Annotated in this window: 43 protein-coding genes and 7 pseudogenes (1 of these 50 running past the window's edge); 32 read left to right on the top strand and 18 right to left on the bottom strand. The window is 67.6% G+C overall.

The annotated features are described in order from the left end of the window. Together pflB and pflA are read left to right on the top strand one after the other, a co-directional pair. Positions 1–147: the 3' end of a formate C-acetyltransferase gene (gene pflB, locus OG504_RS01155; RefSeq protein ID WP_405987941.1), read on the top strand. The gene continues 2112 nt to the left of window position 1, outside the view; only the last 147 of its 2259 coding nucleotides appear in the window; the start codon falls outside the window, past its left edge; its stop codon occupies positions 145–147. Then, positions 144–890: a pyruvate formate-lyase-activating protein gene (pflA, locus tag OG504_RS01150; protein ID WP_405987940.1), complete on the top strand. Its 747-nt coding sequence runs from the start codon at positions 144–146 to the stop codon at positions 888–890. The genes pflB and pflA overlap by 4 nt, the downstream gene beginning before the upstream one ends. Positions 891–988: 98 nt before the next feature. On the opposite strand, the gene OG504_RS01145 is transcribed toward pflA, so the two are convergent. Then, positions 989–1597, bottom strand: a complete 609-nt coding sequence (locus OG504_RS01145; RefSeq protein ID WP_405987939.1) for a carboxymuconolactone decarboxylase family protein — start codon at positions 1595–1597, stop codon at positions 989–991. Positions 1598–1709: 112 nt separating this feature from the next. On the opposite strand from OG504_RS01145, the gene OG504_RS01140 reads away from it, so the two are divergent. Both OG504_RS01140 and OG504_RS01135 read left to right on the top strand, forming a co-directional pair. After that, a complete protein-coding gene (locus OG504_RS01140) occupies positions 1710–2096 on the top strand; it encodes a tetratricopeptide repeat protein (protein WP_405996232.1) in 387 nt (128 codons plus the stop codon). Positions 2097–2176: 80 nt separating this feature from the next. Next, positions 2177–2997 (top strand): IS5 family transposase gene (locus tag OG504_RS01135; RefSeq protein WP_405987938.1). Its coding sequence is split into 2 segments (ribosomal slippage): positions 2177–2518 and positions 2521–2997, totalling 819 coding nucleotides; the frame shifts between segments, so codons are not numbered across the junction. On the opposite strand, the gene OG504_RS01130 is transcribed toward OG504_RS01135, so the two are convergent. After that, the gene (locus OG504_RS01130; protein WP_405987937.1) at positions 2994–4550 is read right to left on the bottom strand and encodes an oxidoreductase; all 1557 of its coding nucleotides are present in this window, start codon (positions 4548–4550) and stop codon (positions 2994–2996) included. The two genes, OG504_RS01135 and OG504_RS01130, sit on opposite strands and share 4 nt — an antisense overlap. 126 nt (positions 4551–4676) lie before the next feature. Here OG504_RS01130 and OG504_RS01125 point away from each other — a divergent pair, with 126 nt between their 5' ends. Further along, the gene (locus tag OG504_RS01125; protein WP_405987936.1) at positions 4677–5078 is read left to right on the top strand and encodes an IS5 family transposase; all 402 of its coding nucleotides are present in this window, start codon (positions 4677–4679) and stop codon (positions 5076–5078) included. A 69-nt stretch (positions 5079–5147) separates the two neighbouring features. After that, positions 5148–5444 (top strand): annotated as a pseudogene (locus tag OG504_RS01120) (transposase); the annotation flags it as partial. Between the two features lie 99 nt (positions 5445–5543). On the opposite strand, the gene OG504_RS01115 reads toward OG504_RS01120, so the two are convergent. Continuing rightward, a complete protein-coding gene (locus OG504_RS01115) occupies positions 5544–6995 on the bottom strand; it encodes a membrane-associated oxidoreductase (protein WP_405987935.1) in 1452 nt (483 codons plus the stop codon). Positions 6996–7110: 115 nt separating this feature from the next. Here OG504_RS01115 and OG504_RS01110 point away from each other — a divergent pair, with 115 nt between their 5' ends. The 3 genes and pseudogenes from OG504_RS01110 (at position 7111) to OG504_RS01100 (ending at position 10054) form a co-directional block, all read left to right on the top strand. Next, a complete protein-coding gene (locus tag OG504_RS01110) occupies positions 7111–8244 on the top strand; it encodes an IS630 family transposase (RefSeq protein WP_405987934.1) in 1134 nt (377 codons plus the stop codon). A gap of 7 nt (positions 8245–8251) precedes the next feature. After that, positions 8252–8380: pseudogene (locus OG504_RS01105) on the top strand (IS5/IS1182 family transposase); the annotation flags it as partial. Positions 8381–8809: 429 nt separating this feature from the next. Continuing rightward, positions 8810–10054 carry an IS256 family transposase gene (locus OG504_RS01100; protein ID WP_405987933.1) on the top strand — a complete coding sequence of 415 codons (1245 nt, stop codon included), beginning with the start codon at positions 8810–8812 and terminating at the stop codon, positions 10052–10054. On the opposite strand, the gene OG504_RS01095 is transcribed toward OG504_RS01100, so the two are convergent. Further along, complete coding sequence (locus OG504_RS01095; protein ID WP_405987932.1) at positions 9955–10608, bottom strand: hypothetical protein; 654 nt, start codon at positions 10606–10608, stop codon at positions 9955–9957. The genes OG504_RS01100 and OG504_RS01095 overlap by 100 nt on opposite strands. A 927-nt stretch (positions 10609–11535) precedes the next feature. Between OG504_RS01095 and OG504_RS01090 the strand changes: the two genes are divergently transcribed. From OG504_RS01090 to OG504_RS01080, 3 genes and pseudogenes are all read left to right on the top strand, one after another. Beyond that, complete coding sequence (locus tag OG504_RS01090) at positions 11536–12564, top strand: hypothetical protein (RefSeq protein WP_405987931.1); 1029 nt, start codon at positions 11536–11538, stop codon at positions 12562–12564. A gap of 75 nt (positions 12565–12639) precedes the next feature. Continuing rightward, positions 12640–13308: a DUF6461 domain-containing protein gene (locus OG504_RS01085; protein ID WP_405987930.1), complete on the top strand. Its 669-nt coding sequence runs from the start codon at positions 12640–12642 to the stop codon at positions 13306–13308. Between the two features lie 333 nt (positions 13309–13641). Beyond that, positions 13642–14096: pseudogene (locus OG504_RS01080) on the top strand (transposase); the annotation flags it as partial. Between the two features lie 53 nt (positions 14097–14149). On the opposite strand, the pseudogene OG504_RS01075 reads toward OG504_RS01080, so the two are convergent. From OG504_RS01075 to OG504_RS01055, 5 genes and pseudogenes are all read right to left on the bottom strand, one after another. Further along, positions 14150–14596 (bottom strand): annotated as a pseudogene (locus OG504_RS01075) (IS30 family transposase); the annotation flags it as partial. Between the two features lie 527 nt (positions 14597–15123). Further along, positions 15124–19632, bottom strand: coding sequence for an RHS repeat-associated core domain-containing protein (locus tag OG504_RS01070; protein WP_405987929.1), 4509 nt, complete (start codon positions 19630–19632; stop codon positions 15124–15126). Positions 19633–20071: 439 nt separating this feature from the next. Continuing rightward, complete coding sequence (locus OG504_RS01065; RefSeq protein ID WP_405987928.1) at positions 20072–20212, bottom strand: hypothetical protein; 141 nt, start codon at positions 20210–20212, stop codon at positions 20072–20074. A 550-nt stretch (positions 20213–20762) separates the two neighbouring features. Then, entirely contained in the window at positions 20763–21800 is a 1038-nt protein-coding gene (locus OG504_RS01060; RefSeq protein ID WP_405987927.1) for a LysR family transcriptional regulator, read from the bottom strand. 105 nt (positions 21801–21905) lie between these two features. After that, positions 21906–23300, bottom strand: coding sequence for a CapA family protein (locus OG504_RS01055; protein ID WP_405987926.1), 1395 nt, complete (start codon positions 23298–23300; stop codon positions 21906–21908). A 381-nt stretch (positions 23301–23681) separates the two neighbouring features. On the opposite strand from OG504_RS01055, the gene OG504_RS01050 reads away from it, so the two are divergent. From OG504_RS01050 to OG504_RS01005, 10 genes are all read left to right on the top strand, one after another. Beyond that, positions 23682–24812 (top strand): ABC transporter substrate-binding protein, encoded by a 1131-nt coding sequence (locus OG504_RS01050; RefSeq protein ID WP_405987925.1) that lies wholly within the window; start codon positions 23682–23684, stop codon positions 24810–24812. Further along, a complete protein-coding gene (locus OG504_RS01045; RefSeq protein ID WP_405987924.1) occupies positions 24809–26551 on the top strand; it encodes an ABC transporter permease in 1743 nt (580 codons plus the stop codon). Before OG504_RS01050 ends, OG504_RS01045 begins: the two co-directional genes overlap by 4 nt. Beyond that, positions 26548–27687, top strand: a complete 1140-nt coding sequence (locus OG504_RS01040; RefSeq protein WP_405987923.1) for an ABC transporter ATP-binding protein — start codon at positions 26548–26550, stop codon at positions 27685–27687. The genes OG504_RS01045 and OG504_RS01040 overlap by 4 nt, the downstream gene beginning before the upstream one ends. A 37-nt stretch (positions 27688–27724) precedes the next feature. Then, complete coding sequence (locus tag OG504_RS01035; protein WP_405987922.1) at positions 27725–28474, top strand: SDR family NAD(P)-dependent oxidoreductase; 750 nt, start codon at positions 27725–27727, stop codon at positions 28472–28474. A gap of 49 nt (positions 28475–28523) precedes the next feature. Further along, positions 28524–30215 carry a thiamine pyrophosphate-binding protein gene (locus tag OG504_RS01030; protein ID WP_405987921.1) on the top strand — a complete coding sequence of 564 codons (1692 nt, stop codon included), beginning with the start codon at positions 28524–28526 and terminating at the stop codon, positions 30213–30215. Continuing rightward, positions 30205–30687, top strand: coding sequence for a ribonuclease E activity regulator RraA (gene rraA / locus OG504_RS01025; RefSeq protein WP_405987920.1), 483 nt, complete (start codon positions 30205–30207; stop codon positions 30685–30687). Before OG504_RS01030 ends, rraA begins: the two co-directional genes overlap by 11 nt. 117 nt (positions 30688–30804) lie before the next feature. Then, on the top strand, positions 30805–32505 hold the full coding sequence (locus OG504_RS01020; RefSeq protein ID WP_405987919.1) for a carboxylesterase/lipase family protein: 1701 nt from the start codon (positions 30805–30807) through the stop codon (positions 32503–32505). A gap of 81 nt (positions 32506–32586) precedes the next feature. Further along, positions 32587–33669: a 4-oxalomesaconate tautomerase gene (locus OG504_RS01015; RefSeq protein ID WP_405987918.1), complete on the top strand. Its 1083-nt coding sequence runs from the start codon at positions 32587–32589 to the stop codon at positions 33667–33669. A 350-nt stretch (positions 33670–34019) separates the two neighbouring features. Beyond that, on the top strand, positions 34020–35060 hold the full coding sequence (locus tag OG504_RS01010) for an SMP-30/gluconolactonase/LRE family protein (protein ID WP_405987917.1): 1041 nt from the start codon (positions 34020–34022) through the stop codon (positions 35058–35060). A 234-nt stretch (positions 35061–35294) separates the two neighbouring features. Then, positions 35295–36896 carry an alpha/beta hydrolase-fold protein gene (locus OG504_RS01005; RefSeq protein WP_405987916.1) on the top strand — a complete coding sequence of 534 codons (1602 nt, stop codon included), beginning with the start codon at positions 35295–35297 and terminating at the stop codon, positions 36894–36896. Positions 36897–37040: 144 nt separating this feature from the next. Here the strand turns inward: OG504_RS01005 and OG504_RS01000 are convergent, their stop codons facing one another. Continuing rightward, positions 37041–37805, bottom strand: coding sequence for a HupE/UreJ family protein (locus tag OG504_RS01000; protein WP_405987915.1), 765 nt, complete (start codon positions 37803–37805; stop codon positions 37041–37043). Between the two features lie 362 nt (positions 37806–38167). Here OG504_RS01000 and OG504_RS00995 point away from each other — a divergent pair. Beyond that, a pseudogene (locus OG504_RS00995) lies at positions 38168–39421 on the top strand (ISAzo13 family transposase); the annotation flags it as partial. Positions 39422–39435: 14 nt separating this feature from the next. Here OG504_RS00995 and OG504_RS00990 read toward each other — a convergent pair. Next, complete coding sequence (locus OG504_RS00990; protein ID WP_405987914.1) at positions 39436–41265, bottom strand: site-specific integrase; 1830 nt, start codon at positions 41263–41265, stop codon at positions 39436–39438. Then, entirely contained in the window at positions 41262–42398 is a 1137-nt protein-coding gene (locus tag OG504_RS00985; RefSeq protein WP_405987913.1) for a tyrosine-type recombinase/integrase, read from the bottom strand. Before OG504_RS00985 ends, OG504_RS00990 begins: the two co-directional genes overlap by 4 nt. 20 nt (positions 42399–42418) lie before the next feature. Here OG504_RS00985 and OG504_RS00980 point away from each other — a divergent pair. From OG504_RS00980 to OG504_RS00955, 6 genes and pseudogenes are all read left to right on the top strand, one after another. Next, positions 42419–42712: pseudogene (locus tag OG504_RS00980) on the top strand (DUF6192 family protein). Between the two features lie 56 nt (positions 42713–42768). Continuing rightward, the gene (locus OG504_RS00975) at positions 42769–43128 is read left to right on the top strand and encodes a RacP protein (RefSeq protein WP_405987912.1); all 360 of its coding nucleotides are present in this window, start codon (positions 42769–42771) and stop codon (positions 43126–43128) included. 99 nt (positions 43129–43227) lie between these two features. Next, positions 43228–44088 (top strand): IS5 family transposase, encoded by an 861-nt coding sequence (locus OG504_RS00970; RefSeq protein ID WP_405987911.1) that lies wholly within the window; start codon positions 43228–43230, stop codon positions 44086–44088. Between the two features lie 121 nt (positions 44089–44209). Beyond that, positions 44210–44614: a GntR family transcriptional regulator gene (locus tag OG504_RS00965; RefSeq protein WP_405987910.1), complete on the top strand. Its 405-nt coding sequence runs from the start codon at positions 44210–44212 to the stop codon at positions 44612–44614. Further along, positions 44611–45507, top strand: a complete 897-nt coding sequence (locus OG504_RS00960) for an ABC transporter ATP-binding protein (protein ID WP_405987909.1) — start codon at positions 44611–44613, stop codon at positions 45505–45507. The genes OG504_RS00965 and OG504_RS00960 overlap by 4 nt, the downstream gene beginning before the upstream one ends. Continuing rightward, on the top strand, positions 45504–46478 hold the full coding sequence (locus OG504_RS00955) for an ABC transporter permease subunit (protein WP_405987908.1): 975 nt from the start codon (positions 45504–45506) through the stop codon (positions 46476–46478). The genes OG504_RS00960 and OG504_RS00955 overlap by 4 nt, the downstream gene beginning before the upstream one ends. A 213-nt stretch (positions 46479–46691) precedes the next feature. Here the strand turns inward: OG504_RS00955 and OG504_RS00950 are convergent, their stop codons facing one another. The 3 genes from OG504_RS00950 to OG504_RS00940 all read right to left on the bottom strand — a co-directional run bounded on the left by OG504_RS00950 (position 46692) and on the right by OG504_RS00940 (position 49635). Next, entirely contained in the window at positions 46692–47180 is a 489-nt protein-coding gene (locus OG504_RS00950; RefSeq protein ID WP_405987907.1) for a DUF6882 domain-containing protein, read from the bottom strand. 99 nt (positions 47181–47279) lie between these two features. After that, positions 47280–48746 (bottom strand): NF041680 family putative transposase, encoded by a 1467-nt coding sequence (locus OG504_RS00945; RefSeq protein ID WP_405987906.1) that lies wholly within the window; start codon positions 48744–48746, stop codon positions 47280–47282. A gap of 178 nt (positions 48747–48924) precedes the next feature. Beyond that, complete coding sequence (locus OG504_RS00940) at positions 48925–49635, bottom strand: SDR family oxidoreductase (protein WP_405987905.1); 711 nt, start codon at positions 49633–49635, stop codon at positions 48925–48927. A 117-nt stretch (positions 49636–49752) separates the two neighbouring features. On the opposite strand from OG504_RS00940, the gene OG504_RS00935 reads away from it, so the two are divergent. After that, positions 49753–50121 carry a MerR family transcriptional regulator gene (locus OG504_RS00935; RefSeq protein ID WP_405996231.1) on the top strand — a complete coding sequence of 123 codons (369 nt, stop codon included), beginning with the start codon at positions 49753–49755 and terminating at the stop codon, positions 50119–50121. 70 nt (positions 50122–50191) lie between these two features. Here OG504_RS00935 and OG504_RS00930 read toward each other — a convergent pair. Then, positions 50192–51038 (bottom strand): annotated as a pseudogene (locus OG504_RS00930) (IS5 family transposase). An 882-nt stretch (positions 51039–51920) separates the two neighbouring features. On the opposite strand from OG504_RS00930, the gene OG504_RS00925 reads away from it, so the two are divergent. Further along, entirely contained in the window at positions 51921–52241 is a 321-nt protein-coding gene (locus OG504_RS00925) for a three-helix bundle dimerization domain-containing protein (protein ID WP_405987904.1), read from the top strand. Positions 52242–52507: 266 nt separating this feature from the next. On the opposite strand, the gene OG504_RS00920 is transcribed toward OG504_RS00925, so the two are convergent. Both OG504_RS00920 and OG504_RS00915 read right to left on the bottom strand, forming a co-directional pair. Then, positions 52508–55330, bottom strand: coding sequence for a cation-translocating P-type ATPase (locus OG504_RS00920; RefSeq protein ID WP_405987903.1), 2823 nt, complete (start codon positions 55328–55330; stop codon positions 52508–52510). A 120-nt stretch (positions 55331–55450) separates the two neighbouring features. Next, entirely contained in the window at positions 55451–55921 is a 471-nt protein-coding gene (locus OG504_RS00915; protein ID WP_405987902.1) for a universal stress protein, read from the bottom strand. Positions 55922–56370: 449 nt separating this feature from the next. Between OG504_RS00915 and OG504_RS00910 the strand changes: the two genes are divergently transcribed. Next, a complete protein-coding gene (locus OG504_RS00910) occupies positions 56371–57225 on the top strand; it encodes a slipin family protein (RefSeq protein WP_405987901.1) in 855 nt (284 codons plus the stop codon). Positions 57226–57671 lie beyond the last annotated feature (446 nt).

Below are 57671 nucleotides of genomic sequence, written 5' to 3'. Positions count from 1 at the left end.
CGGGCCACGCTGGAGGACGCGATGGAACACCCGGAGAACTACCCGGACTTGACCATCCGCGTCTCCGGCTACGCAGTCAACTTCGTCCGGCTGACCCGCGAGCAGCAGCTCGACGTGATCAGCCGCACCTTCCACGGATCGCTGTGAGCACCGTGCGTACCGCGACGACCGGCCGGATCCACTCCTGGGACCTGTCCACCGGCGTGGACGGTCCCGGCACCCGGTTCGTCCTCTTCGTCTCCGGCTGCCCGCTGCGCTGCCTGTACTGCGCCAACCCGGAGACCTGGCACATGCGCGACGGCCAGGAGATGAGCGTCGACGCGGTGATGGCGGAGATCGGGAAGTTCCAGGGCTTCGTCACCACGGCCGGCGGCGGGGTCACCCTCACCGGCGGCGAACCACTGCTCCAGTCCGCGTTCACCGCGGAAGTCCTGCGCCGCTGCAAGGAGGCCGGACTGCACACCGCCCTCGACACCTCCGGCTTCCTCGGCGCCCGCGCCACCGACGAACTCCTCACCGACACCGACCTGGTACTCCTGGACATCAAGTCCTTCGACGTCAACATCTACCGGAAACTGACCGGCGGCGAACTCGCCCCCACCCTCAACTTCGCCACCCGCCTCGACCGCCTCGGCATCCCGATGTGGATCCGGTACGTCCTGGTCCCCGGCTGGACCGACGACCTGGAGTCCGTGGACGCCCTGGCCGGTTTCGTGGCGGGACTCGACGCGGTCCAGCGGGTCGATGTACTGCCCTTCCACAAGCTCGGCGCCACGAAATACGAAGCCCTCGGCATCCCCTTCCCGCTGCTCGACAATCCGGTTCCCGCCCCAGCTCTGGTCGAGAGCGTCCGTGAATGCTTCAGGAGATATGGAGTTCAGGCTTACTGAGTACCGAGCCGTATCCGATACGAGGTCACCCAGCAGTCACAGTCGTCCGTCCTCCCGGCCCGGTGCCCCCGGCCCGCCGCCAGGACCCGCGCTCCCGCCTATGACGGGTTCTGCTGCGGCTTGGCCTCGATGGCCCGCCCCACCGTGAGTGCCTCGCGCAGTCCCGGCTCCAGGTCCTGGAACGCGGCGTCGGGTTCCGTACCCGTGGCGTCGAGCACCTTGGAGAAGAAGCACCGTGCCCCGGCGGCGAGCGTCACGTCGAAGATCTCCTCATCGCTCAGACCGTGCGCCCGCAGCTCGTCGACGTCCCCCTGCGTCACCTGGTCGGCCGCCAACGCCACTTTTTCGGCGAAGGTCACCACGGCACGCTCGGCGTCATCCAGCGGCGCGCTGTCACGGTCCGTCAGGAGCTGGATCACGGCCTCGGAACCCATTACCTGCTCCGCGAGCATCCGCCCGTGCGCCAGCGTGCAGTAGCTCGACCGCAGAGCGCCGGCCGCCGCGACAGTCGCCAGCTCGTACCGGCGCAGGTCCATGGACGACTTGATCGTCGCGTTGAGCTGCTGCCAGGCGCGGTAGACGTCAGGGCGATGCGCGAACGTCTTCGTGAAGTTGGGAACGAACCCCCAGGACTTCTGGTCCCCCTCATACATCTCGGCAACCGCCGCGTTCGCGGCTTCCACGGGCACCGTGCGGATAAAGGCCATCGGATCCTTCCCCCTGCGCAGATACACCGGGCCGCCCGTTCACGAGGTCGGCCTCTCCCTTTGATACGCTCCCCGATCGCCTCCGTCCACGGAGGTCCCGGTACCTACGCCAATAGCGCCAATTCGAGAACGGCCGGAAAGGTGCGAGGGAACCGAGGGCGAGGAGCAACCCGAAATCCTGACCGCCCGTGACGACCTCGCCGCCGCCCACCAGGCCGCGGGGGATCCGGGTCTGGCCATCCCCCTGCTGGAGCGGACCCTCGCCGACCGGGTGCGGGTGCTGGGTGAGGACCACCCCGGCGTCATGGCCTCCCGCATCAACCTCGCCGGCGCCTACCAGGCGGTGGGGGAGCCGGGTCGGGCCATCACCCCGTACGCGGAGGCGCTCATCCAGCTGATGCGGGAGTTCGGCACCGATCACCCACTGACGGTGAGGGTCGTGAGAACTCTCCACGCCCTACTCGCCGAACGCGATGGCGGCGCGCACCCGGGGCCTTGACGTGGCGGTCTGAGAACTCCTAACGAAATGATCTTCGAGGTGGTTGGATCACTCCGGGACCGATGATCCGGGGGTGCTAAGTGGCTCGGCCGAAGCCGTGGGAAGTCGATGACGAGTTGTGGGCGGTGGTCCAGCCGCTGTTGCCCACAGTTGAGCGTCGGCCCCGGCATCCGGGACGCAAGCGGCATCCGGACCGGTTGGTGTTCCAGGGACTCTTGTTCGTGCTGCATACCGGGATCGCCTGGGAACACATGCCGCAGGAACTCGGCTTCGGGTCAGGCATGACCTGCTGGCGCCGCCTGGCCGAGTGGACCGAGGCCGGGGTGTGGCCCCGGCTGCACGAGGTTCTCCTCGCCGGGCTCCGCAAAGCGAACGCCCTGGACTTCTCCCGGGCAGCGGTCGACGGCTCCCACATTCGGGCCTTAAAAGGGGAGCCACGACGGGACGAAGTCCTGTCGACCGTGGCAGGACGGGCAGCAGGCACCACCTGATCACCGACGCGACCGGCATACCTCTTGCTGCCACTTTGACCGGCGGCAACCGCAACGACGTCACCCAGCTGATCCCGCTCCTCCAAGCCGTGCCGCCGGTGCGGGGCAAACGCGGCCGACCCCGACGCCGTCCTGATGTCGTGCCGGCCGACCGTGGCTACGACCACGACAAGTACCGCCGGCTGGTCTGGGACCTTGGTGTGAAGCCGCTGATCGCCCGCCGGGGAACCGAACACGGCTCCGGGTTCGGTGCCCAACGCTGGGTCGTGGAGCGCGCGTTCGCCCATCTGCACCGGTTCCGCCGCCTGCGGATCCGCTGGGAGGTACGCGACGACATCCACGAAGCGTTCCTCACCCTCGGATGCGCACTCATCTGCTGGCGACGCCTGAACGACGCCGTCGTCCGCTAATTCTTCTGCAGGGTGCGGGTAACACCCGCAATGACGGTGGTCGTCAGCACCCAGCCGAAGGCGATCAGCAGGTAGGCCAGCCATTGGAGACTGCTTTCCGTCCAGTACCAGGCCGTGCGCTGACCCAGACCTCCGATGGGAATCAGTAGGTCGAGTGTGTAGACGAGGGGCTGGAACGGGGCCCCTTCGCCTCGTTGGACCGGGTTAGGGGAGTGAGTGCCGAAAGACACTGTGCCCAGCAGAGTCAGGACCAAGAGCCAGACGCCGGCCAGCCAGGAGCGGTAGCCGTACCCGACGGTCACATCGAGCAGATGCCCCCAGATACGTGCAGACAGGGAAAGGGATCGGCGCCGGTGGCGCTGCTTGGCGAGGAGAACCCGGCGGGCGTCGTCGTCGTGGCCGATCGTCCGGTACCAGTTCGCCAACTGTTCGTACGGCTGCGGGCTGTAGCCCGGGCTGCGCCGTATCCATGCCACGCGGGAGGCCGCGGACTCCCGCCCTTCCGTCGCCTCGCGCCGCTCGCCGGACTGCACCTTCTTGATGGAGCCGTAGACGAAGCCGTCCAGCTCCACCACGTCCGGCCAGCTGTGCTCGTTGTCGTGGAGGTAGGACACCTGCGCAGCCCGCAGGTCCACCGTGCCGGACGGCGGTCGGGCGAGGGTGAAGTCGAAGTCGACGGCCTGCATCAGCATGCCGAGCAGGGACGGCCCGTCACCGTCGGAAGGTCCGTTCAGGACGGCTCCTTCGAAGGTTGCCTTGTCCGAGACTTGGGCGCCCCGCAGCCTCACGGTCCCATCGGCGATGAACCCGTCGGAGAGGTTGAGTGTCGAGGCCACGGCATGGTCCAGGGAGAGGGCCACTCCCCGCGGGCCGGGACATTCCAACCGCGCGCCCCGCATGTGCAGCCCGCGCGGCAACTGCGCCTCCATCAGCCGGATTTGCCCTCGCGCGACGAAACCGCCCTGGCAGAAGACACCCCCTTCCATGACCAGGCCACCGGCGGCTATGGCCCATCCTCCGGGCGCGTTGATGCGGGCCCCGTTCAGGAGCATGCCGCCGGTCACCCGGGCGTCACTGAGCGACAGGGCGGTACTCACGTGGTTGAAGGGCGAGGAAGTGAGGCTTTCCACGACGGAGCGCCGCAGGTCGAGGTTTCCCTCGACACGGGCCGAATCGGCTTCGATGCCCGGCACCCAGCTGCCTGTGATGACGAGCGTTTGAGTCGATGCTCCAAGAAGGTCGACCGACTCCTCGAACCAGCAGTCTTCGAGCCAAAGAGCGTAAGTGATCTGTGCACCGGCCAGGTTGAGGCGTCCGGATATCCGTGCCCCGGCAAGCCTCAGACCCGCCACAGTGCCCGGTTGCACGGCGTTCGCGCCCAGGAGGAGTGCCACGATCACAGCGGCCCGCACCGTCCGCGCGGAATCCCACTGCCCACCCTCGGTAACGCAGTCGTCCTCCGGCACACCCGTGCGCAGGTCCACGCGGCGTCCCTGGGGGAACGCGTCCCACAGCTCACGCTCCGGTGAAGTCAACTCGTCGTATGAGAGCACCCATGCAGAGTAGTGATCTTCCTGCGCGCTCGCCTTGCCCCACGCACACTGATCGGAGGGCCGTCCATTCTGTTAGGGGTTCTAGGGTCGGTCTTCAAAGATCGCCGGATGGTGGATCATGGTGGGGTGATACGCCGTCATGAACTCACCGATCAGGAGTGGGAGTTACTCGCTCCACTCATACCGCGGGCCGCGACGGGCCGTCCGCGTGTGGAGGATCGGCGGGTCGTCAACGGGATGGTCTACAAGATCCGGACCGGGATCTCCTGGCGGGACCTGCCGGATCGCTACGGCTCATGGCAGACGGTCTGCACCCGCTTCCGCCGCTATGCGCTGGACGGCGTGTTCACCCGGGCCCTCCAGCAGATCCAGGCCCACGCGGACGCGGCCGGCGACATCGACTGGCTCGTCCAGATCGACTCCACCATCGTCCGCGCCCACCGGCACGCCGCCGCCGGCCGAAAAGGGGGACCCACCGGCCGGACGAACCAGACCATCACGCCCTCGGCCGATCCCGAGGAGGCCTGAGCACCAAAATCCATCTCGCCTGCGACGGCAGGGGCCGCCCGCTCGCGCTCCTGCTGACACCCAGGCCGACGCCACGACAGCATCTGCGCGCGTCCCCTCCTGAAACGGATCCGGGTCCCGCGGACCGGACCTGGACGTCCCCGCTCCACACCCGCCCAGGTCATCGCCGACAAGGCCTACAGCTCCCGAGGATTCCGCGCCTACCTGCGTAAACGCGGTATCGCCTGCACCATCCCGGAGAAAGCCGACCAGCAGCGACACCGGCACAACCGCGGCAGTCGCGGCGGCCGGCCACCGGCATTCGACCGTCAAACCTATCGCCGCCGCAACCTAGTGCCGCATCAGGCAACGTTCGCCCTGTCGTGACGTGTCGCTCGGTTGCTGCGCCAGGCGGCAACCAGTTGTGACCGGACTACCGGGACACGCCGAGCACCTTCTGATGGAGAGCATGAATGCAAGCGGGCGCTATTGACGGCTGAGGGTCCGTGTGATTCCGGTGGCGACGGTCGTGGCGAGAACCCAACCGGCGGCGATCAGTAGGTAGGACAACCACTGGTAAACGCCGGTTGGTGTGAAGGCACTCTGTTGACCGAAGTCGATGATCGGCAACAGGAGGTCCAGGGTGTAGATGAGGGCATTGAACTCGGGGCCTTTGCCCTGCTCGGCCGGGGGTGGATGGTGCATTCCATACGCGACTGAGCCCAGAAGGAGCAGAGCCAGGAGCCAGCCACCGGCACGGGTAGGACGGAAGCCGTAGCCCAGGGTCGCGTCCTGGAGATAACCCCAAAGCTTGGCGTACCAGGGCAGAGCGACCCGGCGTCGACGCTGCTCGGCCAGTTGGACTGTGCGGGCGTCGGCGTCATCACCGACGCGTCGGTAGGAGGCCGCGAGCTGCTCGTAGCTGTGAGGGACGAAGCCGTCCGCATCGCGCTGCAGCAAGGCGAGTCGGTCCGCGGCGGGAAGGCGCGGGGTAAGCGCCTCGTACGTCAGTCCCTCCAGGCGTACCGTGGCCGGCCAGACCTGTGGTGCAGCCTCAATGACCTTGAAGCTGGCGTAGTGCATTTTGACGTCGCCGGAGACTGGCTGTGCATCTCGCAGCGTCAGCTGGGTGGCTTCGCAGCTGCTGATGCCCAGTGCGACGCCGCCTGGGTTGCTGAGCTTGGCTTCGATGAAGGAGATCCAGCCCGCGATCTTGGCACCGGTGAGCCTGACCCGACCCTCGGCAGTGAGGCCACCAGCGTTGAGGACGGTTCCGACGGTGAGCCGCGCGGCGTCGAGGGCATCGCCATTCGCGTTCTTGACCTGGGCATCTTCTAGATCGACAGCCCCTTCGACATGCGCCGTGCTAAGGCTAATTCCACCCAGTGTCACGAGGCCGGGTGCCCATACGTCTGCGCCGACAGAGGCGTGATCGAGTTGGAGTGCCCATCCGCCACCAGTCCCGAGGTGCGCGTGGTCGAGGAAGATCCCGCTGGATATCTCCGCGTTGCTCAGCTGGACGCTTCCCGCTATCCGGCAGTTCGTGAGCCGGAGTGCACCGTCGATGCGAAGGGACGGGGCCGCCAGAGCGGGAAGGCAGGAGCCGCTGAGGTCGAGTTGGCGGGCCTGCGTCCCGTCGAGGTGCAAGGGGTGCTGGAAATGACATGTGGTAAGACGAATTGGATGGTGTATCTGTGCGTGCTGGAGCTCGAGGACGCCGGTGATCCACGCTCCGGCGATGCGCAGAGCGGGCGCTTCGCCGGGTTCGGATGAACTTCCCAGGAGGAGGGCCCGGATGACCCCAGCTCGAACCGTCCGTTCCGCGCTCTCAATCGTCGCGGGGTCCTCACCCTCGTCTCCGCGGACGTCGATCGCTACACCACGAGGGAACGCCTGCCAGATGCGACGTTCCAGAGGCGTCAGGTCTGTGATCTCCATCCGTGGGACCTTATCCATTGAGGCACTGCGATACGGGAGGAGATGGCTACCTGGTCTCACAAGCGGCGCCCAGGCTCAGTTCCCCTGTCCGGAGAAGGACGGCAAGAATGCTCAGGTGGCTGAACGTGTGCAGGTCCGGGGCGTTGACGGCGACGAGGGCAGGCGGTTGCTGCGGATCACCCGCAGAGGCACCGGTTCTGTGGTGACCTGGCGGCGGGCCCAGATGGTGCTGTTATCTGCACAGGGCATGCCCGTGGCGAAGATCGCCGAGGTCGCCTTCACCAGCGCGGACCGTGTCCGCGACGTGATCCACAACTTCAACGCCGACGGCTTCGACTCGCTTTACCCGAAGTACAAGGGCGGCCGGCCCAAGACCTTCACCCTCCCGGAGCGCCGCGAGATCAAGAAGATCGCCAAGTCCAAGCCGGCCGAGCACGGCCTGCCGTTCTCGACCTGGAGCCTGGCCAAGCTGGCCGACTTCCTGGTCGCCGAGGGAGTGGTCGACGACATCAGCCATGAGGGCCTTCGGGTCCTGCTCCGCAAGACGGGCGTGTCGTTTCAACGGATAAAGACCTGGAAGACCTCCCGCGACCCCGACTACGCCGCCAAGAAGGCCCGCGTCGAGCACCTCTACGCGATCGCCGACGGCGAGGTCATACCCGAGGAAGACGAACCCGAAGTCATCTTCTGCCTGGACGAGTTCGGCCCGCTCAATCTCCAGCCCCACCCCGGGCGGCAGTGGGCCGAGCGCGGCGGGCGGAATAAGGACCCCGACCCGGAACCCCGGCCCCGGCGGCGGGCGACCTACACCCGTCCACACGGAGTCCGGCACCTGTTCGCCGCCTTGGACCTGGGCAAGGACAAGCTCTACGGCCACATCAAGCCGAAGAAGAACCGGATGAGGTTTCTTCAGTTCTGCCGCTACCTGCGCAGCCTCTACCCACCCAAGATCCGTATCGCGATCGTGCTCGACAACTTCTCCCCGCACTTGACCACGATGAAGGACACCCGGGTCGGCGACTGGGCCGCGGCAAGCAACGTGGAATTCGCCTACACGCCGACCAACAGTTCCTGGCTGAACCGCATTGAGGCCCAGTTCACCGCACTGCGCTACTTCGCCCTGGACGGCACCGACCACTCCAGCCACAAGGAACAGGGCAGCATGATCCGCCGCTACATCATCTGGCGGAACAAACACGCCGCTGACGAACGCCTCCGCGAGGTCGTGAACAGGGCGAACGTTGCCTGATACGGCACTGGTTGAGCGCTGCTTCAACCGCCTCAAGGGCTTCCGCGGCATCGCCACCAGATACGACAAGACCGCCACCTCCTACGAGGCAGCGGTCAGTCTCGCGTCATTCCTACTCTGGGCAAGATCAGTTTGAAGACGGACCCTAGCCGCACGAGCTCCACCCTTACGCGCTCGGCTTCGCCGCGGCCGACCAACTCCGCGGCGCGACGCTGCGTCACGGGCCAGAACGCGGTACCCACGGCCCGGACCACTGCACGTCCGCCTTCTGTCGCCAGTGCCGTCAGCTCTTCAAACAGCATGCTCGCCCCCATTCGCGGTCGCACGCCGCAGGACAACCTCTCACGACTCACCCGTGTACACGTTCGGAATTATCGAGAAGTTTCCGCGGCGACCACGGCGAGGGGGATCGCGTCCCGTGAAGTGGTGTAGCCGGAGGCGTTCCCGGAACGCGCGGGTGTCTGCTCGGGGCGTGCATCCGTTGGCCGTGCATGCTCCCTGAACAGGAGCAGGCCATCCCGCAAGTCTCCCTGGTGAACGGGCAGTTCAACCGGAGGAGCGCGCGATGGCCTTGTCCCAGTCTGAGCTGATGCGGCTGCTGGAGTCACTACGTCGGGCCGATGGAGTTGAAGCAATCAGGGTGGTGTGCGAGCGCATCCTGCAGGAGCTGATCGAGGCCGAGGCCACCGAAGCCATCGGTGCCGCGCCGCGCGAGCACTCCGAGACGCGCACGACCTGGCGCAACGGCCACCGCGAACGCTTGCTGACCACGCAGGCCGGCGACCTCGACCTGAAGATCCCGAAGGTGCGGAGCGGGTCATTCTTCCCCTCGCTGCTGGAGCGCCGCCGGCGCATCGACCGCGCGCTGTTCGCCGTGGTGATGGAGGCATACGTGCACGGCGTCTCGACCCGCTCGGTCGACGACCTGGTAAAAGCCCTGGGCGCGAACAGCGGGATCTCCAAGTCCGAGGTCTCCCGCATCTGCGGCGAACTGGACGAGGAACTGACCGCGTTCAAGGAACGGCCGCTGGACCACACCGTCTTCCCCTACGTCTTCCTGGACGCCACCTACTGCAAGGCCCGGGTCAACCACCGGATCGCCTCCCAGGCCGCGGTCATCGCCACCGGGATCTCCGCCACCGGCCACCGCGAGATCCTCGGGCTGATGGTCGGTGACAGCGAGTCGAAGCCGTTCTGGACGAAGTTCCTGCGCTCGCTTCGGGCCCGAGGCCTGGAGAACGTCCAGCTGGTGATCTCCGACAGCCACAGCGGTCTGGTGGCCGCGATCCGCACCGTCTTCCTCGGCTCGGCCTGGCAAAGGTGCCGCGTTCACTTCGTGCGCGACGTCTTCAGCGTGATCGAGATGGGCTCAGGAGAAATGGTGGCGGCCAGCATCCGCACCGTCTTCGCGCAGACCACCGCCCAGGCCGTCCGCACCCAACTGGACGTGGTGGCCGACATGCTCGGACGACAGTTCCCCCAGGTCAAGAAGATGCTGCTGGACTCCGCCACGGACATCACCGCGTTCGCGGACTTCCCGCCGGCTCACTGGAAGAAGATCTGGTCGACCTACCCGCTGGAACGGCTGAACCGGGAGATCAAACGGCGGGCCGACGTCGTTCAGGTCTTCCCCAACCCCGCCGCCCTGGAACGGCTCGCCGCCGCGGTCCTGGCCGAACTCCACGACGTATGGCAGGTCTTCGACCGTCGCTACCTCTCCGAAGCCTCCATGACCGAGCTCTTCACCACCAAGCCAACCCCGCCCGAACCGCAGATCACCCCACAACCGGAACCGAAACAGCTGCCGTGAATACACCACCCCACGGGACATGACCCCGGTTGCCCCGGCGCACTGGCCATCGGCGTGCCACGTGCGGCGAACAGTCCCGGCTCCAGCTCCGCGATCCAGTCGCGTTCCACCAGCCGTTTCAGCTTCGAACGGAACCCCTCCACCTTGCTCTTGTCGATCGGCAGCCCGAGCGCGGCGCACAGATGGTGCGCGCGCATCGGATGCACCGCATCCGCCAAGACCTCCACGATGTCGCGGTACGAGGACGGCAGCACGCCCGGGTCCAGCTCCGCCGACCAGGTCGGCACCAGCCGCACGCCCACCGGCGATCCCGCACCCGCCACCGGCACATCCGCAGGCTCCGCCACAGGGCCGTCGCCCGTCTCGGGACCGGTCACAGCGTCGTCACCGGAAAGGATCTCGCTCATCGTCTCCCGCGTGATCTCCAGCCGGGACACTGCCTCTTCCTGCTCGACCAGAAGAGCCGTCAACTTCTCGATCTGCCCCCGCAGTTCAGTGATCCGATCCCGTGCGGCAGCCTCCCGCCGATCCAGTTCCTCCAGCCACGACACCATCGCCGCCTCCCAGCCCCGAACCCTGGACACGACGATCCGGCAAACGTTCCGCGGCAGCAACAACCCACCAAGGCGATCTCACTGGAGGAGAGCTACACCCATACACGATCGACGGAAGCGTCCACAGTGTCGGTGAGCACGATCATCGGCTTCCTCGTCATGGTGCCGGTTTGCCAGGACCGCATGTCCAGGCCAGGTGCCTACAACGAGGATGACCACACGTCAGCGGAACAACTGCCCCCCACCCCAAAAAGCTCATCTCGGTAAGCGCTTCACCCGCCGACAGGTTTCGGGCCTGCTCGGTGCAGCACGTTTCTTGGATGGTGCCGCATCGGGCGGATGCCTGCCCAACCGGAACTCGGATGATCTTGGACAAAAATCCGTCTCCAGGAGCTTCGCCGTGGCGCAGGACCGTCCAACTTGCGGCGGTCGGCACCGCCAGCCCGGAAAGGGGTCAGTGACCGCTGCATCATGCACTCATCTCGGCCAACTCTCTTTGAACAGCTGATCACCTGAGTGACATCAAGCCAACGAGTCTGCTGCGCCTGGCGAGTTGATCGAGGCCGCTTATACGATCACGCCACATCCCGGGACGCTGACAGCGACACAGCCATGCCATCTGAAGGGGTCTTCATCCAGGTCCGCAGAACTCGCACACTCTCCGCCCTCTTATCGCTCGCTGCCGCAGCCACCATGACTCTCGTGACCGCGCCAGGAGCCCACGCAGACGCCACGCCTGCCCACGGAAGACTGCTCGGTTCCTTCGATCCGCGGGATCTCGCGCCGCAGCCAGCCGCAGACCTGACAAGCCCCTTGACATCATCAGCCAGGCATTGCACACAACTGCCCGCAGGTTCAGCGGCACGGAAGGCTGGAGCAGCCACTACGTGCATCCAGCTGGCGGCCGCGTCCGACAGCGGCAACCTGGTGCGCAGCAGTCAGCAGGTGAGTGCGCAACCGGCTGCCGTGACGTGCAGCACCACACCGGCTTCATATTCCTACGATCGGCACAGCTACTGCCTTAATAGCTTCAAAGCCACTCTCACCAGTTGGAGCGAGGAAGGCGCAGTCGTCGGCACAGGAGTCGTGTTGGTCAGCGCCAACGCCGACCTGTCGGCTTCCAGTGGCCAGTGGCAGGAAGCGATGACAGCCACCCTCTCCGAGGCCACGGGCACGGTCAAGGAGCTGGGACTGACCCTCACGGCCAGTTGCACCGCCGCGTGCACCGCCACCGTGCCCAACCCGTGGGCCGGCAGTCGGCTGGTAACACTTGGCCAGTCGGCAACCGGCAACGTCACCTTCCTCTCCACGCCAGGTGCAGGTCTGGTAAGTAACATCACGACCAAATACGACCTGCAGGTGGATCAGCCCGGAACCACCCCCATCAACATTCACGCCACCTGGAGCAATCCCCGCCAAGTGCGCTGCGACACCACGTTCGCCGACAACACCAGCACCGGCTGCGTCATCTCCGACGTCAGGGCTAAGGTCGTTCTGGATCAGGCCACGTACGGCGCCGCTGCCGCCACCTACGGCTGGGCCGAGAATTACCTGATCGACCACTGGGGATCCACGGCCAACCCGCTTCAGCGGCTCGCCGACCTGACCGCACAGGAAAGTAACCGCACGAACACATGCAAAACGGGAGCAACGAGGCCCTTCGTGACGCTTCCGGACATCGTCCCCGACGACAGCTGCGACGAGTACCCCTTCGCCGCGACCCACCAGGGAGGCACCAACGGCGGTCTGTGCGCGGACGTCATTCCCCAGCTGCAAAACGGTGTCTGGAACATCTACCAGGACACCAACGCTCCTGATGTCACCTTCAACGAACCGTGCGTTCGCGGCCACGTGCCAGGCACTCAGAACTCGGCGGCCGGCGGCAAGCTGGGCACTACCACCCAGACCGAGCGCATCATCCCTGATGAGAAGTACGTAGTCGTCATCACAAGCTGAGTCCCTTACCCGGCTGCCCCTCAGGGCAGAGCCCGAGGGGCAGCCGGGTAAGGAGCGAACGAAGAAGGAGAACGGATGACCGAGTCGTCCCCGAGCTGGGACTGGATACTGCGTGGCGGCTACGTGGGCATGTGCCTCACCTTCACCCGCGGCGTGACCCCCGAGGATCTTCTCCGGCGATACGGCGCCGACCCCTCGGCCGCCAACAGCATCACCTTCGCCCAGGCGTACGAACTCATCCAGCCGGGCCCTGACAGCTCCATCCTCAGAGTCGGATCCCTCGGTGAATGGGCCTTCTGCTGCGAGACTCTGGGTGTTCAGGGCATCATGCCCGCAGTCCTCGCAGCACTCTCCCAGAGCACCCAGACCGTCGCCTTCAATCACGGAGCCGACGCGCGGCACACCCTGGACCACTGGGCAGACGGGCAACCACGCGAGCACTTCGAACCAGGAGCCAAGCCCTCTCTTCAAGCCGCCGGCGTCCACCCGTTCTGGGACGCGGCCGAACGCCACCGCGCCGACAACCCAGACAGACCGGACGAGCTCAACACTCTCGAAGCCGTCAGTGACCGCATCGGCGGACACCTTACGACCGACATCGTGCACGGCCGCCTGCTCACCACCTTCCTCCCCTGGACCCTGCCCCCACTGCCGTCACCAGCGGCGCCCCTTCCCTTCGTCCATGCGCCTAACCCAAGGCCCCTGGGCCCGCTCCTTGGCACCTCCCGCCCACCCACACGGTAGAGGGCGCCGGTGACGGACCGGCCATGTCCCACAGCCGGTCAGAACAGAGCCGCCGAGTCAGCTGAAGCACCACCAAATCACCGGCGCCGTGAAGGCCGTCCTCGTCCTTCTTCACGAGTCATCGGAAGGTTGGAAAAAGCTCCCTACGTTGTTCTGCGGGACGCGGTGAGCCCTTCGTATGGTTGACCGGGAGTGTAAATCTAACGGCGGATCCGACGATCATGGGAGAGACGTCAAGTGACTGACACCGCCGTGGAGTTGGAGACCGTGGAGCCTGTCGAGAGTGCCCAGCCTGGGCAGCCTGTGCCTGTGTCCGACGAGCAGCTGGTCGCGATGCTGGTGGAGCGGGCCCGGTCGGAGGGGCTGCAGTTGACCGGGCAGGGCGGGCTGCTGCAGCAGCTGACCAAGCGGGTCCTGGAGTCTGCCCTAAAGGTGAGATCACCGATCGCCTCGGCTACGAGAAGCACGAAGCTGCTGGCCGGGGCAGCGGCAACTCCCGCAACGGAGGCCGGGCCAAGACGGTGCTGACCGACGTCGGGCCGGTCGAGGTCAAGGTGCCGCGTGGCACCTCGGGCACGTTCGAGCCGCAGATCGTCAAGAAGCGGCAGCGACGCCTGACCGGCGTCGACGAGATGGTGTTGTCGTTGTCGGCGAAGGGGCTCACGCACGGCGAGATCTCGGCTCATCTGGCCGAGGTCTACGGCGCCGAGGTGTCCAAGCAGACCATCTCCACCATCACCGACACGGTCATGGAGGGCATGGCCGAATGGCAGAACCGGCCCCTCGACCGCGGGCGGTTTCCACTGATCGTTGCGAATCAGCAGTAGGCGAGTTCTCTCGATCAGCGTCTCATGGCCTCGGCCGGGGTGCGGTCTGCGAGGACTCGGCGGGGGCGCTCGTTCAGTTGTCGTTCGACTTGCACAAGATCGCGAAGGGTGTAGTGGGCGAGGCTGGTGCCCTTGGGGAAGTACTCACGCAGCAACCCGTTCGTGTTCTCGTTGGTGCCGCGCTGCCAGGGTGAGTACGGGTCGCAGAAGTAGATCCGGAACCCGGTCAAGTCCTCTATTTCCTCGTGGTAGTAGAGCTCGCGGCCCTGGTCCCAGGTGAGCGTGCGCCGCAGGCTCGCGGGCCAGCCGCCGGTCTGCTCCACGAGCGCGTCGCGGACCTGCGGGGCCTTCCAGCCGCCGGGCAAGTGGATCAGCCGGACGTAGCGGGCGGCGCGGTCGACAAGGGTCCCGATCGCGGACGACTGTGCTTTGCCGACGATCAGATCGCCCTCCCAGTGTCCCCGAGATGGAGCACGGCCATAAAAGTACCTACACGCGATATGGCGCTCATCATCATTCCTCGTCGTTAGCATGCAGGTCGGGCACCCCCCTGCGCGGTTCGTCCTGTAGTCGCTCTGGTGGGAGGCGCCGCCGCCACATCTACGCGCCAGTATCCCTATTTTTTTCGGGCGAAATAGTAGATGCAGATCACGGCCAGTGCCACGATGAACGCTCCGGCTATGATGCCGACCGGCGCATCGGTCGATGGGACAATGCTTCCCGCTCTCATGGTCATTCAGGATTCACCTCGACGTCTCTTGTCTTTTCGTCCTACCCAGACGGAAGCGGCGATCAATGCAAGGCCGAACGTCACCGGTATCGCTCCAACTGCTGGTTTCCCTTGAGAAATCGCTGCGACGCCGAGAATGAGGAGCAACACCGCGACTACTGCAGTGATCGCAAGTAGGGTCCTGACCAATTTACTGCCACCTTTTTTCAGTCTGTGCAGAGCCGTTGGGCGGGGGCTCAGTGAGCCCCCGCCACGAACTCAAAGTGCGGCTTCGGTTGCTGCGCTGGCCGCCCCGCCGAGCCCGACGGACAGCACGGTGCAGCCTGTGATACCAGCTCCGACGGACAGGCCCAATGACGGAACAGCACCTGCGGCGGCTGCGGCGCCACAGACAGTCTCGGTTCCGATACCTACGAGAATTCCGACCTCTGCAGCAAAGGCTCCTGCGCTGTCGCCACTCATGATCTTTTCTGTGAGGGACGCCCAGTCAAGAGCTCCTGACACGTCAGGGAAGCTGAAGAGTCCGGTGGGGTCGATCCTGTTGATGGGGTCGCCGGCGGTGTAGAGGTAGGGGTTTGTTTCCCTGCCGCTGGGGTCGGGCTGGGTGAAGCGGTTGGTGGTGCGGTCGTAGGAGCGGGCTCCCATTTTGTAGAGGCCGGTGGCGTCGAGGTAGGCGCCGGCGTAGCCGAAGGGCTGGCTGACGGTGGTGCTGGTGGTGGGGCGGGCGCTTCCGGTGGGGCCGTAGTCCCACGTGTTCTCGACGGTGCCGGTGGGGCTTGTGAGGGTGGAGGGAGCGCCCTGGTTGTTGGTCGTGTAGTAGTGGGCGGCCCCGTTGGTGGTCATACCGATCAGGGTGCCCGCCGGATCGCGGACAATTCCCGTGCTGGTGGTGCCCGTTGTGGTGGTGGAGATGCCTTCGGGGCCCTGGTCGATGCGGGTGGTGTCCTCGGTCAGGCGTTGGCTGCTGTCGGTGCCGGCGTAGGTGTAGTGGTGGGTGGTACCCGCGGTGGTGAGTGCGGTGAGCTGGTTGAAGTCGTTGTACGTCTCGCCGGTGCGGGCGCCGAGGGTGCTGGCGGCGGAGAGTTCGTTGCCGTTCTTGTCGTAGGACCAGCCGCTGGTGTCGCCGTTGAGGGCGGTGATCTGGTTGGCGGCGTTGTAGGTGTAGGTCGTCAGCCCGCTGTCGGAGCAGGCGTCGGCGGTGCCGGAGTAGGCGGTGAGGTTGCCGGCCTTGTCGTAGCAGTACAGCCAGGACGCGGCCCGGGTGGAGCCGGAGTCCTCCTCGGCGTACTTCAGGCGGGACTGGGAGTCGTAGGTGTAGGTGATGACCTTGCCGCTGACCTTGTCGGTGCGGGTCTGGATCTGGTCGGTGTCGGCGCCGGCGAGCGTGTAGCCGTAGGTGTAGCTCACGGTGGTGGAGGTGCCGCTGGTGGTCTTGGCCGCGGTGGGGCGGTCGGAGTTGTCCCAGGTGACAGTCTGGGTGACGGAGCCGGGGAGCTTGGTGGCGGTGCGGTTGCCGTCGTTGTCGTAGGTGAAGGTGGTCGTCGCCCCCATGGGGTCCTTCAGCGACGTGAGGTGGTTGGCGTCGTCGAAGCCGTAGGTCGTCGTGCCGGCAGGGTCGGTGAGGGTGTGCAGGTTCCCGGCCGGGTCGTAGCCCTGGGTGTAGGCGGCGCCGTCGGCGAGGGTGCGGGTGGCTTCCCGGCCGAGTGCGTCGTAGGTGTAGGTGACGGTTCCCGACGCGTCGGTCTGGGTCAGGAGGTTGCCGTCGTGGTCGTAGACGTAGGTGACGGTGAGGTTGCCGCTCCTGCCGGAGGTGGACACCGTCTTGACCCGGTCGTGGTTGTCGTAGGTGTAGGTGGTGATCACGCCGCGGCCGTCGGTGACGGTCTTGGGCCGGCCGAGGGTGTCGTAGGTGTAGGTGGTGGCACCGAGCGGGGAGGGCGGGGTGGTCTTGGTGAGGTTGCCCGAACTGTCCCAGGTGTAGGTGGTCTTGTTGCCGTCGGCGTCGGTGGAGGAGCAGCGCTGGCCGTCGAAGCCGCCGCAGTCCGCGACGCCGTCGTCACCCTGGTAGGTGTACGACAGTTTCGCTCCGTCGCTGACCCCGGTGGTGGTGTCCTGCGAGGACAGCATGTTGCCGGCGGTGTCGTAGCTGTAGGAGGTCTTCTTGCCCGACGGGCTCGTCAGTGACGAGGGAAGGTCGGCTCCGGCGTGGGTGCTGTAGGCGCCCAGCGAGGTCGTGGCACCGGTGGGCAGCTTGGCGGAGGTGAGGTTGCCGCTGGTGTCCCAGCCGTAGGAACTGGTGCTCCCTGCGCCGGTGCCCAGCGCGTTCACCGCTGTCAGCTGGTTGTGGCTGGCGTCGTAGGACGAGGACCGGGTGTGGTTGAGCGGGTCGAGGACCTTGGTGATCTGGCCGTCGCCGTCGGCGGTGTAGACGGTCTTGTGGTTGTTGGGGTCGGTGACCGTGGTGGTACCGGCGGTGGCGCGTTTGCTCGCCGAGTACGCGAACGTCCAGGTGTCCGTGCCGGTGGGGGCGACGCGGGCGAGGGAGGTGATGCGGCTCTGGGTGTCGTAGCCGAACTTCGTCACCCGGCCCTCGGGTGTCGTGACCTGGCTGATCCGGCCGGAGGTGTCGTAGGCGTAGGCGGTGGTGCCGCCGTCGACGTCGGTGACGGTCAGTTTGGCGGTGCCGGCGGAGACGGTGCCGGACGTGACGTAGGTGAGGGCGCGGCCGGAGTTGTCGGTTGCCGTCTGGTGCTGGGCGTCGGCGCCGCGGGTCAGGGAGATCCACCGGCCCGAACGGCCGTCGGTTGCCTTGAAGCCTGTGACCAGGCCGGACGTCACGGTCTGCGCGACGGTGATCTTGTCACTGTTGCGGTCGGTGACGGCGGTGAGGTTCCCGGACGCGTTGTAGGTGTCCTTCGACCCGGACTGGGTGTGCGTCAGGGTGTAGGTGCCGTCGCTGTTCTTGACCAGTTTGGCGTGGTAGCCCTTCGCGTTGGCGTAGGTGCCGTCGCTGTTCTGGGTGAAGACCATGTCCTCGCCGCTGGTGCCGTAGGCGGTTATCCGCTGGGAGCCGGCGAGGTCGAGGGTGCGGTCGTAGTCGGCGTACCAGCCGTTCGGCACGGAGCCGGTGGGCATGGGGAAGGAGGAGGCGGAGCGGGTCAGTTGCAGGCTCTGGCCGACCGCGTTCAGGTCCAGGTCGGTGGCGTCCAGGACGAGGTCGCCGGTGGAGTAGTCCGGGCTGGCCACCAGGGAGTCGTCCAGGCGTACGGAGCCGTACTGCTGCCAGGGGATGTGGCCCTGATCGTGGGGTACGGGGGCGTAGTTGATGTCCACGGTCGGGTTGGTGGACAACCGCTTGAACTTCAGCTTGTCGGCTTCGTCGTCCGTCTTGAGCTGGAAGGTGACGGTGCCGTCACCGTCGTTGGCGACGGCCTGGGTGACGTCGAGGTCGAAGTCGACCGGGTCGGCGCAGCCGGATCCGCCGGTGCCGCCCACGGCGGCGTGGGAGGTCTGCCCGAACTCTGCGGGCGGGCTGTTCCAGGTGGTCGAGGAGGAGATGTGGTCGACGTTGACCTCGTCTACCTGATAGGCGGTGCAGGCCAGGTTGGAGGAGTAGACCTGCTGGGCGTGCAGGGTGGCGCTGTTGATGTCCGCGCCGGTCACGCCGGAGACGTCGAACTGGTAGTAGGCCCGCTCGATCCCGTAGGGCGAGGACCAGCCCTGGTAACCGATGCCCAGGCGGGCACCGGACTCGTTCCAGTGTGAGGTGTTCGGATACGCCTGCTGGACGTAGGTGAACGACGGATTCGATTCCGTCACCGGCTGCCAGGAGGGGTCCACGTACACCGGGAAGTGTGTGGAGGGCGAGGACAGCATGCCGGCGTCCGGGGTCAGGCTGATCGAACCGTCCGCGCCGACACTGGTGTCCACCGCCGCGGTGACCGCGCCCGGCTGGGGATCGACCGTGCCGTCGCCGGACGCGGCCTCGGTGGAACTGGCTGATCCGGTGCTCTTCTTGGCGCGCGCGGCGGCACTTGTGGTGCTGGTGCTGTCCCACATCACCGGGGCCGGGGCGTGGAAGGCGAGGGAACCGGACGAGTCGGTCGCGGAGAGGTTTCCGGCGTCGTCGGCGCTCAGCTTCACGCCCTCGGTCCTGGTGGCGAGGGTCAGCTTGGCCAGGTCAGGGCTGGTGGCGGCCTGCGCCGTTTTCACGACCAGGACCTCGGCGAAGCCGCCCTGCCCGTTCGCGGTGAGCTGCAGATCCACGTCCGGTAACACGTTCGCATAGGTGGCCGTTGCCCCCGACACCGTGGGCTGCGGCAGATCGGCCGGCCAGGACAGCGCCAGCGACGTGTCGCCCGACCCCAGCGTCACCAGCGGATCGGAGCCGCCGTCTGAGAACTTCAGTGCGGAGGCACTCACCTTCGGCGCCCAACCGCCGTCCGTCTTCTCCAGGTTGGCGTCCACGCCCGCCCAGGAACCGTCCGGCTGCTTCACCCGCACCGGCAGCGGCGACACCGACTTGGTGAACGACCCGTCCGGCTTCGCACTCGTCAGCGACGTCGCCGTCGTCTCCGACGCCACCTCCACCGCCTTACCGCTCTCCCGGGCCTTCGCCGACGCGGTTTCCTCTGCGCTCAGAGACGCTTCCTGGGAGTCCGGGGCCTCGGTCACCCCCGCCGGCACCGCAGGGGCCTTCGGCCCGTCATCTGCCTCGGCTGCCGCCGCTAGCGGCAGCAGCGCAACCGCGACCGCCGTCGCTGTCACCACGGCCACCTGCGGCAGTAACCCCCGTCGGCGTCTCGCTCCACGTTTGTCAGACATCCCGCCCCCTCATCACCCACAGTCATCCCCCGCAGCTCTGCGTGCAGAGGCCACGCAAACCGTCACAGGAGTTGTGAAGGAGCACAGGAGGGCATGCGTGTGATGTGAGAGACAGGACTGGACCAGCAACTCCGGGGAATGCGGATTGGTTCGACTACGGATGTGCAACCTCCGCGTATGCGCAGGTGGCTACCGGGTAAGTGGCCGCTGCAAATGGAGGCTTTGCCTCACCGTTGCTGCAATGTGATCACAGAAAATCGGCCACCTGGCCGATTCCGCACACGGCCCCGCGCTTGCGGTGATGGTTCCCGGAAGCTGGGCTGCTGCCGGAGACCGGGTGGGTTGGGCTGCATGACGGGAAGAGTGGGTTCATCTGTCGGGGTCAGGTGAGGCGCGTCAGAATGGCGTGGCAGGTGCGTTGCAGTTCCTCGTTGTTGGCGATGCTTTTGAAGCGGCCGCTGCGGCGGGCCAGTGCGGTTTCCTTCTGGATGCGGGGGAGGGCTGGTGCGGCGGCCGGCCCCATGCGGCACCGCGTCCCCGTGGTGATCTCCGGCTACGGAAGTCTTGCCAGGGCCGCGTTCCACGTACGGCGACACCAGAGCGAGATCGGCTTTTCAGGGTTGGTGTGCTCGACGTGCTGGATTCCGAGGCGTGCGGCCTGTCGTCGTGCCGTGCGACGGGCGGCAAACGGGCGTCAGCACGGCATAGTGCGGCCCCTGGCTCTCGTAGTCGAACGCCACAGGCACTGCTCGCTTCCGAAGGCGCCGGGCGGCTGCCGCTCGACCCGGCCGGTCAGGTGGTCCCCGTGTCTATCCCAGCGGCCTCCACCTGCCGGTGCCCGTGGAACGTCCGCAGGCGCCGGCAGGTTTCGAACTCCCACAGCCGTGCGTCCTCGATCCGAAGTGCGCAGCCCGAGCGGGAGAAATGCACCCCGGTCACCGCGAACCGGGCCGCGGCCTGCCGAGCGGCGGAGCTGACCGTTGAGGTGGAGAACTCCGGGAGTGTGATCGCTCGCCTGCCGTGTTGGAGATCCGCCCGGTCCTCCACCCCGCTGACGAGGTGGTCGACAAGGGTCAGGGTTCAGCCGTCACAGGTACAGCCGGGGCCGTCGTGCTTCCGGCGACCTTTGAGTCGTGGCTCCAGCGGATCTCCGGTGTGGCGTCATCCGACGCGGCACGTCCGACGCGGACGAGGAGTTCGATGAACTCGCGGATGACGGCGCGTTGTTCGTCACCCGGGCGGACCACGATGGCGGTGGCCCGCACGAGTGGCATCCCGTCGATGCCGACGACGGCCAGGCGTCCGTCCTTCAGTTCGTCGCCGATGGCCGGACCTGGAAGGACTGTGATGGCGGAGCCGCTGACGGCCGCCTGCTTCATGACGTCAAGGCTCTGGGACTCGATGTCGACGCGGAGCCGGGCACCCGCTTTGAGTGCCCAGCGCTCCAAAAGCTGCCGTGACCGCATGGAGGCGATGTAGGTGGCGAAGGGGTAGACCCCGAGTGCGCCGGGCCGTTCCTCGACCGGGATGCGGTGGATCTCGTGGCCGGGCGCGGCCACCAGGTGCAGTTTCTCGTCCATGAGGGCGACCGTGCTGAGCTGCGGATCGGCCGGCACGCGGTAGAACCCGAGGTCGGCGGCGCCGCTCTTCACCATTCCGAGGCTTTCTCTGCGCGATCCCGACTGGGTGACCCGCAGCTGCCGGTGCGGGAATCGCGCGCGGAGCAGGGGCAGGAGCCGGATGATGAAGTACTGGATGCTGTCGGATGGGGCCGTGATACTCAGTGTGGTCTCGGTGTCGCCGCCGTCGTCCTGTGTTATGTCGGCGTGCAGTTCGTCCAGGACCCCCATCGCCCGGTCGCAGAAGGCCAGGAAGGCGTGGCCGACATCGGTGAGGGTGACGCCGATGCCGGAGTGCCGGTCGAAGATCGGTGATCCCAGGATGTGTTCGATGTGATGGACCCGCTGGGAGACGGCTGGCTGGGTCAGGCACAGAATCTTGGCCGCCTCGCGGAAGGATCCAGCGCTGGCGACCGTGCGGACGGCGAACAAGTGATCGAATGACAGGCCACGCAGCAACTGCTGGCGGTGGGGACTCACGTTCTCGGTCATCGTCGCCCTCCTACCCGAAAAGCCTACGGGGCCCCGTCGATCGGACGAGCCTGGTTCGCACCGTGCGCCGAGGCACCACGCGGACCAGACCGCGACCGTCATGCCTCAGAGCTTGATACGACCTATGCCGTTGTCGATGACCACGTTAGTGCCGAAGTCGGCGGACAGTCGCTGGTACCGCTGGAGGATTTTTTCGGCATCCGCGCCGGTCGCGGACAGGGGGCGGCCGTCGGTGAGGGAGCGGTCACTGCCGCCGACCGGGCGGCGTAGCGGGGCCTCCTTGCTGACCTCACGGCCGAGCTCCACCGGGTGCAGCTCGATCTCGCGCACCTCTCCGTCCTCCATGACGAGGTTGATCACCGCCGAGCTCCACCATGTTTCGTTGCCCGCGGTGAGGCCCGGGTGCAGCGGGTGCGCCGCCGGGGTGAGCGTCGGGAGTCGGTCGGTGTCGTGGTTCCACGACTCGTAGGCATCGAAGGGGACGCGGCGGACGAATTCGGACTGCGCGAAGAAGTTGCCGACGCCGTAGAAGATCGGCTTGCCGTGGTAGATCTCGATGCCGAGGGTCTTGTGCCAGCCGTGGCCGATGAAGATGTCCGCTCCGGCGTCGATGGCCGCGTGGGCGAAGTCGCGCATGAAGGCGGGCGGCTTGTTGCCGCGGCCGCCTTCGGAGACGCTGCAGTGGTGGGCGACGAGCACCAGGTCGGCCATGATCCTGGCTTCCTCGATGGTCCGGAGGTTGCCGGCGATGTCCCTCTTGTCGCCGCTCGTGACGACGCCGAAGTGGTCCGAGACCGTGAAGAGGTTGGATCCGGTCGTGGACTGGTCGCTGGGCATGGCCAGGCTGAACTCCCCCTCCCGGGCCTTCATGAGCAGGCCGCTGCTCCCCTCGACGTTCATCCCGGTCTCGCGCAAGATGCCCAGCTTCCCGCCTATGTCGCGCAGTTTGGCGGCGGCGTCCTCGTCGATGACGAAGCGGGTGATGGGCCGCAGCGAGTTCACTCCGGGGCGGCCGGGGAGGCTTGCCTTGGGGTGACTTGCCCATTCGTGGGACTTGTTGCCCGAGCTCGTGGAAACGAGCGCGACGCGTCCCTTGCGCGTCTCCAGGTAGGCGGGTTCCCGGGCCTCCTCCAGGTCCCGGCCGGTGCCGGCGTGCGCGATTCCGGCGGCGTCGCAGTGGCTGATGGTGGAGAGGAGGCCCTTCGCCCCGAAGTCGAAGCTGTGGTTGTTGGCCAGTGACGCGATGTCGACGCCGGCCCATCGCAGGTCGTGGGCGACCTGCGGGTCGGTGAGGAAGTAGCTGCCGATCTGGTCGCCTCGCGACGGTGCATCGACCTCGTTGAAGTGGCCGAAGTTGGTCTCCACGTGGGCGTAGGTGAGGTCACTGGACCGGAGCTTCTCCACGACCGCCAGGAATTCGGGCTCGTCGTGCATGGCGAAGGGGCGGGTCACCATGCATTCCCCTGCGAGCGCGACGGACCACTTGTTGCTGCGTGACATAGGAGACCTCATAGCCCTTGAGACGTGTCGGTGCGGAGTGCCGGCCCGGCGTCAATGACGAGACCCGGTTCGGGTGGCTCGGAGGCCGGGGGCCGCATCAGTCAATGACCGGCGCTACGAGAGCGTCAAGCAGCGTTTATCAATGGGGTGAAAAGCTGTGCTGATCGCCCTCGCCGCGTTCCGCACGGTTCGCGCCGGTGCATGCAGAGTGCAGGTGAGGCGGGCCGCGTCGTCGCCCCTGAGGTGATCAGCGAGGCTTTTCACCCCCCTCGCTTTTCTTGGTTGACTTCCCCTCGAACCCGGCTGTTTCGTTCCTGGCAGTACTCCGCCGTAACGGGGGGAGAACAATCCCGAAACCTTGCCGGATGGGAAGTAGCGCTCGTGACCACATTCTGCAGAAGAGGCGTCCTCGCGACCGTCACGGTGCTGGTCTGCACCACGGGCCTGGCCGCGTGCGGCGGCTCGGGGCTGTCCGCGGCGTCGGAGAAGGCCGCGAAGCAAACGTCGACGACCGACCTGGCCGCCCTCGTCAAGAGCGCCAAGTCCGAGGGAACCCTCACCATCTACACCGCTCTCCAGACGGACCAGATGAAGGGCTGGACGGCCGCTTTCACCAAGAAGTACGGCGTCAAGGTCAAGATCCTGCGCCTGTCGAGTGCGACGCTCGGCACGACGTTCCAGACCCAGCAGCAGGCTGGCCGGAACAAGGCCGATCTACTGGAGACGAGCAACTTCTCCCAGTTGCAGGGTTTCGAGCAGAAGAAGTGGATCGCCAAGTACACGCCGCAGGCCGCCGACCTCTATCCGAGCGACCGCGTCGTCGCCGGTTACATGTATCCGCTCCTCCAGTCCACCGGCGGCATCGCCTGGAACACCAAGGTCACTCCGGCCTCGGTTCAGAAGAAGCTCGCCGCCGATCCGTGGAACGGGCTCCTCGACCCGTCGCTCAAGGGCAAGATCGTGCTGATCTCCCCTTCCAACGGCGGCTCCGGGATGGCGTACTACGCCAACCTGGTCTACAACCTCGGCGATACGTACGGCTGGTCGTACCTGAAGAAGCTCGCCCAGCAGAAGCCCGCCATCACCGACAGCGTCGCCTCCATCTCCCAGCAGATCTCGGCCGGCACCTACTACGCGACCGACTTCGGTGAGGAGTCCATCTTCGGTGCCGCAGCGGTCCAGGGCGCCCCTGTCCAGTTCTCGTCGCTGCCCCGGATGAACGCGACACAGTTCATGCAGGCGATACCGAGCTCCGCGCCCCATCCCGCCGCCGCCCGGCTGTGGAGCGAATGGACGGCGACACTCGCCGGACAGGAAGCCATGACGAAGTCCGCCGGCGGCGAGTCCTCGGCCAAGGGCTGGACGGACAACACCAGCTATGCCGACAAGTTCTCCTGGTACAAGCCGGTGGCCCAGCCCTGGGTCGACTGGCGCACCGACCCGCGGCTCCAGGGCGACAACCTGCAGAAGTTCCTCGCCAAGTGGAACTCTGTCTTCGGGGTGCGGTCATGACCTCCGTGACGGACTTCGCCGGCCCGACCACGTCGACGCAGGACGACCACGCGCCTCCGGCGAGCAACCGGCGGGCCGGCCTCGCCCTCCTTCCGGTGACATGGGCCGTGCTCGCGGTACTCATCCTGGCCCCGGTCGTCTACGTCCTGGTGGCCTCGGTGCTCTCCGAGCCCACGGACCTCGGGTCGGGATTCGACTTCTCAGCGGTCCACGAGGTCTTCGCCACCGCGCACATGCTGAAACTGCTCGGCGAGACGATCGTGTTCGCGCTCGTGGTCGCGGCGTTGACGACAGTGATCGGCACCGCGCTCGCCTGGTCCACGACAAGGCTGCAGATGCGGGGGAGCCGCCTGCGTGAAGTGCTGTGCCTCGGGTCGCTGTTCGTCGCCCCCTTCGTCACCGCGGTGGCATGGATCTGGCTCGCGACCCCGCAGACCGGCGTCATCAACCGCTACCTGCACGACGCCCACATCCCGGGCTGGCTCCAGCTGAACATCCTCACCGCCGGTGGCATGGTCTTCGTGCTCGTCACGCACTACGTGCCCTACTCGTACCTGTTCATCTCGGCGGCGATGCGCGGACTGGACCCCACCTTGGAGGAGGCGTCGCTGGTCAACGGCCGGAACATCTTCTCCACGACCCTGCGCATCTCGATCCCGATCCTCCGCCCCTCGATCTTGTCCTCCGCGCTCTTCGTCGCGATCCTCTCGATGGGCGAGTTCACCGTACCGAGCATCCTCGGGCAGGGCGGGGCCTTCCAGCCGTTGTCCGTCGACGTCTACAAGGCTCTCTATGGCGACGTGCAGAACATCCCCCTCGGCGCCGCGATCAGCGCTGAACTGCTGATTACCTGTCTCGTCGGCCTGTACCTATACCAGCGAACCATTCGCAGCAGTGCCCGGTACGTGTCTGTCAGCGGCCGCGGACACCGGAACAGCCGGATCAGCGTCAACCGCAAAACGGCCGCCGCCGTGTGGGTCCTGACCATCGGCTACGGCCTGGTGGCCTTCGTGGTGCCGTTCGCGGCCCTGGTGCTCATGTCGCTCTCGAAGTACCTCGCGCCGTCGATCGGGGACATGCACCTCTCGTTCGCCAACCTGTGGAACACCATCGACACGACCGAGGTCCGTACGGCGACGATCCACTCGGTGATGCTGGCGGTAGTGGTGCCGATCATCTGCATCGTGATCGGCCTCGCGATCGTCTATCTCTCCGACCGGCTGCGCATGCCGACCAGCGGCGCGATGGTGTACATCGCCACGGCTCCACTCGCGCTTCCCGGCCTCGTCATGGGCATGGGCATCCTGCTGCTGTTCATCCGGACACCCCTCTATCTGACGCTGCCGGTTATCGGCATCGGGCTTGTCTCGATCTCGGTGACCCACGCGGTGCGGCTCATCTCCAACGGGTTCCATCAGATCGACCCGACGCTGGAGGAGGCATCGCTCGTGTGCGGCGCCTCACGTCTGAGGACGGTGTGGTCGGTGCTGCTGCCGCTGATCCGGCCGTCGGTCTTCTCGGCGTTCACCCTGATCTTCGTACTGGCCCTGCGTGAGCTCAACGTCCCCGTGGTCCTGTACTCACCCGACTCCACCGTGCTCTCGGTCGTCGCCTGGAACTACTCCGAGAGCGCGCTGACCAAGGCAGCCTCCGTCGGCGTTCTGCAAGTCGTCGTCATGTTCGTCGGAATGGGCCTCCTGCGGCTCGTCCTCAATCCCGACAGGAAAAAGGACTCATGAAGCCTCAGCTCCTGGAGCCGGCCACCCCGACGCGTCCGGTGATCCTCGACGTCAACGGGCTCATCGCCGAACACGGCACCAACCGTGTGGTCAACGGGGTCTCCTTCCAGATCGAGGAGGGCGAGTTCGTGACCCTGCTCGGCCCCAGCGGCTGCGGCAAGACCACGACACTGCGCTGCGTCGCGGGCCTGCACCGGGCCACCGGCGGCTCGATCTCGATCGACAACCGTCTCGTGGCCGACGAGCGCACCCACGTACGGCCCGAGCACCGCTCCCTCAACATGGTGTTCCAGTCGTACGCCCTGTGGCCCCACATGACGGTCTCGCAGAACATCGCCTACGGTCTGAAGGCGCAGAAGGTGAACAAGGCGGAGATTGGCCCCCGCGTCGAGGAAGTCCTGGACCTCGTCGGACTCGGCGGCTACGGCAAACGCTCGGCCAGCCAGCTCAGCGGCGGCCAGCAGCAGCGCGTCGTGCTCGCCCGCGGCCTGGCCACGCGCCCGCGTCTGCTCCTGCTCGACGAGCCGCTGAGCAACCTGGACTCCGAACTGCGCGGCCGGATGCGCACCGAGATCCACACGCTGCAGCGCGGCCTCGGCCTGACGACCCTGTACGTCACCCACGACCGTACCGAGGCGCTCGCCCTGTCGGACCGGGTGATCGTGCTGCGAGAAGGAGTCGTACAGCAGGTGGGTCCCCCCGGCACTCTCTACGACGCACCGGTCAACCGCTTCGTCGCCGAAGCGCTCGGCCCCGTGAACGTGTTGCGAGCCGTCGTGACCGAAGCCGGCGCTTCTGCTGCCGCCCAGCTCACCGGCGTCGAGGGAGCACCCACGATCCCCATCGCGGCGGGTGTGCACGACGTGGTGGCCGGGGCGGAGATCGAGGTCCTGCTCCGGCCGGAGGCGCTGACCCTGGCTCCGGCCGGGCTGCCCGGCACCGACGAGTTCCCCGCGACCGTCAAGATCGTGGAATTCCTCGGCAACCGCACCGAGGTGACCTGCACAGCGGGCGGCAGCGACTTCAAGATCGACCTGGACGGCCGTGCCGCCGGCATCGAGCCGGGCGACATGGTCAACGTCTCTCTGCGCAAAGAGCGCGCTGCGTCCGCTCCCAGCTGGCAGCCGGTCGGCTGACACCGTCCCCTACCAGGGCCGAGAACAGAAGGACGACATGGACCACCAGCTCAAGGGAAAGACCGCGATCGTCACGGGCGCGAGCGCCGGAATCGGCCGCGCGATCGCCACACTCCTCGCCGGCGAGGGCGTGCGGCTCGCGCTCGTCGCCCGGCGCCGCGAGTCACTCGATTTCCTCGCCGACGGACTGGCGCCGCTCAGCGGCGACCGACCGGTGATCATCACCCAGGACGTCCTGGAGGACGACGCCGCCGAGCGCATCGCCGAACAGGCCCAACACGGCCTGGGGAGGGTCGACGTACTCGTGAACAGTGCCGGCGGCCACGCACCGAGCGGCACACACGCCGCCGAGGAGCACTGGGACATCGCCATGCGGCTCAACTTCACCCAGCAGCGCCGGCTCACCGCACAACTGGTGCCGGCCATGGTCGCGCAGGGCTGGGGGCGCGTCGTGAACATCACCGGCAAGTCCGAGCCAACCCGGATGAGTCCCGAGTTCTCCGCGAAGGCCGCGATCCACGCCTGGTCGAAGGGGCTCTCCCGCGACGTAGCCCCCCACGGGGTCACCGTGAACTGCATCGCGCCGGGCCGCATCCTCACTGAGCAGATGTCCCGTAACTACAGCGCCGAGGAACGCGCCCAGCACGCGCGGGAGATCCCCGTCGGCCGCTACGGCAGGCCGGAGGAGCTCGCGGCGCTGGCCGTCTTCCTCTGCTCGCCGCTCGCGTCGTACATCACCGGCACGTTGATCGCCTGCGACGGCGGCCTGCGTCGCTACCAGTTCTGACCCGGCCCGACCGCCCGTATCCCCGGCCAAGAAAAAGAAGGTGCACACCGTGCCGACCCATGCCCAGTCCGTCTCCCGCGTCGTCGCCGAACACGGCTGCACGCACCTGTTCACCCTCATGGGTGACGGAAACATGCACCTCGTACTCGCCTTGGCCGACGCGGGTGTCGAGATCGTCGAGGTACGCCACGAAAGTGCCGCGGTCGCGATGGCCGAGGGGTATGGCTGGTCGTCGGGGCGGGTGGGTATCTGCTCGGTGACCCACGGCCCCGGCCTGAGCCACACGGCCACGTCGCTGCTGGTCGCCGGACGCAACCGTTCGCCGCTCGTCCTGCTCGCGGGAGAAACCCCGGTCGGCTACACGGGTGCGCAGTTGTTCGACCAGCGTCACCTGGTCGAGGCGTGCGAGGCTGTCTACCGGCCGGTGACGGCGCACGACGACGCCGGCGCCGTCGTGGCGGCGGCGATCGCCGAGGCCGCCCGGGACCGACGGCCGGTCGTCGTCGGCATCCCCGCCGACCTGATCGACGCCTCCGTCGAGGCGACCCACGCCGTGGCAGCCGAGCCCTCACCCGTCATGCTGGATGACGAGGTCAATGCCGCCGCCGCGGCACAACTCGTGGAAGAGCTGCGAGGCGCGAAGCGACCCGTGCTGGTCGCCGGGCGGGGTGTGATGGCGAGCGGCTCGGCCGCACTCGTCCGCGAACTCGCCGAGCTGACTGGTGCGGGGCTGTCCACGACCCTGCCGGCCAAGGGCATGTTCGACGGCCATCCCCTCGACCTCGGGATCGCCGGCGGCCTGTCCCATCCGGACGCCGAGCCGGTCTTCCGCGACGCCGACCTCGTCGTCGCCCTCGGCGCCGGCGCCGGCGCGAGCACCACCCGGTCCGGGCAGCTCTTTCCCGACGCCCGACTGGTGAGGCTCGATACGGTCCTCGACCGCGACCAGGCCGCCGGCGGCGACGACGTGCGCCTGCGGGGCGAGGCGCACGCGACGCTCACCCGAGTCGTCGATACCTTCCGCTCCCAGGAGCCGACCGAGCCGTGGTTCCACCCCGCACGCCCGCTGCCGGACTGCTGGAGCGCCGAACTGGCTGACTATCAGCCGGAGTTGGTGCCGGGAACGGTCGATCCGCGGTATGCCGTACTCGCCCTCGACCAGGCGCTACCCGAGGACGCCGTGATCGTGGTGAGCAACGGGCACTGCTCGGGCTTCGCGTCGGCCCTGCTGAGGACAGCGGCCCCGCGCAGCTTCCACCTTGCCCAGGGCTTCGGTTCGATCGGTCAGGGCCTCACCACCGCCGTCGGCGTGGCGCTCGGCGCGCCCGACCGGCACGTCGTGGTGATCGAGGGCGACGCCGGATTCATGATGCACGCCCAGGACCTCGACACCGCCGTGCGAGCCGACGCGCGCGTCACCGCCTTCGTCCTCAACGACGAAGCCCTGGGCACCGAATACCACCGACTCAAGGCCGGCCCGGACACCGGCGCGCTCGCCGTCGTACCGACTCCCCGGATCGCCGACGTCGCCACGGCGATGGGTGCCCTGGGCCGACAGGTGAGCGACCTTGACGAACTCGGCGACGCGGCCCGTGACGCGCTCGCGGCCCCGACCGCCGTCGTCGAGATCCGTACCTCGCGCACCGTGGAGAGCCGACACCTGCGCTGGCGCCGCATCCCGGTGCCGGCCGGCGCCGGCCACCGGGCAACCGCTCATGAAGGAGACGCGCATGCCCGCTGACCGGACGACCTGGTCCACGGCCGACCTCTGTGACGAGCACGAGGGATCGATCAGCGCCTGTGAAAACCAGTTCACGCTGTACGGCGGACTGCGCGCATTCCGCGGCAGCATCGTGACGGTGCAGTGCGACGACGACAACGTCCTTGTCCGTCACGCGTTGTCCGAGCCCGGCGATGCCCGCGTGCTCGTCGTCGACGGCGGCGGCTCCTTGCGGTGTGCCCTCATGGGCGACCAGATGGCCGAGCTGGCGGTAGAAAACGGCTGGGCCGGCGCCATCGTGAACGGCGCGGTCCGCGACGTCCTCGCACTGGGCCAACTCCCCTTCGGAATCGCCGCTCTGGGCTCCAACCCGCTCAAGAGCGGTAAGCGGGGCACTGGCCGACGCGACATCGAAGTGACGTTCGGCGGAGTCACATTCCGCCCCGGCGACACCGTGTACGTCGACGACGACGGCCTCGTCGTCCTCCCCTGAACCGCACACGGCCGAACGGCGCCATGTCAGTCACGGGAGACAGGACATTCAGGGCCGCAACTCGCTCCAGACAGCGCCCGGATTTCCCGCCGGGCCTCATGAGAAGGGGTTCGTTCCATGAGTCGCGCGAAAGAAACCACCAGCAGCCTTCCCTCACCCGAGAGATCTCGACGTCCGGCAGTCACCGTCTTCGCGCTCATGCTGGCAGTCGCCGGAATGCTCAGCATGGGCGTCAGCAGCGCAACAGCAGATACCCCGGCCCCGGGCTCCGGTGCGGGAGGCCGGATCGTCCACACCATGAACGGCACCGTCGCAGGAACCACGACCGACAGCTACCGCTCCTTCGAGGACATTCCCTTCGCCAAGGCCCCTGTCGGCCCTTTGCGCTGGAAGCCGCCCCAGCCGGCCGCCTCCTGGTCGGGCGTCAGGGACGCCACCGCGCCCGGGCCCGCATGCACGCAGACCGGAGGAAGCGGCACGAGCTCCAGCGAGGACTGCCTCAACCTCAACGTGTGGACGCCGGCCGACGCGCATCCGGGGTCCAAGCTGCCCGTCGCGGTATGGATCTACGGTGGCGCCTACCGCAGCGGCTCCAGCAGCAGCTATCAGCCCGTCTCCATGGTGGACCAGGGCGACATGCTCGTCGTCACCATCAACTACCGCCTCGGCGCCATGGGCTTCCTGACCCTTCCCCAACTGGACAAGGACAACGGAGCCCCCTCGGGTGACTACGGTCTGCTCGACCAGATCCAGGCCCTCCACTGGGTCAGGCAAAACGTCGCCCAGTTCGGCGGTGACCCGAGCCGGGTGATGATCGCGGGCCAGTCCGCCGGCGGCGAGTCGGTCTGCACGCTCCTGGCCTCCCCGAAAGCCGCAGGGCTGTTCAGCCGCGCCGTCGTCGAGAGCGGCCTCACCTGCATCGAGGCCGACCGCAAGGACGCTCAGCGGAACGATGCCGCATTCGTCACCGATGCCGGCTGCGACAGCTCCGCAGCGGCCGCGGCCGTGATGGCGTGTCTGCGGCACAAGTCGCCCGCCGAAATTCTCGCGGCGCAGACGGCGGCCGGACAGATCTGGTACCCGACCACACAAGTACCCGCACTGCCCGAGCAGGCCCCGGTCGCCTTCGCGACGGCTGCTTTCAACCACGTGCCCGTACTGATCGGCACCACTGGTGACGAGGGAGCATCGTTCATCTACTCCGCCACGGACGCCGTCGGCAAACCAGTGACCGCCGCCACCTACCGGAGCGACATCCAGGCGTCGTTCGGCGCGACCGCCCCGCAGGTGCTGGATCACTATCCGCTGGGCGACTACAGCGTGCCCGGCGCTGCCGAAGCCCAGATCAAGACCGACGTCGCGTTCACGTGCCCCATGCTCTCCAACGCCGCGTCGCTCACCGCGGCCGTCCCGACGTATGTGTACGAATTCCGTGACACCACGGCCGCGGGCAACATCGACGGCGGTCCGGAACACGCGGCCGAACTGCCGTACCTGTGGGGGACGAAGGACTCCGCCACGCTGACCGACGAACAGCGACAGCTGTCCCACGCCATGATCGCCTACTGGGCCGCGTTCGCCCGGACAGGAACACTCGCCGCCCACGGACTGCCGCCCGTCCCGCACTACGCACCCGCCACACCGCATGAGATCGCGTTCAACAGCGACGGTCCGGCCCTGGTCTCCGACACGGCCAGGAACCATCAGTGCGGGTACTGGGACAGCTACTTCACCGACGGATTCCCCTTCCACTTCTCCCCGGGCAGTCCCCTGACATTCCCGTCGAACGATCAACTGCCGCCGCGGCAGAGCAGGTAATCGCGCCAACCGGCTGCGCCCGCGGTCGTACGGCACCGAATACACCCGCACCGTCATCTCCTGACCACGAAGGGTGAGGTCATGTCCTCCACTGCCACCATCGGGCTCCCATGCATGCTGATGCGCGGCGGCACCTCCAAAGGCGCCTACTTCCTGGCCGGTGACCTGCCGGCCGACCCCCGCGAGCGCGACCAGCTGCTTCTGCGGGTCATGGGCACGCCTGACCCCCGGCAGATCGACGGCCTCGGCGGCGCCCACCCGCTCGCCAGCAAGGTCGCCGTCGTCTCCCGCTCCGCCGCGCCCGACGCCGACATCGACTACCTGTTCCTCCAGGTGGGCGTGGAGGCGCCCACCGTCTCCGACCGCCAGAACTGCGGAAACCTCCTGGCCGGGGTGGGGCCCTTCGCGGTGGAGCGGGGCCTGGTCCCGGCGGGCGACGTGCGCACCCGGGTACGGATTCGGATGGTCAACTCCGGCAGCCTGGCCACCACCACCTTCCCCACCCCCGGTGGCGTCATCGACTACAGCGGGGAGACCGCCGTCAGCGGTGTCCCCGGCACAGCGGCTCCCGTGGTGCTGGACTTCGCCGACACCGAAGGCGCCGTGTGCGGCAGCCTGCTGCCCACCGGCAACGTCCGGGACGAAATCGACGGCATCGCCGTGACCTGCATCGACAACGGGATGCCCGTGGTCGTCGTCGCCGCCGGCGACCTGGGCGTCTCCGGCTACGAGACGCCCGCCGAACTCGCCGCCGACGCCGTCCTGCGCGAGCGCGTCCAGTCGCTGCGGCTCGCGGCCGGCAAGCTCATGGTCCTCGGCGACGTCCGGGACGCCTCCGTCCCCAAGACCACCCTGGTCGCACCACCGCGCGAGGGCGGCGCCATCAGCACCCGTACCTTCATCCCGCTGCGTCCGCACGACTCCATCGGCGTGCTCGGCGCAGTCACCGTGGCGACCGCGGTGCTGCTGGAGGGCACCGTAGGACATGACCTCGCCCGGCTCCCCGCACCTGGCGCCGCCATGGGCATCGAGCACCCCACCGGCCGGCTCGACGTCGGCATCGACCTCGACACCGCCACCGCGCCCCCACGGGTCCACCGTTCCAGCCTGGTGCGTACCGCGCGCAAGCTCTTCGACGGGACCGTCTTCCCCCGTACGTACTGAAACGGCCTACCGAATCGAGGCGTCACCGGCGAAGGCCGTCGGAGAGCCCGGACCTCTTCACGCCTCCACGGGCAGAACGTTCGCCACCAGTTCCGCCCGGCCATGCGCAGCCATGTGCGCTCCGTCGCCGAAGCGCTTCTCGACGGCGGGCGGAACGTCGTTCGAGTTCACAGTGGAAATCGAGGCAGTCAATGGAAATCACGCGTCGTCGTTTCCTCTCCACAGCAAGTGCCATAGCCATGGGAACAGCAGGGGCTGTCGCCGCGAGCGGCTGCGGGGCCCAAGAAAAGTCCGCTACGGCCGCACCCGAACCCGAATTGAAGCTCACGGTCGCGGCCAGGTCTCCCTGGATGGCCAACCAGGTGGCACTGACCAGTGCGAACGACCTTTTTCTCGGGCTGCCGCGCTTCCCTGGCCACGAGACGACCCCCTCGGTTGCCCGCAGGAATCCCGACGGAAGCGTCGTAGCATTCCCAGGAAACTCCTGGAACGAGTGGAAGCCGGGAGACGACGGCAAGAACGCATTCGTCTATGTCAACTCCCTGCATATTTTCGCGGACGACACCGTTTGGTGCGTCGACCAAGGCGGTCTGCGCCCTGATGCGTCGCCAAAGGAACTCTCCACCCCGAAGCCCGGCGCCCAGAAGATCGTCCAGTTCGATCCGCACAGCGGGAAAGTTCTCGATGTGCTCCGGTTCGGCGAAGACACCCTCCCTACTGGCGCACAGATGAACGACCTTCGGATCCACGGCTCCACTGTCTACCTGACGGATTCCGGGCTCGGTGGCCTTATCGTCCACGACCTGTCGACAGGGAAGACCATGCGTCGCCTTTCCGGGTACAAGGAGATGCTGGGGGTGGTTGCGCCGACAGCGACAGCGACCGCAACAGGAAAGAGCAAGAGCAAACACCGGACGCCCAAGAGCGACATGATCGAGATCACCCAGGACGGCAAGTGGCTCTACTGGGCAGCACCTACCGGGCCGTTCTATCGAGTCGCCACCGACCTCCTGCGCGACGCGAGAGTGTCTGACGCGCAACTTGCCACGCATATCGAGCACGTGGCCGATATACCCCTGACGGGCGGTTGCGCCATGGACACGCACGGAAATCTCTACCTGTCGGACCTCGACAACAAGCGCATCCTGCTCATGCCACCGTCGGGCAAGAAGACTGTTCTGGCCGCCAACCCCGAACTTGTCAGCCCGGACGGCTCGTTCATCGGAGCCGATCGTCGGCTGTACGTCCCCGCGCCGCAGTCAGAAAGAACAGAGCTGTTCGGCAACCCGAAAGACCTGACCAAGAAGCCGTTCCTCATCCTCTCCCTGGAGTTGCCGAAGAAATTCGACGGCACAGAGCTGGGAAACGCCGTCACAGGCCAGTCCGTCTGATGAAACGGACCGCAGCCGGCGAGTTCGTCCCGCACCCCGGAGCGGTTCAGGCCGAGTTCGCCGTGGCTGTGGAGATCGGCTGCGACGAGTCCGCCGAACACGCCACGAGGTGAAGGTACGCCGCACCCCATCCGCCGACTCGTTCGAAGGATGCCCCACCGGTTGCCCGCAGCCGCACTGCCGGGACCCGAGCCGGCCGATGCCGTACACCCTCCGCCGCACAAGGAGTCTCAGATGCCCAAGACGCCCCGCAGAAGCACACTGGCCCTGGCGATCGCCGGAACGCTGGCGACAGCGGCCTTCGCCCCCGCATCGTCGACGGCGCAGACGAAACCGGCCGCCCCGTCCCGGTCGGCCGCGCTGGGACCGACCGTCGCCCACACCGGAACGGGACCCACAGGCTACGAGGTCACCTTCCGGATCAAGGACGCCGCGGCTACGTCGATGCGGATCAAGGGCGCCTGGTCGTTCGCGTCGACGACCACCTCCAGCACGGACCCGACCAACGCCTCGCCCATCCCGGCGTCGCAGTGGAAGCCCGGCGATTTCGCGCTCCAGTCGCCGGACATGCCCAGTGAGAACTGGCCGGTCGCCGACATGACCAAGGACGCCAGGACCGGGACCTGGTCGTACACCGTCCCGCTGCCCTCTGGCACCTTCGACTACCAGTTCTACGCCGACTGCACGGCGACCGCACCAGCGCTGACCGGTTGTACCGCGACTACTGACCCGGCGCTCCCGGCGTGGAGCACCACCGGCTCGCCCGCGGCGTTCAGCCAGGTGTACGTGCCGTCCGACGCCAAGTTCGGCACCACCGACTACTCCTGGCAGACCGACGCCCCGGGAGGCGAGCGCGGCAGGATCACGGACGTCACGTACCCCACCGCGAACACCGCCACCGGCACGCACCCCTTGGCCGTCTACACCCCGCCCGGCTACGACGCGCACCGCTCCACCCCGTACCCGGTGTTCGTCCTCAGCCACGGCGGCGGGGAGAACGAAGCCGCCTGGCCGACCCGCGGCCGCCTCGCCCAGATCGTCGACAACCTCATCGCCGAGCACAGGATGCAGCCCGCGGTCGTCGTCATGCCCGACGGATCAGGACTCACCAAGGGCAGCGTCTACACGCAGGAGGTCACCGACAACGTGCTTCCCTACGTCGCGACGAACTACGACGTGAGCACCAGCGCCAACGACCGTGCCTTCGCCGGCACCTCCGCCTACGGCACCCAGGCCAACAACTTCCTCTTCGGCGACACCACCGAGTTCGGATATGTCGGCGCGTGGTCGCCGGCCTCCGGCGCCCCGGCCGTGACCGTCACCGGCACGGGCAACACCCCGATCGACCCCGCCTACACCAACCCACGGCTCAAGCAGGTGCTCGGCATCCACCTGGCCATCGGCCAGGAGGACCTCGGCGGCAACGCCCCGACGATGACCGCCACTACCGAGCGCGAGGGCATGATCAACGCCGGTGTCCCCTTCACCTACTACTCTGTCGGCGGCGGACACACCTGGACCTTCTGGCAGTCCGCCCTCCACGACTTCCTGACCCGGGTCGGCTTCCGGACCACGGCCACGAGTGCCGTCGCGACCGCCAAGAGCGTGACCGCGACCGTGACCGCCTCGACGGTCGAGCCGGCCACACCGACCGGCACCGTCCAGTTCAAGGCCGACGGACAGAACCTCGGCAAGCCGGTCGCCCTGAAGGGCGGCAAGGCCACGCTCGCCACGGGGACGGCCGCCGGAGCCACCGTGACCGCTGTCTACAGCGGCAACACCTTCTACAATGCCAGCACCAGCCTCGCTGCCACCGCCGGCAACCCCACGAAGTAGTCCCACGGAGTACCGGCTTGGGTCCGTGAGACTGACGGTGGTCCTGCCCTCTTTGAACACGGGTCTGCGGATCTTGGGTGAGCCCGTCGCTTCGGGATCGGGGTGAATCCTCCGGTCCCGGGGGCGCGTTGGACGATTTCCATGTCACGCCGAGGGCGGCGGCGTGCTCCGCGAGATGCTTGCGGTAGCCGCCGTCGACCCAGGCCTTGCGGACCGAGGCATGGGTGGTGGCGACAGTGCGGCGAAGGCGAGGCCGTGCATGAGCCCGAATCCGGCGGCGATCCATGTCTCGCCGCCGGGGACGAGGGGCCGGACGGCATGGATGCCGGAGACCAGGATGGACAGAGCGATCAGGGTTTCCACCACGCGGGTGGGAGCGCTGATGTAGCCGAGGGCGACCAGGGCGAGGGTGATGGAGTGCCCGACGGCGAAGGCGGTGACCACGTGCACGACGCGCCATGAGTTGCGGCGCAGGTCGTCGGCGCGGATCCATCGCCCGCGGCGGGCGAGGAGCGGTGCGGGGAGGAGGAGCATGAGGAGGAACAGCAGGTGGTCGGCGCCTGAGGCGATGTGCCGGATGCCCAGATGTACGGCGGCGGTGAAGCCGTGCTCGGTGGAGGCGCCGGCGGCCGGTATCGCGAGGGTGTGCTGCTGCCAGTCGAGGACGCCCACGGTGGTGTAGCTGTCGGAGCCGTCCGGGCGCAGCGAGACGAGGATCTGGTGGGACAGCAGGTGGTGCATGATCGCGTCGTAGGTGAGACGGAAGTCGTGGACCGTGCCGGTCGGCGGTCGCAGAGTCAGGTCGAAGACCAGGTGGTCGACGCCGTCGATCTTCTCGACGCGGCCGCCGCTGACGGTGGTGGTCCATCGGGTGCCGTCGGGGTCGGCCGCGGAGGTGTGGCCGGGCACGTAGCGGCGCAGTTCTTCGAGCTTGGCGACTGGAGGACGCTCTTCGCGGTGAGGGGCTGGTCGAGGGCGATGGCGAGCCGGTCGACGGGGAGTTCCACGTGGCCGGTCACCTGGTTCGGTGTTTCGTCGAGCAGGATCGCGGTGGTACGGGAGCGTAAATCTAACGGCGGATCCGACGATCATGGGAGAGACGTCAAGTGACTGACACCGCCGTGGAGTTGGAGACCGTGGAGCCTGTCGAGAGTGTCCAGCCTGGGCAGCCTGTGCCTGTGTCCGATGAGCAGCTGGTCGCGATGCTGGTGGAGCGGGCCCGGTCGGAGGGGCTGCAGTTGACCGGGCAGGGCGGGCTACATCATCACTGTCAGCTGCCGAACCCCGGACGTCAATGGCGCCCCGCCAGCGATCCGGTGCAGGTGGAGGACCACAGCTTCTACTTCATCGGCCCCGACGTCGAGGTGGCGATACCCTTCGGCATCTACGATCTGGCCCGCGACCGCGGCTGGGTGAACGTCGGTACCGATCACGACACCTCTGTATTCGCCGTCGAGTCGATCCGCCGCTGGTGGCAGGCCCGTGGCCGGGTGGACCACCGGGATGCCGACAGGTTGCTGATCACCGCGGACTGCGGAGGGTCCAACAGCTACCGCTACCGGCTGTGGAAAGCCGAACTCGCCGCTTTCGCCGCCGAGATGGGTCTCACGGTGAGCGTCTGCCGCTTTCCGCCGGGCACTTCGAAATGGAACAAGATCGAGCACCGGCTGTTCTCCCACATCACTATGAACTGGCGTGGCAGGCCCCTGACCAGCCATGAAGTCGTGGTCAACAGCATTGCCGCGACCCGCACGCGTACGGGCCTTCGCGTTCACGCCGAGCTGGACGACGGGACCTACCCGGTGGGGATCTCCGTCAGCCGCGAGCATCTGCGCTCCCTGCCGATCACACCCCATGACCGGCACGGATCCTGGAACTACACGATCGCCCCAGCCAGCACCACCGGCGACTGTGTGATCAACACCAGCGATCGCGACCGCACCAGGTCGCAGGTCCTGGCGATGCTCGCCAGCCCGCCCCTGAGCGGCATGACCCCACTCCAACTGGACGCACTGTGCGCCCAGTTGGCCCCCGCGCAGGCCGCCCGGGCCGAACAACGCAAGTTCCAGCAGCGCGGCGGCCGGCGCCTGCAGGCCCCCGGAGCGCACGGCAAACCCCTGCTCTCGAACGACGACCGCATCCCTGTCACGGTGATCTATCTGCGCCGCGTCTGCTCCCAGAAGGTCCTGGTCGACCTGCTTGCCATCAACCCGGTCACGATCGGCAAGGCCATCGGAGAGACGGACACCCTCATGGACACGCAGAAGATCACCGTCTCCCAGACCGTGCACTACTTCTCCTGCGCCCAGGAGTTGCGCGACTGGGCGCAGGAGGGCGTGACCACCAGCCGAATGGATCTCTCCCTGACCCTGTCCCACCCCGCGCTCACCGGCATGTCCCGTCCGGACTTCCAGGCGCTGATCGACCGGATCACCGTGCCCTACCAGGCTGCGCTCGAACAACGCCGCCATCACCAGCGCAGCGGCGCCCGGCGTCCGGGAACCCGTGGCGGCGTCGTCCGTCAAGCCTGCGGCGTCCTTCAGCCTGCGGCTTCCAGCACGATGTTGATGAGGTTGTAGACGGTGGCGGTGCTGATCACTTCCTGGCGCGTGCCGGATTTCCGCTGGAACAAGTGTGGCAGCGGCGGTCCGGTGACGCGTTCGCTCGGGTCGTAGCGGGCGACCAGGGGCACCTTGCTGCCGTTGTCCTTCCGCAGCCGGGTGATCACGGTGGCCAGGACGCTGGCGAGTTCGGGGCTGACCAGCAAGAGCCGTTCTTCGTTGGTCTTCGACGGCACGATCTGAAGTAGTGGGACGACTTCGTCGGTGTCCGGCAACTGGTAGGAGACCAGCGCGAGGTGGGTGATCTCCAGCAGTTCCTCCAGACGGACTCCGGTGTGCCGGAGGGTCTCCACTATCACCCAGGCCCAGAAGGCCTCATCCTCACGTCGGGTGAGGTTGATCGTCGTTCCGGTGTCCAGGTTCTCGACCTCGACGGAGAAGTGCCCCTGGCTGGCTTGGCCTCTGCCGACGCTCTTGAACGCGGTGCGGCGATAGCGCGTCCTGGCGTGGTCGAAGACCTCGCCGGGCTCGTGCTCGGCGGCGGTAGCCATCAGCATGGCGATCTGGGAGTGGCACCGCTCGGCGGTATCCGCCAGGGCGGGCAGGTGGGGAAGCCGCTGACGTATTCGCTGGTGCATAGCGGCCTGGGCCTTCCGGCGGGCCTTGGCCTGGCCGGTGGTGTCGCTGGCGCGGACTGGACTGGGGACGGCCCAGGGCACCCAGCTCGGATCTTCGAGCGCCCACTGCTGGATGTCGAGGTAGAGGGCGCGGACCGCCATCAGCACGTGGTGGACGCCTTGCCGGGGGCGGACTTCGCCGTCGGCGCCCGTCACGTTGCGGATGCGTTCTTTCCATGCCTGCGCGACTTCGTCGGGGAGATGAAGGGTGTCGAGGCCCGGGTGGTGCTGTTCGATGTCGGCCCAGAACCGTCCGACCAGGACGCCGACGAGGTTGCGGAAAGAGCCATAGTCGACGGCGGGGCGACGTTCGTCGAGGTAGCGGATCAGCACGTCTCGGATTGGGCGACTGGCCAGGTGGTAGCTGTCCACGAGCTCGGCCGCGGGCCTAGTCCCTCGACGCAGCGCGACGCTTCGCAGCGTTGAACCTGGCGGCATCAGCCCGATGTCTCCCAGCAGGTCCCAGGCGGAGTGCAGACCGTTGAAGGTCTTGGTCTGCGGGCGCAGTCTCAGACTCCAGACGTGCAATTCGAGCAGGTCTTCCGGGGTGAGTTGGTCGACGTCCTTCCCGGTGTGCAGCACGATCTTGCTGAGCGCACCCAGGGCTTCCCCACGTTGGCGTCCGCTCAGGCCGCGGTCGAGTGCGGCCTGCTCGAGCCGGGCGAATGCGTCCGGGTTGAGGACCTGCCGGACCCGCTCTTGCATCCGGCTGGAGTTGTAGCTGGTCAGGAAGCCGTAGCCGGGCAAGATGACGCGGCAGAGCAGCAGGCTGACCAGGCCCCGCAGATTCTCCTCGCGTTTGGTCGATGCCGACCGGAGGTCCCCGGACGCGAGATGGTCCACCCAGGTCGTGCCAGTGTCGGTGGCGGCGAGCCATCGTTCCTGCCAGCCCGTGCCCGGATGGGCTTCGAGCCAGGCCAGGATGTTCTTCGCGCCACGCAAGGCTCCGCTGCGGCGGTCCGGTCGTCCGTCCGACCAGTCGGGCAGCTGCGGCAGCAAGGCCAGGATCTCGTCTGCGGAGGCGGTGTCGACGGGGCCCACCCGGTGCTGGTCGACCAGGTGGTGGTAGTCGTCGAGCCGGCGGCGGCCGTGACGGCGACGGGCGGCGAGCTGGGCCAGGGTGATCGTCATTGTGTCGGCCCTCCGAACAGCACCGACAGGTCCGCGTCGTCGTATCCCACCGCCACCTGCGGGGGTGGCGTCTGGGCTCTCTCCTCGCGTTCGGCCAGGTACTCGGCGACGCGGCGGATGACCTCGTCCTCGTCTTCGATGAGGTAGAAGTCTGCGGTCGTGCCCAGGTGGGCGTGTCCAAGGATGACCTGGACGTCCCGGAGCGAGAGCCGCTTGTCGCGGGCCATGCGCAGAGCGCAGGTGTGTCGCAGATCGTGCATGGAGTAGTTGGTGCCGAGCACCGAGTTGGCGCGGCGGAACACGCCGCGAAGCGCGTCGTACTCCAGCTGGTGACGGCGAAGACCGTCGCCACGGTCGCGGCGACGCAGGGTCCACCAGATCGGCTCGGTGGGGTCGAGCTGGTCGATCTCGGCGAGGTAGAGGCGCAGCCAGACAAAGGCGTCCGGGCTGGTGGGCAGCCACTGTTCGGCGTCGGTGCCCTTGCGGACGACGCGTACCGCCTGCTCGCCCCAGTCGATGTCGACCCCGCGGAGTCCGAGGAGTTCGGAGGCGCGGGCGGCGTTGCTGATGCCCATGGCGAGGATGGCCCGGTCCCGGTTCCACCGCATCGGGCCGAACAGGTCGTTCCAGCGCTCGTCGGTCAGGGCCCGCGGTCTGCGTTTGGGGAGCTTGGGGTTGTAGCGCAGCCGTCCCTCGGCCCGGTAGGGCTCCGTCGGGTTGTGGTGCGCGTTCGGTCGGCGCCCCCGCATCCGCTCCAGTGGAACGGGGTTGACCAAGGGGCCTTCACCGACCTCGATCCAGAACTCGTAGAAGGCTCGGAGCACCGCGTTGCTGTGCCGGATCGTCGTCGGCTCGTACTGATCCCCCAAGTGCCGCTTCCGGGTGATGGGGTTGACCGTGCCCGCCGTGGTCGCCGACGACCAACGCAGCAGATCGTAGGCGTAACTCCGGACGCTGCCCGGACGGTTCCCCTGAGCGAGGAAGTCCCGAAGGTATCGCCGGATCGGCTCTACCGGCCGTCCCTCGGGGTCGACGACCAGCCACGGCACGACCCCGTCAACAGCAACAACCCGCCCCCAGCCGGGTATCTGGATCTTCTCGACATTCCGCTCGACCTGGTCTAGCGATCTCACACAGCCTCCCTGATTGCTGCGTGAGATCTATCGGTCAAGCAATCGCCACCAGAGCAACAGGATCGGCGTGTCGCCCGGTAATCCGGTCAACAGGTGAGTTCCTGGACCTGGTCGGCGCCTGCCACCGGTTCGTGTCTGCCTGTGGGAAGACGGTTCCCCAGCTGCGCGACCGGCACCTCTCGGACGACGAGCGGGCCGTCCTGGCGTAGAACGTAGCCCGTTGCCGGGCCGTTCTGGACTGGGTCGAGACCGCTGCCGAGACCGGCGAGGTCGACATGGACGAGGAACTCGCCCGCATCCTGCGGGGCGAGTAACCGTGGCCAAGCGCTCCCCAGCAGCGGAGCGCCACGCCGACCTCCTACGGACTGCCTTGTTCGAGGTCGCGCCCGCCGGCATGGTCCTGGGCCGGCTGATGGGTGCGTGCGAGCTCAGCCGCTGGCAGACCAGACGGGGGCTGGCCACGCTGCGCGATCTTTGCGCTGAACGTAGCTGGCCACCCGTCATTTGGGGGCGTGACCTGGGATATCACTTCTGCGCGAGCGAAGCCGAGCTGGAGGAGTGGGAGCGGGCCTGGCTCAGCGAGAAGCTCACCCAGTTCCGCCGGATGATCACGGGCACGATCGGCCCCCACCTGGCCCTGTTCCCCAAGAGCACGTGGGCCGGCTACCTCAGCGACCAGATGAAGGCGATCGAGTCGAACCTCACGATGGCCGCCCGGCCACCGCGCTGACCACTCTTCGCGGCCAAGACGCTCACCGCAGAATCAGGAGACCGGGGTCCGGTCCACGCGTCCGCAGCGCTCCCCACCGGGCCGGGCCCCACCATCCCGATGCGCGAGCCCCACTACCCCTCCGACATGACCGATGCCGAATGGCGCCTGATCGAGCCGCTGTTGCCGGTCCCGGCCTGCCAGAAGTCGACCGGCGGACACCCCGAGGCCCACCCCCGGCGGGAGATCGTCGACGGCATCCGCTATCTGGTCGACAACGGCATCAAGTGGAGGTCCATGCCCATCGACTTCGCGCCCTGGCGGACCATCCACGGGTTCGCGCGGCGCTGGGCCGCCGCCGGTGTCATCGGCGTCATCCGCGACCATCTCCGCCGCAAGATCCGTCTTGCCAGCGGGAAGACACCCCGCACCGCCTCCGCGATCATCGACTCCCAGAGCGTCAAGGCGTCCGAGACCGTCGGCAAGGACACCCGGGGATGGGACGAAGCCAAGAAGATCAACGGGAGGAAAAGGCACCTCATCTGTGACGACAGAGGTCTGGTGCTCCTGGTGATGGTGACCGCGGCCAACGTGACCGACCGCGAGGCGGCCAAGGAACTGTTGTTCCGCATCGCTCTCATCCACCCTGAGATCGCCATTGTCTGGGCCGACTCCGCATACGCCGGGAAGCTGGTGACCTGGGCCAAGACCCACCTCGACATCACCATCAAAACGGTACGGCGCCCGCCGGACGTGAAAGGCTTCGTCGTCCTTCCGCGCAGGTGGGTGGTCGAACGATCTTGGTCGTGGATCATGCGGGCCAGACGGCACTGCCGCGACCACGAACGGCTCCCCGAGATGAGCGAATCGTTGATCACCTGGGCCGCGATCACGCTGATGACCCGGCGCCTCACCCGCCGCAAGACCAAGCCCGCCACCCGCCGCGACGTCACCCCGTACTGCCTGGCGCAGGCGGCCTGACAGCCGGCCCCGGGCCGGGCTCCGATGAACTCCCGTGTCGTTACATCGATTCCGGCCAGCCTCGCCTTGCACGTTGACCGACCACCACACTAGGAGGCTAAAGTGCTAGGTAACTAGATAAATGGAGGAACTGGTGATTGAGTTCCACCTGAACAACCGGTCCGGCACGTCCCCCTATCAGCAACTGGTCCAGCAGGTGCGTCACGCGCTGAGGCTGGGCCTGTTGGAGGAGGGGGACCGGCTTCCCACGGTCAAGGAGGTCGCCAGGCAGGTGGCGGTCAATCCGAACACCGTGCTCAAGGCGTACCGGGAGCTGGAGCACGAGGGACTGGTGGCCGCCCGACCGGGCGTGGGGACATTCGTAACCCGGACGCTGGCCGACGCCTCGCTCGCCGCCCACGGCCCGCTCCAGAAGGACCTGCAGCGCTGGCTGACCAAAGCCCGACTGGCCGGCCTCGACGACGAGTCCATCGAGGCCCTGTTCATGACCACCTTTCGGACCGCCGCTGGAGAGGACGTAGCGTGAGCGCCGTCTTACGGGCCCAGGCCCTGGGCAAGAGATACAAGCAGCGCTGGGCGCTGCAGAACTGCGACCTGGACGTGCCCGCCGGGCGGGTCGTCGGCCTGGTCGGGCCCAACGGAGCCGGAAAGTCCACTCTGTTGAACCTGGCCTCCGGGATGCTGACCCCGACCGCGGGCACCATCGAGGTGTGCGGCGGTCGGCCTGCCAGCGGTTCCGCCCAGCTGGCCAAGGTCGGCTACGTTGCTCAGGACACCCCGACCTACACCGCCCTGAGCATCGCCGACCACCTGAGGCTGGGCGCCCGCCTCAACCCCGGCTGGGACGAAACCCTCGCCCAGCAGCGGATCCGACGACTCAATCTGGACCTCAACCAGAAGGCCGGGAGGCTGTCCGGCGGCCAGCGCGCACAGCTCGCCCTCACCCTGGGCCTCGCCAAACGGCCGGAACTGCTGATCCTGGACGAGCCGGTCGCCGCCCTCGACCCGCTCGCCCGCCGGGAGTTCATGCAGGACCTGATGGAGGCGGTCGCCGATCAGCAGATGAGCGTCGTGCTCTCCTCCCACCTGGTCTCCGACGTGGAACGGGCCTGCGACTACGTCATCGTGCTGGTCGACTCCCGGGTGCAAGTGGCCGGCGACATCGACGAACTGCAAGCCACACATCACCGGCTGACCGGGGCCCGCCGCGACCCGGCCACTCTCCCCGTCCGCCAGCACGTCATCTCTGCCAGCCACACCGACCGCCAGACCACCCTGCTGGTGCGCACCGACGGCCCGATCCACGATTCCGCCTGGACCCTCAGCCCGCTCAGCCTGGAAGACATCGTCCTGGCCTACATGACCCGGCCCGCCGACGCGGTCCGCGATTCCCGACCGGCGCTGGAGGTCCTTCGATGATCTGGCTGACCTGGCGCCAGTTCCGCACCCAGGCAACAGTGGTGTTCGCTGCCGTGGCCGCCCTTGCCGCACTCCTCGCGGTCACCGGCCCGCAACTGGCCGATCTCTACGACTCTGCCGGCCGCGACCTGCTCAACCGGATCTCCAGCGCCGATCAGAGTCTGTACTACGTCGGTTGGGCCATCGTCTTGGCCTTGCCAGCCATCATCGGCCTCTTCTGGGGCGCTCCGCTGATCGCGCGCGAACTGGAGGACGGCACCCACCGGCTGGCATGGAACCAGACCGTCACACGCACCCGCTGGCTGGCGACCAAGCTCGCTCTCGCCGGACTGGTCACCATGACCGTGGCCGGACTGGCCAGCCTCGCGGTGACCTGGTGGAGTCGCCCCATCGACCAGGCCGTGGGCAGCGGAGCCGATTCTTCGACCCCCTTCTTCCCGCGTATCGATCCAATGGTGTTCGGCGCACGCGGTGTCGTCCCCATCGGCTATGGCGCCTTCGCCTTCATCCTCGGCGTCACCGTCGGCGTCCTCTTCCGCCGTACCTTGCCCGCGATGGCTACCACGCTCGCCGTCTTCGCGGCCGTCCAGATCGCCATGCCTCTGTGGATCCGGCCCCACCTGGCCACATCGGTCCAGGTCACCCTCCCGTTCACGCAGGCCAAGCCCACGAGTATCGGCGTCGACTCCGTGCGTGAGGTCGACTTCGGCCAACCCGACGCCTGGATCCTGGCCGAACAGACCGTCAACGCATCCGGCCACCCGACCGCCATGCCCCCGTCCTTCGCCGACTGCGCGTCCTTCGCCGACTGCGTCCATGCCCTCGACAAGTCCGGCTACCAGCAGCAGGTCACCTACCAGCCCGCCGACAACTTCTGGGCCCTGCAGTGGACCGAGACCGGCATCTACCTCGGGCTCGCCCTCGGCCTGACCGGATTCTGCACCTGGTGGATCCGCCGCCGCCTGACCTGACCAAGCAACAGGTGCGGAGCGCGACGCCGGACCGCTGAAACAGGCGCGAGGGGCAACCGGGATCATTCGGCTGCCCCTCACCGTGTTTTGCAACGTTGTGTGTCACCGGACACGAGGACGCCAGTCTTGGCATGACTAGATCAGAGACAGGCACTTAACTTGCCGTTTAACGTCCGGCGGCCAGCACCAGCTGCCTGGGAATCCGTGCAACCGTCACTGTTGATCGGCAGCGAGTGCCAGGTCATGGATCATGAAGTGGAGTTGCACGTCGTCCATCGACTCTGCCCACAGTCCCTCGGCGTCGAGCACGGAGGCCGCGACCATCCGAGCCTCAGCGACGAGTTCGGGGTCGTACGTTAAGCCTGGCCAAGGAAGGACGGGGTAGTCGTTCTCCTCGCCGAACTGCCGCACCCTCTCCATGTCGCCCAGGGCGGCGTGCGGGAGTGACTCGTTCGCCCAGGACCACAGCCAGGTCTGCTGGGCAACACTGACGCTGCCGATCACTGTGAGTCGGCCTGTGAGGAAAACCTTGCCGTCGCGCGACCACGTGATCTGCGCGTCGTCCATCGACCAGTCGTATTGCACGTCTCCTGACAGGCCGAAGCGCTCGACCATGAGTGCCTGGCGCGAGCGGGCACGCTCCTGAGCCGCGAGCACGACCGCTTCCCAGCCGGAGTGGTCATGCTTCGAGCGGTCGTCCACGTTGCCTCCTCGTGCAGGACTGTCGGCAAGATCCTGCCACCTGGCCTGTGGCCAGGACTACCGGGCCTGGACTTGCCAATGTCCGGATGGACCTGTCGCTCATCCGGTCCGTCGGGGCTTGGTTCCCTTCTGGTGATGCGCGGGCCGGGCGTATGCCTCACCCGTGGCTAGGACTCTGCCGACATCGTGGCGGGGTGCTGGGTGGCGGTTCTTCGACCCGGGCGGCCTGCCGGGGCCGGGGCGGGCCGGTTTCGGTGCACCGGCTGGGGTGCCGGTCTTTGCCCGCAGGTTCCTGAACCCGCGACGGACCCGAGCAGGGGTGAGTCTGTTCGGGTCCGCCGACCGCTCCCACGGCCGACGCAGATCCCGCGCGAGCGGACGGGCGAGGCGAAGCTGAGCGTGCGCGGCTAGGACGAGCCATGTCCAGCGGTCGGCGGCCTGCGAGTCCCGCAGTTTGGGCCGGGTCCAGCCGAGAGTCTGCTTGAGCAGTCGGAAGGTGTGCTCCACGTCGAACCGGCGAAGGAACGCCTGCCAACAGCGGTCGACGTCCTGGGGATCGGCGCCGGTGCCCGACCACCACAGCCAGACAGGCTTGTTCACACCGCCGCTGGGCAACTTCTCGACCGACAGGCGGATCACGGTGCCCTCGATGATCGGCAGCGGCCCTTCGTGATCGCCCCATGCTGCCCGGCGGGTGAGCCGGGGATGCACCCGATCCCACGCTTGCGCCGTCGCCGTCCCATACTTGTCGGTGTCCGTTACGGTGACCGCGTCTGGGTCACCCCAGGTCTCGGGCCGGCCGAAGACGAACTCGCCTCCGTGCTTGGGCGGGCGGCCACCCTGTGGCGGGCAGATCCACGGCACCGGAACGGGCTTGCGCATCACCCGGTCGGAGCGGAGCCGGCCCAGAACTTCCACGGGCAGGTCGGCCAGGAGGTGGGCGATGCGGGGCGCGTCGTAGCCCGCGTCCAGCACGACCAAGACCTTCGGGTCCCCGTCGCGCCACTGGCCGGCGCCCACGAGACGTTGGACGACGTCGTGGACTTGGTCGGCTGTGACGGCGGCCAGGTCGGCGCCGGGCTCCAGCCGGATCGCGTCCAGCAGTGCGGTCCACGAGGTCCGGCCGGTCTCCAGCGCGGCGACGATCGAGTACGGCCAGCCGGGCACCATCTGGTGCTTGCCCAGGCCCCGGCCGAAGGTATGGCAGAAGGAGCGGTCTGACGAGGTGTCGGCGTCCGGACGCAACCAAGGAGAGACGTCTACCGCCAGCACCAGCCGACCGTCACCGGCTCGGGGAAGCGGGACAGTGGTCAGTGCCCGCCGCAGCCGGGCGACGTCGATGCGACCCTGGTTGATCCCGGAGTACAAGGCCCCGTGCCCGCGCCGATGCTCGGGAGCGAGCGCCAGGTCCACGAGGGTGCGGACCGGACCGTCGGTGCACAACAGCGCGTCGCACAGCTCGAACAGGGCGTCGCTCCGCGCGGTCAGGCACGCGTACAACTCCGACCGGAACTCCGCCATCACCGTCAACGCGTCTCGTTGAACCTCATGCTCGACCAATCCCACGATCCCGGCCTCCGTGCTGCGTTGTCGCTCAGCACAGGATCGACCAGCGGCCCCTCACACATCTGGTGAACTGGGGAAAACCGAACAAGTTCGAGCCCCGTTCGACGGCCGACCTTAAACGGCAAGCCTAAGGGATATCCGTTGTTTTTTCGGCGATTAGCACGAGGACTCCGCAGGGTCAGGCGGCCGGAACCGCCTGCGGATAGAGCACGCTCGGGTCGGCGGACAGGGCCGCCTTGAGCTGGATGCTGTTGGCGTCGGCGAGGATCTCCATCTTCCCGGCCTCGATACCGTCGAGGGCGGCGCGCACGACATCGGCGGGGTCGTTCTTCTCCACGTCCCACCCGGCCATCATGTCGGTGTCGGTGCTGGCCAGGTGCAGGCCCGTCACCGCGGTTCCCTGGCCCGCGAGTTCGAGGCGGATGCCGTTGGTGAGGCTCCACGCCGCCGCCTTCGACGCGCTGTAGGCGTTGGCCCCGTCGTAGGCGAGCCAGGACATCGCCGACAGGACGTTGAGGATGGCCCCGCCACCGCCTGCGGCCAGGACGGGAGTGAACGCCCGGACCACGTTGAGGGTGCCGAAGTAGTTGGTGTCCATCTCCAGCCGGATCTTCTCGGGGTCCCCGGTGACGAGGTTCTGCTGGGTGAAGACGCCGGCATTGTTGATCAAGAGGGTGACGTCCGAGGCCGCGCCCGCCGCGGCGGCGACCGAAGCCGGATCGGTGATGTCGAGCCGCAGTACCTCCACACCGGGGAGGTCGACGAGGTGGGGGGTGCGCGCGGTCGCGTAGACCTTGGTGGCGCCCCGGTGCAGGAGCTGTTGGGCGAAGTGCCTGCCGATGCCGCGGTTGGCGCCGGTGACGAGGGCGACGGAACCGGTGATCTTCATGGGGAGTCTCCTGGCAGTGGTGAGGTGATTCCTGTCCGGGCTGTTCACGGGCTACGCTAGAACCTGACGTTGACGTCAGAGGCAAGGAATGTGATCCAGGTCATGGAGGGGGCGTTGATGCGCATCGGCGAGCTGGCCTCAAGGGTGGGCGTGAGCGTGCGGGCACTGCGCTACTACGAAGAGCAGGACCTACTGGCCTCGGTGCGCAGCCCCAGCGGCCAGCGGCAGTACCCGGACAGCGCGGTCGACCGCGTCCAGCTGATTCAGCAGCTGTACTCCGCAGGGCTGCCGAGCAGGGCGATCCTGGAACTGCTGCCGTGCGTCGAGACCGGTGACGTGACCCCCGCGCTGCTCGACCGGCTGTCGGCCGAGCGGGACCGCATCGATGCGCAGGTCAGCACCCTGGTGAAAACCCGGGACCGGCTCGACGCCATCATCACCACAGCCTCCACGGCAAGGAGCGCGGGCCGGCCCTGCCCTCGTTGAGCAGCGCGCCTTCCCCAGGCGTGCGGCAGTGCTTGTCCGCCCGACGCAGACGGACGCCCGTCAGCAGGCGTCACTCGAGTCTCTTGGTGGTGGGCCGTCCGTCCCAGCGGTAGAGCGGGGTCGCGCGGCGGATGAGCATGCGGAGCGTGACGACTGCGTCGGACCGGCAGAGGGAGAAGTCCACAGCGCACTGGCGCTTCTCGGTACAGCGGCGGAGCTTGCCGAAGCCGTTCATCCATGCGTGGCTCCGCTCCACGACCCACCTCCTGCCGGCCTGGATCGGTGCGGGCACGCCCTTGCGGGCGATCTCGCCGGTTAAGCCCAGTTCCTCGAGCGCGGCTCAGGCCTTGTCACTGTCGTAGCCCCGGTCCACGTTGACGTTGACCTGCTCGGGAAACACACCGATCTGCTTCTTCGCGGCCTCCAGGGTGGGCACGAGCAGCGGGGAGTCATGACGGTTGGCCCCGGCCGGGACGAGACCGATCGGGACGCCGCGGGCTTCGGTGGCCACTGAGCGCTTCAGGCCCTGCTTGCCCCGGTCGGCCGGGGAGCGTCCGGCTCTCTCGCCGCCGCAGGGAGTTTTGGTGATGCACCCGTCGACGGACAGCTCACGGGAGTTGGAGGCCGATCATGCGGTCGTACGCCTGCACGGCCGGCCCGTGGACCTGCTCGGCCATGCCCAGCTGCGCCCCGTACTTGACGCGGCGTCGGATGGTGCGGTCGGAGCACCGGCGGTCGGCGATCCGCTCGTATCCGTAGCCGTGCACCAGAGCGGCGATGACGCGCCCGAAGACAATCCGGTCCGGGATGCGCGGGTTGTGGCAGCCGAGCGGATGGGTATCGACATGCTCGGGCAGCAGTGCTGCGAACTGGTCCCACTCGAGCCTCTGGCCACGCTGGAAGACGCCTGGAACCAGGGACGGTGAACCCACCCACAGCCCTCACGCGGCGGATGATTCCGCGCGATGCCGACGAGTCACCTCACGATCGCGGACCGGCAGGCCGTCCGAGCCGGTATCGGCTGATTCACGTGCTGCCGCCATGCCCCCGGACCGGTATGCGCTTCCCGCGCAGGGCCTTCGCCCTTCTCGGCGGCCCGCGTCTTTCGGCCCCCTGCCCCGGGTCGCAGTGACTGTCCGACCACTGCGAGCGGCTGGAGCCGCTTCGCCGACTGCACGGCTCCAACCCTTCGTCCTCCCCAGCCCTTTTCGAGTCCGGGATGTACTCCCGCGCACCCCGGGGTGGGTGGTGAGGACGATCCAGTGCGAGGCAGTGATGGAGGGGAGCATGGCGCCGTCCTCGCACTCGCGGCCGCCGCCCGTGCCCACTCGCATGCGGCCGCGGCCCTCCACCATTCCACCACCAACGGCCCATGGCCGGAGGGTCACAGGGGTTGGGAAATGGTACGGAGCCGTGAGACGGCTTGCTGGATATCGGCGAAGGCACGTTCTACGCTCGCGGGCCGACGGCAGGAGATGATCGCCTGATCCGGGAGCAACTCGCCCCGATTGAAGGGCAGTTCGCGGCACCACCGCGTTCGGATCCGTCGGCGGGAGGACGGAACACATCGCTTGCTCAGTGCCGACTACCGCTTCTCGGTGACATGGATGATGAAGGCGATGGCGAAGGGTGCGGCGGCCACGACCGACCGACTCGGGATGGCGGGTTGATGAACACATCCGGTGGGCCGTTCCACGGACGCGCTCTGTGCAAGTGTGGGGAGCGGACAGGTCGACACCGAGCACCCGGACACTGATCGGCTGCCGCGGTCGGCCGTCTGCGACAGTGAGGAGCGCCCCATGGGCGCGAACACGGTTGAAGCCGCGGTGCCTGACGCCATTCAGGAGCTGACGGACCGACTGACAGTCTCCTACGCCGACCTGCTGACGGCTGTGATCGTTCGGGATGTGGTGCAGGACTGCTACCAGCCGCTCAGCAACGCTCGTATCCCCACCTACGTGCCGATCCTCGTCGAGCACGGCAGCCGTACCAAGCTGCGGCAACTCACCCGGCGCTTCGATCCCACGGTTCTCGTTCCCGAGCATTCCGACGGGACACGCGGCCACTCGATCACGAGGGCCTGCCGAAGGGTTCGGATCGCGCTGACCCGCTCGGCATAGGCACGGTGGCCACGGCTTTCGGCATGTGGAAAGGCCGGTCCGCTACCGCAGCGCGTTGACCGCGGCCGAGAACAGCGGGAGCATCCGGGATGCCGCGGGGACGATGAGGCGGGCGGTGCAGGACGTCGGCTCGCGGTCAGCAGGGTGCCGGTTGGCAGTCGGTGGCGTCGGGTCAGCCAGGCTCAGCCGCGTTCGCATGCGTCCGGACGATCCGCGGTCAGGCAGCGGACGGCCCCCGGCCGACCCAGCGGTACTGATCCCGTTGCTCACCCTGCTTGGTCCACCGCACGCCCCTCTGCGATGTGCGCAGGCGCGGGCGTACTGAGCGATGTGGCCCTGGTTGCATCACGGTGGCGTCGGACCCAGCGGAGCGCTTCGTCGGCTCCCCAGACGATGAACGGGAACGGTGCGATGACCGCGAGCTGAGCCGGGCCGAGGGCTGCCGTGCCGAAGATGTGCTGGAGGGGCGGTGCGTAGACGACCGCCGCGGTGAAGGTCAGCTCGAAGGCGATGCCCCACAGGAGAAGGCGGTTGGTCCAGATGCCGACGGTGAACAGGGAGGCGCGGTCGGTGCGGGCGGCGAACGCGGTGCCGATCTGGCAGGCGACGATGCCGACGAACGTGATGGTCGTCGCTTCCAGGTAAGCCTGGTGCAACGGGGTGCCGCCGCCCGTGGGATCTCCTGGGTGCCAGCCCGCGCGCCACAGAGTGAAGAGGAAGCCACCCATGACCAGAACTGCGGAGACGGTCCCCAGGAACGCCCATGCGCGGAAGAGGAGGGCCCGGTCGATGACTCCCGTCGTGCGGGGTCGGGGCGGGCGGGACATGAGTCCGGGCTCGGCAGGCTCGCGTCCCAGTGCGAGCGCGGGGAGTGTCTCGGTGCCGAGGTCGATCGCCAGGATCTGCAGGACCGTCAGCGGCAGCGGGATGTGGCCGCCGGAGAGTGCGAAGACGAGGAAGGGAACGACCTCGGGTACCGCATGGGCGAAGATGTAGAGCACGAACTTGCGGACGTTGTCGAAGACGCGTCGTCCCGCGTCGACCGCGGAGACGATGGTGGCGAAGTTGTCGTCGGTGAGCACCATCGTGGCTGCTTCGCGGGCCACGTCCGTTCCCGACTTGCCCATGGCGACACCGATGTCGGCGTGGCGCAGTGCGGGGGCGTCGTTGACGCCGTCTCCGGTCATCGCCACGACCTCGCCCTGCGCGCGGAGGGCTTCGCAGATACGGAGTTTGGCTTCGGGTGAGGTGCGGGCGAAGACGATCTCCTGTCGTTGCGCGAGCAGTTCGTCGAGGTCCTTGTCGCTCATCCGGTCCAGTACGTCGCCTGCGAGGACCGGGCTGCCGACGTGGCCGATGCCGACCTGACGGGCTATTTCCGCAGCGGTGAGTCCGTAGTCGCCGGTGATGACGTGGATACGGATCCCGGCCTGGTGCGCGTCCTTGACGGCGTCGGCGACGCCGGCACGTGCGGGGTCCGCCATGGCGACCAGGCCGATCAGGGTCAGTCCGGATTCGGCTGTCGGCCGGTCCACCGGCGCCTTCTCCCCGTGGTCCAGGACGTGGTGGGCGATGGCGAGCACCCGCAGTCCGGAGGCCGCGTAGCCGTCGATGGTGGTGTTCAGTTCTGCGCGCACGGCGGCGTCCAGTTCGACGCTCTTTCCCTGCGGGTCGAGGAGGTGGGTGCAGCAGGGCAGGACGGCTTCGGGGGCGCCGTTGGTATGCACCGTGGCGGCGCCTGCCTCGTCGTTCACGGTGGACATGCGCTTCAGGTGGGCGTCGAAGGGAAAGATCGTGCGGCGGGCTGTCTTGCGCTGCGCGGGCTCGACGGCGACGCCGAGGTCCTCGGCCAGGCGCAGGATCGCGAGTTCGGTGGGATCGCCGCTGCCCTGAGGCTGTTCCGGTGTGGGTGCCTCGGCGGTGGTGCAGGCGGCGCCGCTCGCCGCGAGGACTTCCGCCTGCGGCTCGTGGACGGCCCGGTCCGCGTCCGTCTCGCCGCCCGCCAGCCACAGCCGGGTCACCCGCATCCTGTTCTCGGTGAGGGTGCCGGTCTTGTCCGTGCAGATCACGGTCGTCGATCCCAGGGTCTCGACTCCCGAGAGGCGTTTGACGACGGCTCCTCCACGGGCGAGTTCCCGCACTCCCGCGGCGAGGGCCAGGGTGATGGTGGGCAGCAGCCCTTCGGGGACGTTGGCGACGATCAGCCCGATGGAGAAGCTGATGGCAGCACCCCAGCCCAGCCCGGCGGCGACGCCGATGGGCAGGAAGGCCGCGCCGATCGCGACCGCGACGACGGCGATGATCCAGGTGGCCCGCCGCACCTGCTTCTCCAGCGGGCTGCGTTCCGTGTGCACGCGCTGCGACAGCGCGGCGATGCGGCCCAGTTCGGTGTACATGCCCGTCCGGGTCACAACCGCTTCCGCCTCGCCACCGCTGCAGGTGGTACCGCTGAAGACGAGTTCGTGTGCCTCCAGCAGGGAGCCGGTCTCGTCGGACGGCTCGGGCGAGCGGGTCACCGGAAGGGATTCGCCGGTCAGCGAGGACAGGTCGAGCGTGAGAGTGCCCTCGATGATCCGCGCGTCGGCGCAGACCCGGTCGCCCTCGGAGACGACGAGGATGTCGCCGGGCACGAGATCCTTGGCCGCGACCTCGCACCGCACCTTGTCGCGTACGACCCTGGCGGTGGGCGGCAGGAACGCGGCCAGTGCCTCCACGGCTCGCTCGGCCTGCATCTCCTGGACGAAGGCGAATCCGGCGTTCAGGAGGATCACGGCCACAACGGCGATGGAGAGCGCGGGTGTTCCTCCGGCCCATGCCAGGACGGCGGCGAGGGCCAGCAGGATCGCCAGGGGCTGGGTGAACTGGGAGAGCAGTTCGCCCGGCCAGCGCCTGCCGCCGGAACGGGTCAGCACGTTCGGGCCGTAGACCAGTTGTCTGCGGGTCGCCTCCCGGCTGGTGAGGCCCGAGGGGGAGGTGCGCAGGTCGCGGAAGAGTTCCGCCGGCTGTCGCCGTTCGTCGGCCTGCTCGGCGTTGTCGGGTTCACCGGGCAGCGCGGCTTCTCGCTCGGCGGTGTGTGATGACCGGGTCATGAGGGGCTCTCCCGGGAAGGAACGTGCCTGGGATGGTGCGGATGTGCCTCGAAGCCCTTGTCTGTCAGGGCCAACACGCCACGAGGGAGCGGTCGTTGTCCTCGGCCGGCGAGCGTCCCGTCACGCGGGTCGTGGTGGGGGGATGACGACGACCGGGCAGGGCGCGTGCTCCACGCAGTGCTGGCTGACCGAGCCGAGCAGGATGCCGGTGAAGGTGCCGTGGCCACGGCTGCCCAGAACCAGGAGTTGTGCGGTGCGGGCCGCGTCCATCAGTACCTGCACGGGATGACCCTCGTCCACGCGGATCGTCACCTCGGCCGGATGGTCCAGATGGTCGCGCACCACGGCCACGGTTTCCCGCAGGGCGCGTTCGGCGATCTTGGCGAACTCGGTTCCTTCGGGCACCGACGGGCTCCAGCCAAGGGTGTACGCGTACACCTCGGGGTACTGCCATGCGGCGACCGCTTCGACGGTACTGCCGGTCGACTCGGCCTGCGCCAGGCCCCACCGCAGTGCCGCCTGTGAGCAGGCCGAGCCGTCGACGCCCACAACAACGACGGGCGAGGGCCTCTCGTCGGTGTGCTGAGCCATGTCGTTCTCCTGCCGGTCGGTTGCCAACAGAGCCGGCCTGCCCGAGGGCAAGCCGGCTCGCGCCGCCGGGACTTCGACGGAGGCGCCTCGGCAGATGTGCCGGCCACTACGGGGAGAGCCGGACAGACACCTTCACGCTACGCACCCTCGCCGAACGCATGGCGGGCCGACCGGCCCCACCTCCAGGGCCGCACGGCCCTCTCTTGTACGGCCCACCTGTATCCGGGCCGAGACGAACGCAATGGGGGACCGGTTGGCCCCTGCCTGCTCCGGAGGAGGCGAGCGATGCTGGGAACACGGCACGAACTGCGGAGCCCGGCCTGGCCCGCCGCCAAGGGGCTTTCCCTCTTCCTGGCGCATGAGCCCGGTCCAGCTTCTGGTCTTCCTTCGGGCTCCGGCTGGAGCACGAAGGAACCAGAGGTGTCGTGCCCTATCTGAGGAGCAGCACCGTGGAAACACTCATTTTCTTGATCGTCGTCGTGGCCGTGCTGGTCGTCGTGGTGATCGCCATGGCCATCAAGGTCGTCAAGCAGTTCGAGCAGGGGGTGCTGTTCCGGTTCGGCCGACTGGTCGGGCCTCGATCTCCTGGTCTGCGGTTCATCATTCCGTTCGTCGACGTCCTGCACCGGGTCTCGCTGCGGATCGTCACGATGCCCATTCAGTCGCAGGGGATCATCACGCGCGACAACGTCAGCGTCGACGTGTCGGCCGTGGCGTACTTCCGCGTCGTGGACGCCGTGAAGTCGGTCATCGCGATCGAGAACGTGCACGACGCGATCAACCAGATCGCCCAGACCACCCTGCGCAAGGTCGTCGGACAGCACACGCTGGACGAGACGCTGTCGGAGACCGACCGCATCAACCTGGACATCCGCGAGATCCTCGACGTCGCCACCGTCGAGTGGGGCGTGGAGGTCACCCTGGTCGAACTCAAGGACATCCAGCTGCCCGACAGCATGAAGCGTGCCATGGCCCGGCAGGCCGAGGCCGAGCGGGAGAAGAGGGCGAAGATCATCAACGCCCAGGGCGAGTCCCTGGCCGCAGCGGCCCTCGGGGAAGCGTCGGACATCATGATGGACCACCCCCTGGCCCTCCAACTGCGCAACCTGCAGAGCCTGGTGGAGATCGGCGTCGACAAGAACACCACCGTCGTCTTCCCCGCCCCGCTGATGAGCACCATCGGCGAGCTCGGCTCCTTCCTCGCCCGCGAGACCGCGGCAGCCGCGTCCACGACGCCGCCGCCCACCGAGCGCACCAGGACAAGCCCGGATCCCGTACTGAACGGGGCTCCCATGACCGTCTGATCAACCGCGTCATTGTGCCGGTGGCCTGCCAGGAGAGGCGTCCTGGCAGGCCACCGGCACAATGACGCGGGGTGGTGGTCCCCTTGTGCCTGACCCGAACGGGGCTACGGTGGGGACAGACGTCCTGGACCCCGGCGGCTTACTGCCAGTTGACGCGGGTGTACCGGGGCGGCCCTGCATACGACCGCCCGGTGCTTCCCCCTGCGGCCACCGGCTCGGTCCCGACTCCCTTGCCCATAGGCCGCGTTCACGGACGCACGGTGCTGGGCCCGGAGCTCATGACCATGTCCTGGGGCACGCTCCACCCCGATCATCGTCGGCTGACGGCGGCGGCCCATGAACGCCTTGGCCACGTTCGCCGAGACGATGTCCAGTACGGCCGCTCCACCGCCCAGGCCCGCCGGGGGAGCCGACGAAGTCTCGCGCGGCAGCACAACGTCGCCGCG

This window comes from Streptomyces sp. NBC_00986 (genome assembly GCF_045162565.1).
Taxonomy (GTDB): domain Bacteria; phylum Actinomycetota; class Actinomycetes; order Streptomycetales; family Streptomycetaceae; genus Streptomyces.
The sequence above is the reverse complement of the archived record's forward strand: the minus strand, read 5'-3'. Positions and strand labels throughout refer to the sequence as shown.

Coding starts and splice junctions, on each gene's coding strand:
- OG504_RS01145 (WP_405987939.1), bottom strand. CDS start 1,597: ATGGCCTTTATCCGCACGGTGCCCGTGGAAGCCGCGAACGCGGCGGTT.
- OG504_RS01115 (WP_405987935.1), bottom strand. CDS start 6,995: ATGGAGATCACAGACCTGACGCCTCTGGAACGTCGCATCTGGCAGGCG.
- OG504_RS01100 (WP_405987933.1), top strand. CDS start 8,810: ATGGCCTTGTCCCAGTCTGAGCTGATGCGGCTGCTGGAGTCACTACGT.
- OG504_RS01095 (WP_405987932.1), bottom strand. CDS start 10,608: ATGGTGTCGTGGCTGGAGGAACTGGATCGGCGGGAGGCTGCCGCACGG.
- OG504_RS01085 (WP_405987930.1), top strand. CDS start 12,640: ATGACCGAGTCGTCCCCGAGCTGGGACTGGATACTGCGTGGCGGCTAC.
- OG504_RS01065 (WP_405987928.1), bottom strand. CDS start 20,212: ATGGGGCCGGCCGCCGCACCAGCCCTCCCCCGCATCCAGAAGGAAACC.
- OG504_RS01060 (WP_405987927.1), bottom strand. CDS start 21,800: ATGACCGAGAACGTGAGTCCCCACCGCCAGCAGTTGCTGCGTGGCCTG.
- OG504_RS01055 (WP_405987926.1), bottom strand. CDS start 23,300: ATGTCACGCAGCAACAAGTGGTCCGTCGCGCTCGCAGGGGAATGCATG.
- OG504_RS01045 (WP_405987924.1), top strand. CDS start 24,809: ATGACCTCCGTGACGGACTTCGCCGGCCCGACCACGTCGACGCAGGAC.
- OG504_RS01040 (WP_405987923.1), top strand. CDS start 26,548: ATGAAGCCTCAGCTCCTGGAGCCGGCCACCCCGACGCGTCCGGTGATC.
- OG504_RS01035 (WP_405987922.1), top strand. CDS start 27,725: ATGGACCACCAGCTCAAGGGAAAGACCGCGATCGTCACGGGCGCGAGC.
- rraA (WP_405987920.1), top strand. CDS start 30,205: ATGCCCGCTGACCGGACGACCTGGTCCACGGCCGACCTCTGTGACGAG.
- OG504_RS01020 (WP_405987919.1), top strand. CDS start 30,805: ATGAGTCGCGCGAAAGAAACCACCAGCAGCCTTCCCTCACCCGAGAGA.
- OG504_RS01015 (WP_405987918.1), top strand. CDS start 32,587: ATGTCCTCCACTGCCACCATCGGGCTCCCATGCATGCTGATGCGCGGC.
- OG504_RS01010 (WP_405987917.1), top strand. CDS start 34,020: ATGGCCAACCAGGTGGCACTGACCAGTGCGAACGACCTTTTTCTCGGG.
- OG504_RS01005 (WP_405987916.1), top strand. CDS start 35,295: ATGCCCAAGACGCCCCGCAGAAGCACACTGGCCCTGGCGATCGCCGGA.
- OG504_RS00990 (WP_405987914.1), bottom strand. CDS start 41,265: ATGACGATCACCCTGGCCCAGCTCGCCGCCCGTCGCCGTCACGGCCGC.
- OG504_RS00970 (WP_405987911.1), top strand. CDS start 43,228: ATGCGCGAGCCCCACTACCCCTCCGACATGACCGATGCCGAATGGCGC.
- OG504_RS00965 (WP_405987910.1), top strand. CDS start 44,210: ATGGAGGAACTGGTGATTGAGTTCCACCTGAACAACCGGTCCGGCACG.
- OG504_RS00955 (WP_405987908.1), top strand. CDS start 45,504: ATGATCTGGCTGACCTGGCGCCAGTTCCGCACCCAGGCAACAGTGGTG.
- OG504_RS00940 (WP_405987905.1), bottom strand. CDS start 49,635: ATGAAGATCACCGGTTCCGTCGCCCTCGTCACCGGCGCCAACCGCGGC.
- OG504_RS00935 (WP_405996231.1), top strand. CDS start 49,753: ATGCGCATCGGCGAGCTGGCCTCAAGGGTGGGCGTGAGCGTGCGGGCA.
- OG504_RS00925 (WP_405987904.1), top strand. CDS start 51,921: ATGGGCGCGAACACGGTTGAAGCCGCGGTGCCTGACGCCATTCAGGAG.
- OG504_RS00920 (WP_405987903.1), bottom strand. CDS start 55,330: ATGACCCGGTCATCACACACCGCCGAGCGAGAAGCCGCGCTGCCCGGT.
- OG504_RS00915 (WP_405987902.1), bottom strand. CDS start 55,921: ATGGCTCAGCACACCGACGAGAGGCCCTCGCCCGTCGTTGTTGTGGGC.